Origin of the sequence: Pedobacter sp. SL55 (genome assembly GCF_026625705.1) — a bacterium.
Lineage (GTDB): Bacteria > Bacteroidota > Bacteroidia > Sphingobacteriales > Sphingobacteriaceae > Pedobacter.
Genome location: NZ_CP113059.1, coordinates 4380926 through 4438427, shown reverse-complemented (window position 1 = coordinate 4438427; position 57502 = coordinate 4380926). Strand labels below are relative to the sequence as shown.

The following is a 57502-nucleotide window of genomic DNA, read 5'->3' as shown; positions in this document are numbered from 1 at the left end:
GTACATCTACTTGCGTCATTATAATAAATTAAGAGAATAAGATTGGTTATTGTAAATAATTAGTGTGCTTTGTTTTTGATGGTTGCAGCTGCGCTACAATCAAAACATATTCCGTAAAGATTTAAAGAGTGATGTTTGATGTCGAATTTTAGCAATTCGCCAACCATATTTTGAATTTGACCAATACGTGGATCGCAGAATTCTACTACTTTGCCACAATCGATACAAATTACGTGATCATGTTGATGATAACCGTAAGATTTTTCGAATTGAGCCATGTTTTTGCCAAATTGGTGTTTAGTTACCAAATCGCAAGAAACCAATAACTCTAATGTATTGTAAACCGTAGCTCTACTTACACGGTATTTTTGATTTTTCATGTGTATGTAAAGGGTTTCCACATCAAAGTGATCATCTCTTGAGTAGATTTCTTCTAGAATAGCAAAACGCTCAGGGGTTTTTCTTAAGTTTTTATTTTCGAGATAAGCTTCAAATATCTTTCTAACTAACTCGCTTGTGTTCTGTTCAGACATAGTTTTAAACTCCATTTCAAAGGTAGTTAATTGATTACAGAGATTAAAGGATTACAAGGATTTATGTTGATAAAATGATGGAATGTTAATGGTTAGTTATTAATGATTACTTATAACAGTTGTTTACTTAAAACAAATTCCTTTTTCTGCCTTTGTAGATACTGATTGAGTTTTACAATCGGAATAGAAAACTTAAAGCTCTTGTTCTTTATGATATTCTCTTTCATCATTAACAATTAATCATTCATAATTAACCATTAATTAGGCATCAAATCTAGTTACCCCAGTTATGCCTTTTACGTCTAACAAATTTTTAATCAGATTATCTAAATGCTCCTTATCATTTACAAAAACCTTTATAGAACCATCAAAAATGCCGTCTTCGGTATCAATGGTAATGGAACGGATATTTACTTTAAAATCGTTTGAAATTACCTTGGTAAGGTTATTGATTAAGCCAACATCGTCTATGCCGACGATACGTAACCCTGTTAAGAAACTCAATTCTTGTTGCCTGTTCCATTTCGCTTTTACTACACGGTAACCATAATTGGCCATCAGTTGGGCAGCATTAGGGCAATTGGTACGATGTATTTTGATGCCTTCATTTACCGTAACAAATCCAAAAACATCATCTCCCGGTATGGGATTACAGCAGACTGCCAATGTGTAGTCTATTTTCTGTAAATCTTCGCCAATTAATAGGACGTCAGATTCAGGGCCTTTAACCTTTTTAAGTAGAGCATCTATGCGTTCGTTATCACTTGTTTTTTCGTTGCCTCGGTTCTCAATTTCCTTTTCACTTGCAAGATATTCTTTCAGGTCTTTAAGCTCTATTTTTCCGGTAGCAACGTTTATGAATAAATCTTGCGTAGATTGAAGTTTGAAGAAATAGCTTAGCTTATTAAGGTTGTCTGTATTGTAAGTGATTTTAAGCGATTTAAGTTTGCGCTCTAACAGTTCCTTGCCTTCTTCTGCAATTTTACGTTTTTCTTCTTTTAATGATGATTTGATTTTCGATTTGGCCTTTGCCGTCATCACGATATTTAACCAATCCTCTTTCGGCGTTTGCTTGCTAGATGTGATGATTTCTACCTGATCGCCGTTTTGTAGTTTATAAGAAAGCGGAACTAATTTGTGGTTTACTTTGGCGCCAATACATTTTGCGCCAATATCTGTATGGATTTCGAAGGCAAAATCTAAAGCAGTTGCACCTAAAGGCAACTGTAACAAAGCTCCTTTTGGTGTAAAAATGAAAATCTCATCAGAGAAAAGGTTCATTTTGAAATCGTCCAAGAAATCTAATGCGTTAGATTCTGGGTTACTTAGCATTTCCCTCACTTTTTGGATCCATTGATCTAAACCATTATCATTGCTGCTTTCTTTGTATTTCCAGTGTGCGGCAAAACCCTTTTCTGCAATCTCGTTCATACGTTGTGTACGAATTTGAACTTCTACCCATTGGCCTTTTGGCCCCATCACAGTAGTATGTAAAGACTCGTAACCGTTACCTTTTGGAGAAGAAACCCAATCACGCAGACGGTCTGGATTTGGACGGTACAAATCGGTAACGATAGAATAGGCTTTCCAACAATCTGCTTTTTCTCTTTCTAAGGGGCTATCTAGGATGATTCTAATGGCAAAAAGATCGTAAACCTCCTCAAAAGGAATGTTCTTTTTCTTCATTTTATTCCATATAGAATGGATTGATTTTGGGCGGCCATAAACATTGGCTGTTAAACCTTGCTCGGCCAAGATATCAGTAATAGGTTCTACAAAGCTTTTAATAAATGCATTTCTTTCTGCTTTTTTTTCGTTAAGCTGAGTGGCTATGTATTTGTAGGTATCTGGTTCGAGATATTTCATTGAAAGATCTTCGAGTTCGGATTTAATGGCATACAAACCCAGACGATGTGCTAACGGGGCATATAAGTAAATGGTTTCTGATGCAATTTTTAGCTGTTTGTGACGAGGCATAAAGTCCATCGTACGCATATTGTGCAACCTATCCGCCAGTTTAATTAAAATTACCCTTACATCATCAGCAAGTGTAAGCAACATTTTTCTGAAATTCTCTGCCTGTAAGGACTGTTGGTGTCAAAAACGCCAGAAATTTTGGTTAAACCATCAATAATTTTCGCTGTTTTTTTACCGAATTCACGTTCAATATCCTCCAAAGTGATATCGGTATCTTCTACTACATCGTGCAGCAAGGCGCAAACAATAGAAGTGGTACCTAAACCAATTTCTTCGGCGGCAATTTGCGCCACAGCAATTGGATGGTAAATATAAGGCTCCCCAGATTTGCGTCGCATGTCTTTATGGCTTTCTAATGCCATATCGAAAGCTTTGCGTATTTCTTTCTTATCTCCTTTTTGAAGGGTTGATTTAGAGGCACGTAGCAAAGCCCTGTACCTTTTTAGTATTTCTTTTTTCTCTGCCTCAAGATCAATAACCAAAGTATTCTTCATTTGTGTTTTATAGGTAAAATTATAGTATTTTTATACTATAAAGTGTTATATTGGGTTGTAGTTAAAACGAATATATAAAAATTGCGCTAACTTTGAATAGGCATAAATTTATGAAATTTTATCGTCTTTTTGCTGTTTCTATTGTCATGATTGCTGTTTTTGATGCAAATGCTCAAGACAGTTTATCAACTGGTATTTGGCCAAAATTAGGCAAAAATGATACCATTCGTGTGGCGGCTACAAATGATGGTGGTTACATGATTCCATGGATTGGCCTTAAAGAAGTTGTTATTCTAGGTCAGCGTATTTGGAAATCGCCGCAAGAGCAAGCCGCTTATAATAGGTTGAGATACAACGTGCTTAAAGTAATGCCTTATGCTTTATTTGCAAAGCGAAGATATGAGCAGCTAGAGCGGGATGTGGCTGTTGTAGCAGATAAAAAGGAACAAAAGCGTTTGATAAAAGAATGCGATAATGAAATTAAGAAGATGTTTAACACCGAAATAAAGGAGTTGACCATTACACAAGGACAAATATTAACTAAATTAATTGATAGAGAGGTAGGGAGAACAACTTATGACATCGTAAAGGAAACAAAAGGCAAGTTTGCGGCGTTTTCTTACCAATTGGTTGCTAGAGTTGTAGGACATAACTTGAAAAATACCTACAGTGTTCAAGAAGATAGAGATATCGAATCGATCATTAGAAATTCTGGCTACTATCAATAAAGTTTAAATATGAAGGTAAATCCAACAGTGTATCCATTTAAGGCTCGCCTTATTGATGGAACAGAAAAAAACTTGGCCGATTTTGACGGTAAAGTATTGTTGATTGTAAACACGGCTTCTGGTTGTGGTTTTACTCCGCAGCTAAAAGAACTGCAAGAAATTAGAGACGAATTTTCTGGACAAGGTTTTGAGGTTTTGGGCTTCCCTTCCAATGATTTTGGTAAACAGGAACCTTTAGATGGCGCAGCAATTAACGAATTTTGCGAAGTTAACTATGGCGTACAATTTCCTATTTTTGATAAAGTAATGATAAGAGGCAAAGCAGCCCATCCGCTGTTTAAATTCTTAGCAGATAAAAAGCAAAATGGCAACCTAACTTCTACGCCGCGTTGGAATTTTCATAAATACCTGATCAATAAAAAAGGAGAAGTAGTGGAATATTTCTTTCCATTTACCAAGCCAACTTCATCTAAAGTGAAGAAAAAAATACAGAGGTTATTATTGGAAAATGACTAAATGAAAAAATGATTACGTGGGTAAATAACGACTGGATTTTCAAAAGTATTTACTTATTTAATCATCTACTCATTTAAAATTAATTATATGAAATTAGATTTATTGGTGTTAGCTGTTCATCCAGACGATGCTGAACTAGGGTGCTCGGGTACGATTATCAAACATATTGCACAGGGTAAAAAAGTAGGGATTGTAGATTTTACCCAGGGCGAGTTAGGAACACGTGGTACGATTGAAACCCGTACAGAAGAATCTAAAAATGCTTCGGCAATTATGGGAATTCATGCCAGAGAAAATATCGGTATTAGAGATGGTTTCTTTAAAAATGATGAGGAGCACCAGCTGCAAGTGGTAAAGATGATCCGCAAATACCAACCCGAAATTATCCTTACCAATGCTTTACACGATCGTCATCCTGATCATGGTAGGGCTTCTGATTTAGCTAACGATGCCATTTTTCTCTCTGGATTAAGAAAGGTAGAAACTGAGCTAAATGGTGCAGCGCAACAACCTTGGCGACCGAGATTAACTTTGCAATACATTCAGGATACGTATATCGAGCCAGATATCATTGTTGATATTTCTGAGCACATGGAACAAAAAATAGCAGCCATTAGAGCTTTCAAAACGCAGTTTGATAGTCCAAGCGAAAATGAGCCTCAAACTTATATTTCTACTCCCGCATTTTTGCAATCGGTAATTGCCCGGGCTAGGGAAATGGGTAAAAATATTGGCGCCGAGTATGGCGAAGGTTTTACTTCCAGAAAGCTTTTAGGTGTAGATAGTTTGTTCGATTTGAGGTAAAAATTAGATGTTTCGAAAGAAGGAAAGATCTTATAAGTTAGTGCGAAAGGTTGGCGGAGACGGCAACGTGTAATTTGCTTTGCTCTTTGTTGTCGCTCTCGCTAACAGGGAATACGTTTCGAAAACCTTCGGGAGAAAATCCTTCAAAACCCAACAATTTTGGTCATTTTTTGTTTAAGTTTAAATCACAAAGTCAGTTAGTTTTGGCTTTTAACTTTTACTTTAAACATATCCCATCTATGGCCAATCTATTTTCCTCTTTAAAAAACGCCTATCAATTGTTTAAAAGTGTAGACTTCCAGAAACTGGATGCACTTTCTAAAAAGGTAGATCTGCCTAAAATGGTAGAAACCATTTCCAGTCTCGACGAAAAGCAACTGCAAGGAATGATGAAAATGATGGGTGGAGGTTCTCGTAAAAAGGAATTACCACCTATTGAAGGAGATTTTTATCAATTGGGCGAAGAAGCACTTAACGAAGAAGACAGAGCTTTGCAGTTAAAAGTTAGGGCTTTTCTAGAAAAGGAAGTTAAGCCAATTGTAAACAGTTATTGGAACAGAGCAGAATTTCCTTTTGAGGTTATCCCAAAATTAGCCGAGCTAAATATCTGTGGTTTGACTTACAAAGGTTACGGCTGTCCGGGGAAATCAAATTTAATGGAAGGAATTTTAGCTATGGAAATGGCTAGGATAGACACCTCGCTTTCTACGTTTTTCGGTGTGCAAAGTGGATTGGCCATGGGTTCCATCTATATTTGTGGTTCAGAGGAGCAGAAACAGAAATGGTTGCCATCTATGCAAAAATTCGAAACCATAGGTGCTTTTGGACTTACCGAACCCGAAGTAGGTTCTGCAGCTGCTGGCGGATTAACCACAACCTGTAAAAAAGTAGGTGACGAATGGATTTTAAACGGCCAAAAAAAATGGATTGGTAATGCCACGTTTGCAGATATTCTAGTGATTTGGGCCAGAGATGAAGATAGCGGCGAAGTGAAGGGCTTTATCGTTAAAAAGGATAATCCCGGGTTTGCGGTAGAGAAGATGGAAAATAAAATGGCACTTAGAATAGTTCAGAATGGGTTAATTACGTTAACAGATTGTAAAGTGCAAGAAGTTGACCGATTGCAAAATGCGAATTCATTTAAAGACACTGCTAAAGTATTGCAGATGACAAGAGCTGGCGTGGCTTGGCAGGCCGTGGGTTGTGCCCGTGGTGCTTACGAAAACGCTTTGGACTATACTAGGACTAGAAAGCAGTTTGGCAAACCTATCGCCTCATTTCAACTTATTCAAAATCACTTAGTAGAGATGTTGTCAAATCTTACCGCCATGCAAACGCTATGTTTCAGACTTTCGCAGTTACAAGATCAAGGAATGCTAAAAGATGAGCATGCGTCTTTGGCAAAAGTATTTTGTTCGCTTCGTACAAGAGATGTGGTAAGTAAAGCCAGAGAAGTAATGGGTGGCAATGGTATCCTTTTAGAATATAATGTAGCTCGATTTGTGGCAGATGCCGAGGCTATTTATTCTTACGAGGGTACCAAAGAAATTAATACGCTAATTGTGGGTAGGGCAATTACTGGATATTCTGCTTTTGTTTAAAAGCCGAAGACTTACGAAGTTTCAAAAACTTCGTAAGTCTAACTATATATTATTTAAACGGCCATTTAACCAAACCTACGTTACCCATAGCGCTTTTTTCGTATAAAGCAAAGCAGTTGTTGTTAAATTGGCTGTCAAAATTAACATTGCCTGGAGATAATGTTTTAGGTGCTGTTTTGCCTGCTAAAAAATAATAAACCTTAGTATTGCCATATTTAGTGTGGGGCATTAAATCTCCGTATTCTTTTAATTGGGCAGCTGAGGTATCCACAACTGTAACCGCGTAAATTCGCTGAATTGGACCTGTGTTGTTCTCATTGCGGTAAGTTGCTACTTCTTTAAAACCCCCTTTTAAATCCTCAATGCCTGATTGTGTAAAGGTATCTTTTAACATCCAGCCAATAAGAACAGTTACAAATAAGGCTATACCGATTTTTTTCATGTCCCGAAATTAAAAGAAATTGATTTTGGGTTTGTAGCAGAGAAGTCATGAAATGATAAAACCATTAAGAAGTAGGTGGCTATATGTTTTACTTCTTAATGGTTTTGAGCAGGTTAAATTGTTGACAAAATCTTGCGCATCACTTCAATTCCTTCATCAATATGTTGTTTTTCGATACAAAGTGCAGGTCTAAAGCGGATGGTTTGGTTACCACAACCTAAAAACATCACGTTTTCTGCCATTCCTTTTTCTACAAATTTATTCCTCATTTCCTTATCAGGGAAATCAAAAGAACATAACAAACCTTTACCACGAACATTACTCATTTTATCATATTTCGTTGCAAGCCCATGGAGCTGATTTTTCAAGTAATCGCCAACAACTGCTGCATTTTCGCAAAGATTATCTTCTTCTATGATGTTTAAAATTTGAGTAGAACGAACCATATCTACCAAGTTACCTCCCCAAGTAGAGTTAATACGTGATGGCACATTAAAAACATTTCCAGAAATTTCGTCAACTTTGTTGCCAACCAAAATTCCGCATACCTGCATTTTTTTACCAAAAGCAACAATGTCTGGTCTAGCTTTTTCACTAAAATGCTGATGGCACCAAAACTTACCTGTTAAGCCTACTCCTGTTTGCACTTCATCGTATATTAAAAAGGCTTCGTTTTCATCCGCCAGTTGGCGAAGTTGGATTAAAAACTCTTCTCTAAGATGGTTGTCGCCACCTTCGGATTGGATAGGTTCTATGATGATGGCACAAATATCATCTTTGTGATCCGCAAAAGCTTGTTTGATTTGAGCTAATGACGTAGCTTCGGTTTCTTCGGCGATTTTTAAATTTTCATCGTTAAGTGGGAATTTAAGTTGAGGCGTACTAACCCTAGGCCAATCGAATTTGGCAAACCATTTCGTTTTATCGGGTAGCGTATTGGTTAAACTTAGCGTATAGCCACTTCGGCCATGAAAAGCTTTTTCAAAATGGATGACTTTAAATCCTTTCTCTTCTTTGTAACCTTTAGCAAAGTTTTTCTGAACTTTCCAATCCATGGCCACCTTTAGTGCATTCTCTATGGCTAAGGCTCCGCCTGCTACAAAAAAGGCATGCGGCAAGTAAGAAGGAATACCCACACGAGAAAAAGTATGCACAAATTCTGCGTATTGTTGCGTGTACACATCAGAATTTGACGGATTTGCTAATGCCGCTAATAGTAAATGATGTGTAAAGGATTTATCATTAACCATTTTAGGATGATTGTATCCTAATGGCACGGATGCAAAACAAGTGAAGAAATCTAACAGCCTGCGGTTGTTTTTCGAATCGTAAATATAAGCGCCGTTACTTTTTTCTATATCATAGGTTAGGTCGTACCCATCGGCAAGGATATGCTTTTTTAATGTTTGTTTAACTTGGTTTGGCGCTACACTTAATTGATACATAGATTTAAGTTTTGGTATAACTCAAATTTATTAAAATGTGCCAAAAAATCAAATTTAGGCGGTTTTTGAACTCTGAGTTCAAAAACTAGGTTTAAACAGTTTAAAGTTAGATTTTGACCGAAACTTCCACAGCCTTGAATAAATGTGGAAAAAATATTTTAAGATCATTTATCGAATTCGGCGAGTTTTCCCAAAATTCCAAATAAACCTCCGGTATGAATTGCTAGTATTTTAGCTTCTTTTGAAATCTGATTTTTTGCTATCAAATCGTTAATGGCAAAACACATTTTACCTGTATAAATGGGGTCTAAAAGGATACCGGTTTTTGCCGTAAAATCTTTAATAAAGAAGATTAACTCTCTAGTTGTTTTGGCATATCCACCAAAATGATAATCGGTATGTAAATGTAACTTAGTTAAATTGGGCTTAAAGCGTGCAATCTCTTCTGCAATAAAATTACCTCCCTTTAAAACTGGTATTACGTGTAACTGAGTGTTTAAATTAAGTTGGTTTATTCCTTTTAGCAAACCTGCAGCGGTGGTACCCGTTCCTGCTGCACAAAAGATATGATCGAAAGGTTGGGGTAGCTCGGCAATAATTTCTGCACATCCTATTATGGCTTCTGCACTAGCTCCACCTTCGTTAATGAAATAAGCATCTTCATCATTTCCGTAGTTTGCCTCAAACAATTGTAGCTTGTTTCGGTAGCTTTCTCTACTTACAAAGTGTAATCGCATGCCAAATATCTTGCAAAGAGATAGCATTTCGTTACTTACTTCTTCGCCTCTTACAAACGCTGTTGCTTTTAACTGATGCTTTGCTGCTGCTGCTGCTGTGGCTAATAGGTGGTTAGAGTAAGCGCCGCCAAAAGTTACCAAATGTTTTTTGTTCTTAGCCGCTGCATCAAGCAAGATGTATTTTAGTTTTCGCCATTTATTACCCGACACAAAAGAGTCGATCAAATCATCTCTCTTGATAAAAAAAGTGTGGTTGTTGTAAGTAACCTGATGTATTGGACTAGGTAATTGCATAAAAAAAGCTTCTACAAAGAGAAGCTTTTAAAATCTATTTTTAAAATTTTATTTGCCCATTCCAAAGCCTATACCTGCGTTTACATATCCATATTTAGCTTGCGTATAAGAAGCGTAAAGTCTAAAGAACGCCAAGTGTAGTTGGAAGCCTAAAGAAGCCCTCATTCCACTTACATCTGTGTTGGAGAAGGCAAATGGGTCATTGTATGTTTGTCTTCCGGTTGGCGTTGCAGGACTTACCTAAGCACCGCAAACTCATAAGTACCTAATGCTTGTAAATCACTTTCAGATTTTTGATAGCCTACACTTAAAAAAGGTGTAAACACTGCCAAAGTTTTAGAAACAATGGCATCGGCGCTCATTCCTTTTACCTTTGCCTTTAATTGTTGGTTAGGATTTGGGGTAGTGCCTACCTCTAAAGGTAAACTATAATTTAGCTGTGTGAAGCCTAGCGCTACGGCAACATCAACGGGTACTATTTTTTCTGTTTTCCCTAAAAATAGAGGTAAAACTTCAATTTTTGCACCGGCACCTATCATGTCTATTTTTCCATAGTCTTTTAGATCAATGGTTGGTACATACCTTAAAGAAATATCAATATTTTTAGGAATACCAACAGTTAGTTGCAACTGCGGCGCTGGTACGTAACCAATATCAATACCGTTTGGTAGGTTAAAATCTCCACTTGCATCGGGAGCTCCGTTTAAACGCATTAAAGTACCTTGTGTATCTTCTCCAGAAAATGTTGGAGAAATAGGGTTTGCTCCAGGTGCGGGTGCCATGCTTGTTAGGCCAAGCTTAGTTACATCAAAGGTTTTATCGCTATTGGGTACTATGGCTACTGTACCTGTAAACCTAAAATCGAAGCGGAGCGGCTTTTTTGCTTTTGCCGAGGTAAACCAACCCGAATTAATAGCGGTGCCCAGGCCTGTAAATAATGGCGATAAGTAGGCTTGCGTTAATTTAGAAGCATCTGCTGGTGCTCCCTTAAATACATCGCCAATTTGATCTTGTGCCTTTAAGCAAAAAGGCAATAAAAAAGCGCTAAGTAAAAAAGTATACTTTAGCGCTCTAAATTTTTTCTCATGTTTATTTGTTTGATTATCAGTGGCGAAAGTATATCTTTCTAATCAAATAAGGAAAAAAATTGATGACTATCTTAAAGTTTTCGGAAAATTGTTTCATAAGCCTTGCATTAAATTATCAAACTAACTACAATAAATAAGCCAAATTGTTTTTTAGGAATATCATTTTTGAAGAATTACTTTTGTAGCATGGAAAATTTCGCGATAGGGCAAGAAGAAGAGGAGCAAGATTTGTTCGAGCATTTTAACATTGTTGTAGATAAAGGACAATCGTTATTGCGTATTGACAAGTTTTTGATGCACCGTATAGAAAATGCATCAAGAAATAGAATACAGAATGCCATTGATGCTGGAAATGTACTGGTTAACAAACAGCAGATTAAAGCCAGCTATAAGGTAAAACCATTCGACGAAATTTCTATTGTATACGCCCAACCGCCACGAGATACCGAGGTTTATCCAGAAGATATTGCTATTGATATTGTTTACGAAGATGACGATTTGTTGGTGGTAAACAAGCCAGCTGGAATGGTAGTGCACCCTGGTTTCAATAATTATACAGGTACTTTGGTAAATGCCTTGGCGTTTCATTTTGAGCAATTACCTACACTGCCTGGAAACGATGGGAGGCCCGGTTTGGTACATCGTATAGATAAAGATACCTCGGGATTATTGCTCATCAGCAAAAACGAAATTACCATGACCAAGCTTGCTAAACAATTTTTTGACCATACCATTACCCGTAAATATTTGGCTTTAGCTTGGGGCGATATAGAAAAAGACGGAAGGATAGAAGGGTATATAGGCCGTAGCTTAAAAAATAGAATTATTCAAGATGTGTACGATGATGAGGATAAAGGCAAATGGTCGGCAACTAATTATACGGTTTTAGAACGATTGAACTACGTAACCTTGGTAAGCTGTCAATTAGAAACTGGACGTACGCATCAAATTAGAGCGCACATGAAACATATTGGCCATCCACTATTTAGCGATGCTACTTACGGTGGCGATAAGATTTTGAAAGGAACCACGTTTTCTAAATACAAGCAGTTTGTAGCCAACTGTTTCGAGCTCATGCCTCGGCAAGCTTTACATGCGCAAACTTTGGGTTTCATACATCCAACTACAAAAAAATATATGGAGTTTGAGGCACCCATGCCATCAGATTTTGAAGCGGTTTTAAATAAATGGCGTAACTATATCGTTTAAATGTCGCAATTTATTTTATTCAACGATCAGTTTTTTACGAAGGATTCGGCTGTTTTACAGGCTTCTAATCGAGCTTTCAAATTTGGAGACGGTTTGTTCGAATCTATGCGGATGTGCAATGGTAAACTGCAATTCCCAGAACTACATGCCGACAGGATTAAGGCAAGCATGAAAGCCTTGAAAATGGATGGTTATAACCTGCTAGATGAGTACTTTTGAAGCAAAAAACCGGCGAACTTGCCCGTAAAAACAAAATACAAAATAATGCCCGCTTTAGGCTAACTATTTACAGAGACGGCGAAGGCCTTTATGCGCCCGAAACCAATAAAGTAGGTTATTTGTTAGAGGTTAAACCATTAGAAACGGCCGGCTACGAGTTAAACAAAAAGGGAATTATTGTAGATGTTTACGATGAAATAGCGAAGCCTGTTAACAAACTTTCTAACTATAAAACAACCAATTCGTTGCCTTTTGTAATGGCGGCTATTTATCAAAAGCAACATCGGTTAGATGAGGTTTTACTGCTCAATCAACATGGTTTTTTGTGCGAAAGTACTAGTTCTAACCTATTTGTGGTCTATCAAAATCAGATTTACACCCCCGCACTTTCTGAGGGCTGTGTTGGCGGTGTGATGCGTAATGTGGTAATGCAATTGGCAAAAAAGCATCAGCTGCCGCTAATTGAGGCACAAATTAACCCGCAGATATTAAACGAAGCCGAAGAGGTTTTTCTAACCAACGCTATTGGTGGTGTGCGTTGGGTAATGGGTTATGGTCGCAAAAGGTATTTTAATGAGGTGGCCAGAATGTTTAGTGGCTGGTTAAATCAATCGTTATAAGCCTTTAAAAGTTAAAAGTAGAAAGTATAAAGAGACATGTTGCCTATTTTTAGTTGAAAAGTATCGTTAGGCTCTTTTCGGTAACCACAGTCCTTCTTTCCGCTGCAATCTTTTTATGGTTTTCTGTTTTTATTTCTAGGTACGAGGAATCCACAACTTAAACTGCTTGGATAAACAGATCCTTCACTATCGTTCAGGATAAGATTAACCCAAAAAGTATTTCTGCTACAATAAGGTTTAATTAACTTATTACGGTAGGTCTTCGGCAAAACCGCCATTCTTCCTCCGTAGATCGAAAAATGAGCCAATCAAAATTTGGCGAGGCAATTAAGATATCTTCCGTAGGGAAATCATAAAGTGAATCGGCGTAGGCAATAATATCCTTTAGTTTTAGTTTAAGAACTGGTGTATAATACAGATAAAACAAAAAAACTTCCTCTTCTAAGTCAACTTGGAGTTGTAGCGCAAAATCAGCTATAATTTTACCCGCATTTTCGTAAGCCAAAACTGGGACGGTATCACTGGGCATATATCTTAAGGGGTAGGTAGATGGAAAAGTTGCGTAAAGTTTGCTAACAATGTTCTTTTCATCATCAGTGTTTAGCTTTTGTAGGTCTAAATTGAATTTGTTGAAAGGCTCAGTAGCCATCCTCTTTTCCCAAAAGCTAATCTCTTCATCCGTTATATTGGCCAACTGAACCAATTCATGATTAACATCATTTTCTACAACAATTTCATAAATCTCTAGCCAATTTATTAAATGCCTATCAATAAATTCATTAGCGCTAATACGTAGTTGTATTTGGTGTTTTTTAGCTGCTAAATTCTGTTTCTGATTTTCATCCATCTAGGTAATAAATTAATGATCAATAAGCCAATAAACCAATAAACAATAAGCTAATATTCAATATCTAATGAACTATTGAACCAATAAAACTATAACCTTACGCCCCTCAAAAATTCATCAACTTGCATTCGTTTTTTTCCTTCCAATTGCAGTTCTAATAATTTAATATAGCCGTTGTTAGTAGCAAATTTCAAAAAGGTTTTGCCATCGGTTTCAAATGTTCCTGCTTCGATAGTTGGAGTTATATCTTCCTTTCCTACTTTGAAAACCTTCAAAGTTTTCTCGTTTAAGAAAGTAAAAGCTGTAGGGTAGGGACTTAAACCTCTAATATGGTTGTAAACAACTTGATTGTCTTTTTTCCAGTCAATTTCACAGAAATCCTTGAAAATTTTCGGTGCTGATTTTAATTCAGTATTCATAGGTTGCGGCACTTCGCTATAGTTGCCCTCTTCAATAGATTTTACTGTTTTAACGATCAGGTCTGCACCAATATTCATCAATTTGTCGTGCAATGTTCCGGCGGTATCGTCTTCAGTAATTGGTGTGTTGGCAGATAAAATCACATCGCCGGTATCAATTTCTTGCTTTAAAAAGAAGGTAGTTACGCCACTTTCTTTTTCGCCGTTAATGATAGCGTGGTTAATTGGGGCCGCACCTCTATACTGTGGTAGCAAAGAACCGTGTAGGTTAATTGTTCCTTTTGGAGGCATATTCCAAACGATTTCTGGTAACATTCTAAAAGCAACAACAACTTGTAGATCTGCATTTAAGGCTTTTAACTCGGTAATAAATGCTGGATCTTTCAGTTTTAACGGTTGTAAAACCTTTAATCCGTTTGCTACAGCATATTTTTTAACGGCACTTTCATTTATTTTTTGCCCACGGCCAGCAGGCTTATCCGCTGCAGTAACTACTCCAACAATATCAAATCCCGCATTTTTTAGTGCAGCTAAAGAAGCTACAGCAAAATCAGGGGTGCCCATAAAAACTATTTTCATAAATTAATTTTGAATGGTAAAATGACTAAATGAGTAAATATTTATAGGATAGTCTAATAATTTTATCATTAATTCATTTTCTCAATTACTCATTTAAAATTTCATCGCCCTATCCAACTCCCGTTTGCTATCTCTTTCTTTAATACTATCGCGTTTATCAAACTCTTTTTTACCTTGAGCTAAAGCAATTTCCATTTTGGCAAAACCTCTTTCGTTGATGAAAATTCTTAGCGGTACAATAGTAAATCCTTTTTCCTCTCCTTTTATCCGGATTTTTCTAAGCTCCTTTTTTTGCAAAAGTAGAACTCGATCTCTCTTGATATCATGATGGTAAAAAGAGCTGTGGCTGTATTCTGAAATGTGGAGGTTTCTTACATATAAACTACTTCCAATAAAAGTACAAAAAGCATCAGTCATGTTTGCTTTCCCTTGTCTTATTGATTTAATTTCGGTGCCAAGCAAAGCAATTCCAGCTACATATTTATCTAAAATATGGTAATCAAAATAGGCTCGCTTATTCTTTATCTGTATATCGTTAGGCATGTTGCAAAGATAGGTTAATTGCTCTATTGTTTAATTGCAGAATTAGTTAAAAATATAGGAAATGGTAAGATACCAAAAGATTTTTTCATTTGGGCGGATGGCTTATTGCGTTTAAACATCGTATGATGTTTTTTATGTTTGGCTAAAAATAAAATTTAATTATTTATAAATATATTTTTAGATTTGCCTAAATTTATGTTTTTGTAAAGCTAATAGATGAAAAAATTCATACTTCTTATTTGTTTTTTGCTGTTGTCAATAACTTTATTTGGGCAAGATTTGCTGTTGAAAGGAAAAGTCGAAAGTAACGGTGCGGCCATATCTAAATCTAGCTTGCGTATTATCGAATTGCAGCGATCAACGCAAACCAATACAGATGGAGAATTTGGTTTTACGGCATTAAAAGCAGGTAGCTATCAAATTAGAATTACAGCGATTGGTTATAAACCGCAAGTGATAAATATTGAACTTTCTTCGGATACCGTCCTGAATTTTAATCTGGAAGAGCAGAAGGAAGATTTAAGTGAGGTGGTAATTACAGGTACACAAAAGGAAGTAAATAGGCTCGAAAGCCCAGTGCCAGTAGAAATTTACACTGCCAAGTTTTTTCAGAAAAACCCAACCCCAAGTATTTTTGATGCGCTACAGAATATCAACGGCGTGCGACCTCAGTTAAATTGTAATATCTGTAACACAGGCGATATTCACATCAATGGTTTAGAGGGGCCATATACCATGGTAATGATTGATGGAATGCCAATTGTGAGTAGTCTTTCTACTGTTTACGGATTGTCGGGCATTCCAAATTCTTTAATAGAAAGGGTAGAAGTGGTTAAAGGACCAGCTTCTTCTCTGTATGGTAGCGAAGCTGTTGGCGGTTTAATCAATATCATTACTAAAGATGTAGGTAAAGCTTCCAATTTAAGTGCCGATTTGATGACCACAAGCTATTTGGAACATAATTTGGATGTAGGGTTTAAGGTAAAAATACATCCTAAATTGAACGTACTCACTGGTTTAAATTATTTTAAATACGGGAACAAAGTGGATCATAACCATGATAATTTTACAGATGTTACTTTGCAAGATCGAATTTCGGTATTTCAAAAATGGAATTTTAGTAGAAAGGAAAATCGATTGTTCTCTTTAGCAGGTAGGTTTTTATACGAAGATAGATGGGGTGGCGAAATGAACTGGACAAAGGCTAATCGTGGAGGAGATGAAGTGTATGGCGAAAGTATTTATACCAAACGTTTCGAGTTGTTAGGAAATTATCAATTGCCTATCAAAGAGAAAATGTTCTTTGCATTTTCTTTGACAAGCCATCATCAGGATAGTCGTTACGGAACTACGTCTTATATCGCTAGACAGAATATTGCCTTCTCGCAACTTACCTGGGATAAGAAAATTAATCATCATGATTTACTTTTCGGTACGGCTTTTCGTTACACTTATTATGATGATAACACGCCCGCTACGTTTTCGCAAGCCAACGGTAATACTCCCGAAAATACTTACCTGCCAGGGATCTTTGTACAAGATGAAATTAAGTTTGCTCAAAAACATTCGGTTTTATTAGGGATACGTTATGACTATAATTCGAACCACGGTAATATTTTCACGCCTCGTTTTGCTTATAAAATCAATTTTGATGAAACGAGTATTTTAAGATTAAACGCAGGGACTGGCTTTAGAGTAGTAAATATTTTTACGGAAGACCATGCCGCCTTAACTGGCGCTAGGGATGTGGTAATTGCGAATGAACTTAAGCCTGAAAAAAACCTACAACATAAATTTGAATTACCTGAAAAAGCTTTACACCAACGATGGAAATATATTTACGTTCGATTTTTCGGCCTTTTACACGCATTTTAACAATCGTATTGTAGCAGATTATGAAACTAACACCACGCAAATTATATACGATAATTTAACTGGTTATGCCGTAAGCAAAGGCTTAACAGGAAATTTGGATGTCAGCTTAAATTTTGGTTTAAAATTAAATGCTGGGATTACTTTACAGGATGTCGGTTTGGTAGAAGATGGGATCAAAACCCAGCAAATACTAACTGAGAAATGGATGGGGACTTGGTCGGCTTCTTATTTAATTAATACGCTAAATTTAGGGATAGATTATACAGGTAACATTTACGGTCCAATGCGTTTGCCTTTGTTGAATGATTTAGATCCTCGTATGCCTAATTCTCCTGTTTGGAGTTTGCAAAATATTCAGTTCACTTACCGCGGGTTCAAGAACTTGGAAGTATATGGCGGTGTAAAAAACTTGCTGAACTTTAAACCAACTAGAAATAATCCGTTTATTATTGCTAGGGCAAATGACCCATTTGATAAGCAGGTACAATTTGATGCAAATGGAAATGCAATGGCTACGCCGACTAACCCTTACGGTTTAACTTTTGATCCTAGTTATGTATATGCCCCAAACCAAGGGATTAGGGGTTTCTTTGGAGTGAGGTATAATTTGAGGTAGATTTTTGTTGCTGATTATAAATTAAGGGTGTTCGAAACAAAACTATATAAAATCCTTAGGTTGGAAATTATACTGGCAATATGAATGGGGATAATAACAAATCGAAGAGCGGTAACATTATTTCATCCAATCTTACAATAAATTAAGGTTTCGAACACCTGTAATTGCGATTCCGCCGATAAGTCCTCGGAATTGCAAATTCCGAAGAGGTGAGTACGATAGGGTATCATTTAATGCTTTATTTCAGAAATTAATAATCATTATTGTAATCCAAATAGATATAGACGCGATGTTCTATGCTGTTTTTTCTGTGGCTGGATCGAGTTTTAAGGATCACAAATCTGCCGATGGTGGTTTGACATATAAAACCATAAAGTTTTAAGAAATTTAACTAATTTCTGAAGTCTAATAATTAGCCTTATTTTTGTAAATACTTAGAATATAATATTTTATATGGACAAAAACATTTGTAACAAGCTATCTAATATTCACGATTTTCTTTTAAAGAACAAAAATTTTTGCGGCGACTACATTATTTATGAGAAAATAATGCTTCGAAATAGGAAAATTACTGTTGATTTTCTTAAACAATTCAAGGAAATTAAGGTTAAATTTTTTTTCAATGAAAGCTATCTTAAAAAAAATGATTTATACGGGGTTTATTTCAATTCTGATGCTGTGGTCGACACAAAAACAGCTTTGAAGATACATACTGAATTTCGTAGGGTTATTTTGCGTTTTTGGTTATACAAATTAAAGGATGTAGTAAGAGATTTTTTGAATCTTTTGAAATCTGAAGAATTTAGAAAGAACTGCTATGGATATTATAAGAATGATGGTGATAATATTAAGTTGATTGATAATGAACGTTTTTGGAAATTCATATCTCAAAAGGTGCTTTATGCTGAATTGGTATTTGATTTTCTCTATGCTGCAAGCTTTCTTATTAAAGACTTCGATTTTTTCAACCAACAAGTGACAACTAAATTGATAATTAAACTAGGGGAGCTAGATCGTTTATTTAAGGAAAATGAAGAAGTCTACAATTTTGAATTTTTAAGAGTTAGCTAGCATCCAATCGCTCTTCGCGATTACAAAATTAGGGGTGTTCGAAACTTAATTATATAGTTATATAACTTACGCTCTTCCTAATTTGCAATCGCGAAGCCCTATTAGCGGATTTTACACACTTAGGAATAACTTAATAACAGCTCTCGTTTTTTTATACTGTATATTTTGTTTATCGAATTGCTTTTAGATAAGTTTCTGGAGACATAATAGAGAGCTTACTCGTTTTATAATCTTTAATATTTCGGGTAATGATTACCTTAATTTCTTTATGGCTTTTTGCTGCAAAATTTTGTAACGCATCTTCAAAATCTTTAAAATTGGAATTCATGGCATCTAATATTGTTTCTTTACCTATAACAACTACGTCTATTATTCCTAGTAGTGCTCTTAAATTTTCAATTACTTTTTCATGTTTTGCTGTTTTTCTTAGGAGATAGTAGATGTTACTAATCATTACTGGTGTCACAAATCCATTAATTTTTCGTTTTTCGCATAGTGCTAAAATTTTAGATGCATCATCAGAGAAAGGTAATCTATCAAAAAAGAAATCGAGAATAACATCTGTATCGATTAAAATTTTTTCCATTACAAATATTTTTCAGATAGACGATCTGTTAATTCCTTTTTGTAATCGAAATCTGCGGGTAATTTAAATGAGCCTTTTAATGATTTAACAGTTGGCGTTAATTGATCCTCAATAGGCGTTTCGCTTGTTAAGGCTTTTAAGTAGTTTTCAACCAAATCTGATAAGCTCCTCTTTCTCTTTCGAGCATATTCTTTAGCTTTCTCTATAGTATGCTGTTCTATAGTCAGCGTTAGTTTTGTATTCATAATTTTATACCTTTTGCATAAAGATACAAAAATAAATGTTATACGTGTTTATTTTTGTTTTTTTACACGTGTTTGGCTGGGTTTTAAGCTTACCTCACAATCAACACCGGAATATCCACTTTGTGCCTTACCGAATCTACCGTTGTACCAAATATCAAATCTTTTAAACCTTTATGACCGTGGGCACCCATTACCAAAAGCTCCAATTTATTGGTATTACTGATCTCTGCAATAGCTTTAGCGGTACCTCCAAAACCAACATGTGGCGTAGCGTGATAGCCTAAATCTGCGAGGTTTTCCTGATATTTTTTAAGATTGTCAATATCGGCTTGTGTCTCGTGATCCATTGCCGTTTTGCCATGATAACGGGCGGCTGCGGTTTCTACCACGTGAATTAAATAATAATGGGCTTCTTTTCCGCCCTGTATTAGTGCATGGCGGATGGTTTTTCTGTCATTTTCAGAGAAATCTACCGTAATGCCAATGCGTTCGTAATTGATTTTTTCTACGCGGCCAATAGCTAGTGCATCGCCATGTGGAACATTACCAATTCGCTGTTTTTTACCGACGAAAGGATAGATGAAAATGTAAACTAGCAATACTAAAATAAGAATAGAGATAGGAAGTACAATTGCGTACATATACCAAGCGTTGTGAGATTCTGCCATCCAGCCGCCAATTTCTTCTATAGCTAATTTGATGTTTAAAGCAACGATCACTGCCGCACTTAACCAAGCCAGTACTTTAACCCAAGGTTTAATGGTAAATTCTTTCATCTCCTTTTTATCCGAGTTAAGGTGGATTAAAGGAATTATGGCAAAGCCTAGCTGTAAACTCAAAACCACCTGACTTAAAATTAGCAAGCCTCCCAACGCATCATCTCCAAAATAAAGGATAGTGAAAAATGCAGGTACGATAGCCAATAAACGCGTAATTAATCGGCGTAACCAAGGTTGTATCCTTAGGTTTAAATGACCTTCCATTACAATTTGGCCGGCTAGCGTGCCTGTAACAGTGGAACTTTGCCCGGCAGCAATTAAGGCAATGGCAAATAGGGCAGGAGCTACGCTGCCGAAAATGTTAGAAAGCAATTCGTGGGCATCTTGTATCTCTGCCACTTCATGAAAACCATTTTTATAGAACGCTGCCGCTGCTAAAATTAAAATGGCCGCGTTAACAAAAAAAGCTAAATTTAGTGCAACAGCAGTGTCTATAAAGTTAAATTTAATGGCTTCTTTAATTCCTTTGCTGTCCCGTTCAAATTTTCGCGTTTGCACCAACGACGAGTGTAGGTAAAGGTTATGCGGCATCACGGTTGCACCAATAATACCAATGGCAATGTAAAGTGCCTCGCCTCCCAACATAGAAGGTTCAAAACCTTTGGCAATTTCTTTTAGCGAGGGTTCAACAATAAACATTTCTACCAAAAAGGAAAGCCCTACAATAAATACCATAGAAACAATGAAAGCTTCCATTTTGCGCATGCCTTTGTTGAGCAAGAAAAGTAAGAGAACGGTATCGAAAATGGTAATAGAAATGCCCCAGATTAAAGGCAAACCGAAGAGTAAGTTTAAGCCAATCGCCATCCCTATGATTTCGGCTAAATCACAAGCAATAATCGCTGTTTGCGCTAATATAAATAAAGGGAAATTAACCCATTTAGGATAAGTATTTCTCGAAGCTTGTGCCAAATCTAGCCCTCTTACAATACCCAAACGAGCGCTTAGCGATTGTAAAAGCAGAGCGATAAGGTTAGACATGAGCAAGACCCAAATCAACTGATAGCCAAATTTACTACCTCCAGCAATATCTGTAGCCCAGTTACCAGGATCCATATAACCAACGCTTACCAAATACGCAGGGCCTAAAAAAGCCAATATTCTTCGCCAACCCTTTTTTTGGCCGGTAGCCACACTTTGGTGTACTTCGCTTAACGATTGCTTCTCTGCCATTAGTTTTTGGTAATTAAAATGTGCTTAGCTACTTCTCTACTAATATTTGTTTTTTGTTGTTCAACCAACAATTCTACCGAGCCGTCAAATTCTAAAACTTCGACAATTTCTATGCGTTTGCCTAAGGTTAGGCCAAGTTTTTCCAAGTGCTTAAGAAAGGCTGATGAGTGTTCGCTCACACCAGTAATCGTTCCTTTGTCGGTAGCGTTAAGTTTACTTAATTTGATGAAAGAAAGATCGGCGAAGTTGCCGTTTTTATCCGGAATTAGGTCGCCATGAGGATCTACTTTTGGGAAATCTAAGAACTCATCTAAACGTTCAATTAACAGATTAGATTGGATATGTTCCAATTCTTCGGCTACATCGTGTACCTCATCCCATTTAAAATTGAGCTTATCTACCAAAAACACTTCCCAAAGTCGGTGTTTTCTTACGATATTGACAGCTGTTAACTTTCCTTTTTCCGTTAATGTTACCCCTTGGTACTTCACATAATTAATCAGTTCTTTTTCCGACAGCTTTTTAATCATATCGGTAACCGATGCCGCTTTGGTTTGAATACGCTCGGCAATGGCATTAGTTAATACAGGGTTACTAATTTCTGATAAATGATAAATGATTTTCAGGTAGTTCTCTTCGGTATAAGATTGCATTTTTGCTTTTCTAATCTATTATTTAGACAAATCTAAATATTTATCTATAAAATTTTATCTAAATTTTTACATTATTTTTAGAATAAAATTTTGCGAGTTGGCTGTCCTGTTATATCTTTGGGCAATTCAAATAAAAAGTATGGCCTTCGAACTAGATAAAATCGATTTTAAAATCTTAAAATTATTGCAAGAGAACGGTAGAATTACCAATTTGCTGCTCTCGCAAGAGATCGGTTTATCGCCAGCGCCAACTTTAGAACGTGTGCGTAAGTTAGAAATGTCTGGCTACATTAAAAGTTACCATGCTTTGGTTGATGAAGAAAAATTAGGTTTAGGTATCAAAACTTTCATCCAAATTCAGCTAGATTTTCACAAGAACAATACCATTCAAATCTTTTTAGATGAGGTTAATCAAATCAAAGAAGTAACTGAATGTCACCACGTAACTGGTCAGGCAGATTTTTTATTGAAAGTTTATGTAAGCGATATCAAATCGTACGAACGTTTAATTATGGATAAAATTAGTAAGATTTCTGTAGTGAAGACTTTTCAAACGATGATGATCATGTCTACTACCAAGAAAGAACCGATTGTACCGTTGGAATATTAATAGGGATCAGGTATTAGTAGATAGGTATTAGTCTTAATTGAAATCCTTGTCAATCGTAATTCGTAGATCTAAAATCGTAAATCAATCGATTTGCCAATTAACCTCTTCTTTTCCTTCTTTTTTAAGGATGGCGTTGGTTTTAGAAAATGGCTTTGAACCAAAGAAACCATTGTAAGCTGAGAATGGCGATGGGTGTGCGGAGCTGATGATGAAATGCTTGCTCTTATCAATTAAAGCTTCTTTTTGTTTGGCGTAATTACCCCAGAGAATAAATACTAAACCAGTTTTTTTAGCAGAAAGTTCGGTGATTACTTTGTCGGTAAATTGCTCCCAACCTTTTTTCTGATGTGAGCCAGCGGTATGCGCTCTAACCGTTAACGTAGCGTTTAATAACAGCACACCTTGGTCTGCCCAAGCCGTCAACTCCCCATGATTTGGTATTTTGAAATCAGAGAATTCATCCGCGAGTTCTTTGTAAATATTTTTAAGCGATGGCGGAGGAACTACACCTTTTTGCACAGAGAAAGACAAGCCATGTGCTTGTCCCACGCCGTGGTAAGGATCTTGACCTAAAATTACCACTTTAACTTTTTCAAAAGGCGTATGTTTAAAAGCATTGAAAATATCCGAACCTTTGGGAAATACGGTAAAACCAGCTTGTTTCTCTTGCTGAAGAAAATCTTTAAGTGATTTCATGTAGGGCTTGTCAAACTCGCCCTCCAATACTTTAAGCCAACCTGGTTCTAAATCTACAGCCATTTTTTTAGTTAAAAGTGTAAAGTCAAAAGTTGAGTTATTTTATTTCTTAACCGTCAAAATTTCTATTAGATCTAGTTCTATACTTTTTTTAGGGCTTTCTACTATGCGGCCAATTTCTTTTCCTTTTTTATCGGTAATGATAAATGTAGGTACACGTTGGATATCTAGTCCATCTAAGAGGCCATTTTCAGCTTTTTTAGCTCCGTCAACAGCAATGAAAGAAATATTCTTTTCATTAACCTGAACCGCATCAGTTATTTTTAAAAAATTAGGTACTTGATATTTGCTATCGCCACACCATGTGCCTAACACCACTTTAATCTTTTTGTCTTTCATTAATTTGGTTAGTTGCGGCAGCGATGCAGAGTCTACTTTATAGTTTTCGTAGTTCGCATCGTAACTTGCTTTAAATTCTGGGAACTCTACTAAGCCCTCTCTTGAACACTCGTTTAACATGATTTGTTTATGTTTAATCTGATCTTCTAGTTTTTTATTGATTTCTTGAGCGTTTGTTGTCATAAAAAACAACCCAATTATAATAGTGAATAGGTATTTCATTTTATCTAATTTTTGTTGAAATTATAAATTAAATCGCTATTTTCTGCTATAGAAAACCGATATTTGCAGAAATATTGAAAAACTATGTCAAATTTAGTACGCTTAATTATAGGCTTCGCTTTACTTGGTGCAGCAGTTGCACTTTTTATTTTAGGTCATTGGGGTTGGGGTATTCCAACTGTTTTCGTTAGCATATTTGTTTTCGTAACCTATTTTTACAACGAAAATATGCTCATTGCACAGTGGTATTTGCGTAAGGATAATATGTCCAAAGCAGAAGCTTTTTTGGGAAAGATAACCAACTACGAGAAGCAATTGAACAAAATGCAATTTGGTTATTATAACCTTTTGTTGGGTTTGATGGAATCAAGAAAGGCGCCAATGAAATCTGAAAAGTATTTTAAAGCGGCTTTAAGTTTTGGCTTGCACATGGATCACAACGTTGCTTTAGCTAAATTGAGTTTAGCTGGAATTGCGATGGGTAAACGCAATAAACGCGAAGCTCAAATGTATTTAACAGAGGCAAAGAAAGCCGATAAGAATAAATTATTGGCTGATCAGATTAAACAAATGAAAGACCAGCTGGGCATGTTAGATAAGCAACAACAAGTGCGCTACAGCCACAGATAGAAATATAAAAAGAGCTAATGCCTATAGGAATTAGCTCTTTTTATTTGTCGCATAGGCGATCAAAGTTGTCTTCGTAAGCAGCATCTGCTCTGCTCAACAAATCATCATCATCTTCCATTCTCTTTTTGTTGAAGAAAAGTTCTTCTGCCTGAATACGTTTAATTAACTGACGAATAAGTGATAAATCAAAAGTGTCTTTGCTTAATTTAATGCAGTATTCGTTTTCTGTAATTTCGATACTTGAACTATTCATTTTATTTTAGATTTAGTACGGCACTAAAATAGAAAAGGCTTGTAAATCTAAATCTACAAGCCTTTTAAGTTTTTATTAAGCTTTTGTTAACTATTTGTGGCTCAAAAACAAACCGTCATCCGTTTTATTTACTTTAAGGATGTTTTTTCCAGTTAAGCCTTTCAAAGTGGTATCCCATTTTTTGTTGCTCCAGTCTGTTAATTGTGCTTTTACGTCACTTAACAAGTATTGTTCGCCTTCTTTTACCAAAGCGTATAATTCAGCTTCTTCAGCAGAAAGCTCAACTTTCTTTTTCTCTGGACGCATTTGCGGGAAGAACAATACTTCTTGGATGGTCGATTGATCGGTCATTAACATCACTAATCTATCAATACCAATACCTAAACCAGATGTTGGTGGCATACCATACTCTAAAGCACGAACGAAATCATCATCCATCGCCATAGCTTCATCATCGCCTCTGGCCGCTAATTTCAATTGTTCTTCGAAACGCTCTTTTTGGTCAATTGGGTCATTCAACTCAGAATAAGCATTGCCAATTTCTTTACCCATTACAAAAAGTTCGAAACGCTCTACCAAACCATCTTTGCTACGGTGTTTCTTCGCTAAAGGCGTCATTTCGATAGGGTAGTCGGTAATGTAAGTAGGCTGAATTAAGTTCGCTTCCACTTTCTCACTGAAAAGCTCATCAACCAATTTACCACGACCCATGCTGTCATCAATCTCGATACCTAAATCTTTACAAGTTTGAGCCAATTGCTCTTCGCTCATCTCAGAGACATCGATACCAGTATATTTTTGGATTGATTCGTACATCGTTAATTTCTCGTACGGACCAGCAAAATCAATTTCATGTCCACCAACTTTTACCACAGGCGAACCGTGGATAGCCACAGCAATTTTCTCCAAACACTCTTCCACCATCCCCATCATCCAAACGTAGTCTTTGTAAGCTACGTAGATTTCCATTGAGGTAAATTCGGGGTTATGCGTTCTGTCCATGCCTTCGTTACGGAACATTTTACCGAACTCGTACACCCCATCAAAACCGGCAACAATTAACCTTTTTAGGTAAAGCTCGTTCGCAATACGTAAAAACAAAGGCATGTCTAAGGTGTTGTGGTGTGTGGCAAACGGACGAGCCGCCGCACCACCATGCACCGCTTGTAAAATTGGCGTTTCTACTTCCATCCAGCCTTGGCTGTCGAAATAATTACGCATGGTATTAATTACCTTAGAACGGTTGATGAAGATTTGTTTGTAATCTGGGTTTACCGTTAAATCTACGTAACGCATTCTGTAACGCAACTCCGGATTGGTAAAACCATCGTAAACATTGCCTTCATCATCTCGTTTTACAATTGGCAACGGACGTAAAGATTTAGAAAGTACTGTTAATTTATTTACATGCACCGAAATTTCGCCAGTTTGAGTAGTAAAAACATAGCCCTCAACACCAATAAAATCGCCAATGTCTAATAACTTCTTAAATACGGTATTGTACAGGGTCTTATCATCAGTAGGGCAAAGCTCATCACGCTTCAAATAAATTTGGATACGACCAGTAGCATCTTGAAGTTCGGCGAAAGAAGCCGCTCCCATAATGTTGCGACCCATAATTCTACCGGCAATGCTGATGGTCTTGTATGCTGTTTTATCTTTTTCGTAGTTAGCTAAAATGTCTGCTGCATTAGCATTGATTTCGTACGCCTCTGCAGGATACGGGTTAATACCCAGTTCGCGAAGTTGTTTTAACGAATCGCGACGCAATAATTCCTGTTCTGATAATCCTATACTCATTAATTGTATTTTTTGCAAAAATAGTAAAATACTTGGTTAATGCCGCTTACACAAGCCGTTAATATCACATCGAACTGATTGCAATTATTAGGCTACGAGCTACATCTGTTATCTTACAGGCTTGGCAATTGCGTTTTTAAATCTTTTCGTTAGTTTTACTGTATGCAAACATCGCAAAAACCAGATGAGATAAGATTTGAAAGTAGTTTAGAGCTTTTAGCTAAGCAAGTGGTAGAGGGTTTTATTACTGGCTTACATAAAAGTCCTTTCCACGGTTTTTCTGTAGAATTTGCCGAGCACAGGCTTTATAATAATGGCGATAGCGTTAAAAGTATCGACTGGAAATTATTTGCCAAGACTGATAAGCTATTTAGCAAACGTTACGAGGAAGAAACCAATTTGAGGTGTCAGTTTGTAATTGATGTTTCCTCGTCTATGTACTTTCCTAACGATAAATATAACAAGCTTGCTTTTTCAGTGCAAAGTACAGCGGCTTTAATTTATTTGCTGAAACGCCAACGAGATGCATTTGGTTTGAGTTTGTTTACCGATCAATTGAAACTAAATACACCTGCAAAATCAACCAGTGTGCATCAGAAGTTTTTGTTTGCTAAATTGGAAGAAGTTTTAGCCACTTCTCAGTTAAATATACAAACGGATTTGTCTTCGGCTTTGCACCAAATTGCAGATTTAATCCATAAGCGTTCTTTAGTTGTGGTGTTTAGCGATATGTTGCAGACTGCGAATAGCACCGATAGGTTGGATCAAATTTTTTCTGCGCTACAGCACCTAAAGTTTAATAAACACGAAGTCATCGTTTTTAATGTAATCGATAAAACCAAAGAGCTTGATTTCAATTTTGAAAATAGACCTTACGAATTTGTGGATATGGAAACGGGAACAGTGTTGAAAGCACACGCAGCTAAGGTGAAAGATGCTTATTTGAAGCAGATGAATGAATACAGAAAAAATCTTACGCTAAAATGTGCGCAATATAAAATTGATATGGTTGATGCGGATATCAACGCTGGCTTCAATCATATTTTGGAAGCTTACTTGATTAAGCGCCAGAAGATGAGTTAACAAGGCTTCTCTTTCTTTCGCTATTTCGTCATTCCCGTGTATGCGGGAAGCTTAAAGCGTATAGCTAGTTATAAAGTGTGTGTTCAGATTTCAAGCATTAAGATCCCAGAAATAAATTTGGGATGACGTGTATTGTTTACGTTGAAGGCAGCACTAAAACAACACGTCTGCAATCTCAGTATTCTTGTCAAATACAGATTTAGCGAACGGACACAAAGGCATAATCTTTAAATGATTTGTTCTGGCGTATTCCACAGCTTTCATCAACATTTGTTGCCCAACTCCTTTACCTTTAAAATTTTCATTCACTTCGGTGTGATCTATGATAAATTTGGTTGGCCCAGCCCAAGTGTAAGTCATTAAACCCGCTTCTTTACCATCTTCTATAGCTTTGAAAAAGCCTCTTCTTTCTTCGTTTTCTTGAATGATTTGCATATCAATACTTTTAACTTTCTACTTTTAACTTTCTACTTTTAATTTCAACCGTTACCGCTTCAATGTTCCTTAAAATCACATTGCAAGCTTTTTTAATTTCCTCTTCTGTAATGGTTAAAGGCGGCGCAATACGCATGGCATCGCTGCAATGCAAGAACCAATCACTAATAATTCCATCCTCAATACAGGCGTCGATAATGGCTTTGTTCGTTTCAAAACTATCAAAACCTACGGCAAGCATTAGGCCTTTTCCTCTAATTTCTGTAATAGCCGGATTTTGTAACAATTGCTTGAAAAGCTCTCCTTTTGCTTCCACCTGATCCACTATTTTTTCATCCAATAAAGTCGTCAACGTGGCCAAACCTGCAGCGCAACAAACAGGATGCCCGCCAAAAGTGGTCATGTGGCCTAAGATAGGATTGTAAGACAAAACCGACATGATTTCTAGAGAGCTGATGAAAGCACCGATGGGCATTCCACCACCAATGCCTTTAGCTAGCAGTAAAATGTCAGGAACTATATTGTAATGCTCAAAAGCAAACATTTTTCCAGTTCTGCCAAAACCTGATTGTATCTCGTCGAAAACTAATAAAGCTCCGGTTTCTGTACATTTAGCTCTCAGGGCTTCCATATAAGTTTGGTCAGCCACTCTTATTCCTGCTTCTCCTTGTACTGGTTCAACAAAAACTGCCGCAGTTTCGGCGGTAATTTTATCTAAATCGGTAAGGTTATTGTGATTGATAAAATCAACGTTTGGTAAAAACGGCCCATAACCAGCAGAATAGCCCTCGCCATCGGTGCTTTTCATTAAACTTTCGGCACCTTGCGTGCTACCATGGTACGAGTTTAAACAAGCCACAAAGCCTTTTCTGCCCGTATAGCGCTTCGCTAATTTCATGGCGCCTTCCACTGCTTCGGCACCAGAGTTTACAAAGTAGGTGCTATTAAGATTATTTGGTAAAACCGATGCTAATGCCGTAGCAAAATTTACTTGCGGATTTTGAACATACTCTCCATAAACCATTAGGTGCATGTAAGTTTCGGCTTGCTTTTGTACAGCCGTCACCACGTTAGGATGGCAATGTCCTACGTTGCTAACACCAATTCCCGCAATTAAATCGATGTATGCTTTCCCTTCAGCATCGTAAATATATACTCCTTGTGCTTTTACAAATTCGAGCAATAGTGGAGTGGTAGAAGTTTGAGCGTTATGTTTTAAAAAGAGTTGTCTTTGAGTAAGCATAGCACAAAAATAGTTGATTTAATTCTCAGTTTTTTGAAAATAAGTTCAAATAAAAAAGTCCCGACAAAGGTCGAGACTTTTCTAAAGCTTATCGTTGTGCAATTTAATTTGCTGGCTGAGAAGGCATGGCCGCCCTATACTGTTGTAAAATCTCTTTCTTAAAAGCCTCTTGTGCCCTGTAGAATTTTCCTACAGTTTTTATGGGCAAGCTAGATTTGAATTTATTGTAGTATTTACGTTCTATATTCAAATCTCGTTGTCTAAAATTGAAATCGTTTAAAATTAAAGTCTGGATTTCTTCATCATCCAAATCTTCAATCTCTTTTAGTTTTCTAAAACTGATCATTTTTTGAAAGCGTTCTTTTCTCAATATAGATTGCTCTCTTACGTAATCGTTATAAATTGGCCAAAAAATCTTGGCATCTTCTGCAGATAGATCTAGTTTAGTGGTTAACCAAGCAACTTTTCTGGCTTCCATTTTTTCGCCGCCACGTGAGCCTTGGGCTATAGCCAAGCTAGGAACGAAAATTAATAGTGCAAAAATTAGCTTATTCATATTTTATAAATTGTTAGATAAATCGTTAGTAGAAAAATTATCTAAAATGTAGTTTTCCATTTCGCTTTCAGTGAAACTTGCAGTTTTAACATTTTGAGCCTCCTGCATGTATTCCATAATTACGCTTTCGTCTATATCATAAAGCATTTGCTCTTTAGCTAATTCTGTTTTGCGTAATTGGTTATTCTGATAATGTTCATTTGCAAACCAGCCCGCAGTAGAAGCAATTACTAAACATGCTGCAACAGCGTATTTAAATAGTGGTTGATGCCAAAGTTTAAGAGTTTTTTTTGTTTCTGTAGTTTTGGTAACAATGTTTTGCTGGAGTTTTTCGAAGTAACCTTCCGGAACTGAAAATCCTTGCGTTTTGGTTTTAAGTTGCTCCAAAGAAATTCTAGATGTAATCTGATTTTCTAGTGTCTCGAAATAATTTGCAGGAACAACAAACCCTGCGTCCTCATTTTTTTGTAGAGCACTGATAAATACAGATTGATTGATCCTTTCTTCTAGCCCCTCAAAATAATTAGAAGGAACTGTAAAAGGATTAGATTTTTTCAGCTTTGCTAGTTGTGGCGCTTCGTTTTCCCATTCCATATTGTCGGCCATTTTACTCATTTGTATTTATTGATGTTTTTTTTTGCAAAAGGTTTAATATCAATCTTGATTTATTAAAATTGCCTCTATTTTTTTGACAGCAATATGAAAAGACGCTTTTAGGGCGCCTACCGTAGTGCCTAAAACTTCGGAGATTTCTTCATATTTCATGTCATCAAAATATTTCATATTAAAAATAATGCGCTGCTTTTCTGGTAGCGTTAAGATGGCTTGCTGCAATTTGCGTTGAATTTTGTCGCCATCAAAATGGGTAGAAGAAGCCAATGTTTCTGCTAGTTCAGAATTTACTTCATCTAACGAAATGTTGTTTCTGTTTTTCTTTTTGTTAAGAAAGGTAATAGACTCGTTAGTGGCAATTCTGTAAATCCAGGTGTACAGTTGCGAATCGCTGCGGAAGTTATGTAAGTTCTTCCAGACCTTAACAAAAGTTTCTTGTACTAAATCATCAGCATCGTCGTGGTCTATTACCAAGCGACGAATGTGCCAATAAATTTTTTGCTGATACTTTTGTAAAAGCAAGTTGAAGGCTTCGTTTTGTGTTTTTTCAACACTAAACTTAGAGAGTATTTCTTCGTCTTCAACTTGCTTCATTTATAATTAGATAAGAGATTCGAGATTTGAGATATGAGATTTGGCTCGATGTCTCAAATCTCATATCTAATGTCTCCATTCTATTTTTTCCTAGCTATCGCTTTTTGCGCAGCAGCAACAATATCGGCTGGGTCTAATTTGTATTTCGTCATTAATTGATCTGGCGTTGCACTTTCGCCAAAACTATCATCAACAGCTACAAATTCTTGCGGAGCCAAATAAGTTGTGGTTAAGAAACGTGCAACACTCTCGCCTAAACCACCAAATTTATTGTGCTCTTCGCAAGTTACAATACATCCAGTCTTTTGTACCGACTTTAAGATGGCTTCTTCGTCCAAAGGTTTAATGGTGTGGATATTTATAATTTCAGCATCGATACCTAGTTTCTCTAATTCCTCGCCAGCTTGTATGGCTCTCCATACCATGTGGCCAGTTGCAACAATGGTTACGTCTTTACCTTCGTTTACCATCCAGGCTTTACCAATTTCAAATTTTTGATCTTCTGGCGTAAATACAGGAATTACCGGGCGACCGAAACGTAGGTAAACTGGCCCTTCGTAATCCATAATGGCTAGGGTAGCAGCTTTGGTTTGGTTGTAATCGCAAGGGTTAATAACCACCATTCCTGGCAGCATTTTCATTAAACCTATATCTTCTAAGATTTGGTGGGTTGCTCCATCTTCTCCCAAAGTTAAACCGGCGTGAGAAGCACAAATTTTTACATTTTTGCCTGAGTAAGCGATTGACTGGCGGATTTGATCGTAAACTCTGCCTGTAGAAAAGTTAGCAAAAGTACCTGTAAAAGGAATTTTACCGCCAATGGTTAAGCCGGCTGCAATGCCCATCATGTTTGCTTCAGCAATTCCAATTTGAAAGAAACGCTCAGGGAAATCCTTAATAAAAGCATCCATTTTTAATGAACCTACTAAGTCTGCACAAAGCGCAACTACATTTTCGTTTCTTTTACCTGCTTCATGCAAGCCTGCCCCAAAACCAGAGCGAGTATCTTTTTTATCTGTGTAAGTGTATTTTTTCATTTTTCGTGAGACATGAGACATGAGATGCTAGATGTGAGACAGGTATTTCAGTCTTAAATCTTTTTTCTCAAAATCTCTTTGTTGTTATATATGATATGCGATTTTAAAAGTTTCTCAAATCTCATATCTAAATTCTCGAATCTAATTAATAATCCCCAGCTGTTTCTTTAATTTGGCCTAGTGCGCTTTCTAATTGTGCATCATTAGGTGCCGAGCCATGCCATTTGTGGGTGCCAACCATAAAATCTACACCATAACCCATTTGTGTGCTCATTAGATTTAAGATAGGTTTGCCTTTTCCTGTTAGCGATTTTGCATAGTGTAAAGCTTTTACAATTCCTTCCATGTCGTTACCATCAGAAGTAATTACATGCCAACCAAAAGCTTCAAATTTGGCTTGTAAATTTTCTAAAGAAAGTACCTTTTCGGTAGGGCCATCAATTTGTTGACCATTGTAATCTATCGAGGCAATGATGTTATCTACTTTGTTATGAGGGGCAAACATGAAAGCTTCCCAGTTTTGGCCTTCTTGTAGCTCGCCATCGCCTAATAAAGCATAAACTAAAGAATGATCTCCGTTTATTTTTTTGGCTAGGGCAGCACCAATAGCTACAGATAGTCCTTGCCCCAAAGAGCCTGATGCAATACGTACGCCTGGCAAATGTTCGTGTGTGGTTGGGTGTCCTTGAAGCCTAGAATCTAGTTTTCTAAAAGTGCTCAGTTCGCTAACTTCGAAATAACCTGCTCTTGCTAGTACACTATACCAAACTGGAGAAATATGTCCGTTAGATAAGAAGAAGAGATCTTCGTTCTTGCCGTCCATGTCAAACTCTGGGTTGTGGTTCATTACTTCGAAATATAGTGCTGTGAAAAAATCTGCGCAGCCTAGCGAAGCGCCAGGGTGTCCAGATTGTACAGCATGTACCATGCGCAGGATATCTCTTCTTACTTGCGAAGCGATATCTTCTAGTTCACTGATTGTATGTTTCATCTAAAAAATATAATTATATGTAATGTAACAAAGTTAAGCTAAATATCCATTTGTAAGCCATTTGTATATCACTTTTTATCATTATGGGAAATAAATTGAAAATGTAGTTTTCCACATTTTTTTGATTTTCGATAAAAAAAATGTTAATAAGTTTGCTTTCTTGAAAATAATACTCTTATTTTGAGTATGTAATTACCCAAAAATTACCAATCAAACGCTTGCCGCTTATGAAATTCTTTACGTTTTTAACATTTTTGTTAGCCTCTTTTTGCACGGCTATTTACGCCCAAAATGGTGCAATAGGTATTGGAACCGAAAACCCAAATCCAAAATCAATTTTAGATGTTTATTCTACCGAAAAAGGCCTTTTGATCCCTAGATTAAGCCTTTCGCAACGCGATGCTTTACAACTTGACGGTTTCGCTAATTCGGCCATTAATGGCTTGCTAATCTACAATACTTCTTCCAATAAGTTTAACGTTTGGAATTTGAATAAATGGGATGAGTTATCTACAACTACAGGTATTAAAGGTGACAAGGGCGATAAAGGAGATGTTGGGGCTGCTGGCCCACAAGGTGCCAAAGGCGACAAGGGCGATAAAGGAGATGTTGGAGCCACTGGACTTCAAGGTCCGCAAGGCGCAAAAGGAGACAAGGGAGATAAAGGAGATGTCGGCGCTATTGGACTTCAAGGTCCGCAAGGTGCAAAAGGAGACAAGGGCGATAGAGGAACAGATGGTGCAACTGGTGCGCAAGGACCTAAAGGAGATACTGGTTTAACGGGGTTAAATGGTGCTGTTTGGTCTAATGGAAATCTTAATCCTCCGGTTGCTGCTTCAGAACCCGCAGGAGCAAAAGATGGAGATTACTACCTAAACAACAATAACGGCAAAGTTTTTATCAGAAATAATGGTGTGTGGCAAGAAACAGCCAACTTAACAACTGGTGTGGTTGGTCCTGTTGGCCCGGCTGGTGCACAGTGGTATAATGGTACGCTTAATCCGCCGAGTAGTGTTAACGAGCCTAGTGGCGTTAAAGAAGGAGATCTTTACTTAAATAACAGTACCGGAGATGTTTTTAGGAGGAGTGCTAGTGGTACTTGGAGTTTGGTAGCTAATTTAACCACAGGGATTGTTGGACCTCAGGGTGTACAAGGGCCTGCAGGGCCTGTGGGCGCTACTGGTGCAACTGGTCCTCAGGGTGCAGTTGGAGCTACTGGTCCACAAGGTGCCAAAGGCGATAAAGGAGATGTAGGTGCGGCTGGCCCTCAGGGCGCAGCTGGAGCTACCGGCCCACAAGGTGCCAAAGGCGACAAAGGAGATGTAGGTGCAGTTGGTCCTCAGGGAGCGGTTGGCGCTACCGGTCCACAAGGTGCCAAAGGCGATAAGGGCGACAAAGGGGATGTAGGTACAGCTGGTCCTCAGGGCGCAGCTGGAGCTACCGGCCCACAAGGTGCCAAAGGCGATAAGGGCGACAAAGGCGATGTAGGTGCAGCTGGTCCTCAGGGCGCAGTTGGAGCTACTGGTCCACAAGGTGCCAAAGGCGATAAGGGCGACAAAGGCGATGTAGGTGCAGCTGGTCCTCAGGGGGCAGCTGGAGCTACTGGTCCACAAGGTGCCAAAGGCGATAAAGGCGACAAAGGAGATGTAGGTGCGGCTGGTCCTCAGGGAGCGGTTGGTGCTACCGGTCCTCAGGGAGCAAAAGGCGATAAAGGAGACAAAGGAGATGTAGGTGCGGCTGGTCCTCAGGGCGCAGTTGGGGCTACTGGTCCACAAGGTGCCAAAGGCGATAAGGGCGACAAAGGAGATGTAGGTGCGGCTGGTCCTCAGGGCGCAGCTGGAGCTACTGGTCCACAAGGTGCCAAAGGCGATAAGGGCGACAAAGGAGATTTAGGGCCTCAAGGCTTACAAGGAGATCCGGGCGAGCAGGGGCCTGTGGGGCCTGCGGGCCCATCAGGAACGGCAGCTGCTTGGATGCGTACGGGTAACGGCGCTGGTTTTACTGGAGGTACCACTAATCCTGGAGTAAATAATGATTTTGTTGGTACTACAGATGCTAAAGAGCTTATCATTGCTTCAAATAGGAACGAAGGAATTAGAGTGGGTACAGATGGGAGGGTAAGAATTGGTCTTAACGGCTCTTATATAACTTCGATTTCAAAAGCATCAATAATTGCAGATTTACCTGCTATTGCCGCAAAAGCATCTTATAAGCAAAATTTTACGCTTACTGGAGTAGGTACAAATGCCAGTGTGGCTATTTCGTCAAGTATAGAACTGCCAGATGGCCTACTCATTGCTTACGCCAGGGTAGTTTCGGCCAATACAATTGAGGTTAAATTTATCAACGTAAGTGACCTTGCTATTAATCTTCCTTCGGCTACTTTTCATATTAGCGCAATACAATAATGGTTAAAAAGCCAACATATTTTGTTTTTGTTGTTGCCTTAGTTTTTTTTGGGAACATTAAAGTTTTTGCTCAAATCTCTAATACCGGAGCAAAGCTATTTCTTGATCATAACGCCATATTGTATGTATCTGGTAACTACTTGCATAAAGATGGCCAGGTGTTAAATCATGGTAAAATGACAGTTTTAGGCGACTGGAATTCTAATAATCGAGTTTTCGAAGACGCCTCTACAGGTACGGTAGTTTTCAATAGCAGTTCAGGATATTTAACTGGTACGGCAACTTTTCCAAATCTCATTTTTAAAGGCAACGGAAGCTATTATTTAAAAGGCACTTTTAATGCCAAGCTATCGCTTGATATCGAAGATGCAGAAATCATGGCGAGCACAGAAGAAGCTTTGACCTTGCTAAACCCAGATCCAAACGCTTTGGTTCGAAGTGCAGGGTACATCAATACCGAAAATCTTGATGGTTCCTTTGTGCGTTATATGAACACTAATGATGAGTACCTTTATCCTTTAGGTACCAAAAGCTTAAAAAGGTTTGTTAAGTTAAAACCACAAAATACAGGCCTAGCTGCTTTCGCTGTTTCGTTTATTGATAAAGATCCAAATACTGGTGGCTTTAATAGGGCAAGTAAAGCAAAATCGGTTGCCGAAATTAATGATATATATTATCACAAAATTAAGCGTTTAAGTGGTGCCAATGCAGTAGATGCAGCTTTTCTAATTCCGCTTTCAGAAAAATACCAGAATTTGGTTACTTGGGTTAAGAGTGCACAATGGGATAGGGCGCTTTCTTCAACCAGTCCTGACAAGTCTGCTCTAGCACCGTATTTAGCACAAACCATACTTCATAAAAATGCCGATTTACCTTTGGGTAGCGATATAGGCTTTGCTTTGGCTGAAACAACCAATGCTGGTCCATTTGAGTTTTACAATGCTTTTTCGCCAGATGGCGATGGCAAAAACGACACTTGGGAAATTAAAAATATCGATACTTTTCCAGATAATGACTTGAAAATATTTGATCGGTCGGGCAATTTAGTCTACCGCATGAGCGGTTACAACTCAACAAAATATTGGGATGGACAAAATGTAGCCTCTGGTACTTATATCTACATTTTAAGAGTTAAAATAGATGGGCAAGATCAGCATTTCAAAGGGTCGATAACGATGGTTAAAAAATAGCGAGATGAAAAGATTTTTACTTCAGCTTTTAATTGTTGTTTCTCCTCTTTTAGCCAAGTCGCAAAATGAGATCACCTATAGCCAGTACATGTTTAACAACTTATTGGTTAACCCAGCCTATGCCGGATACAAAGAAGATATCAATGTAAACCTGCTTAGTCGTAACCAGTGGGTGGGCATAAAAGGCGCCCCAACCACACAATCTTTAATAGCTGATGGTGCATTTTTCCATAATAAGAATGTTGGTTTGGGCTTAACCGTATTAAACGATAGGATTGGTATACAGGGGCAAACGGCAATCATGGCAAATTATGCTTATCGCTTGCCAGTTGGCCAACAGGGTAGGTTAAGCTTTGGAGTTGGTGTGGGGGCGGTGCAGTTCTCGTTAAATAGCGATAAGGCAATTATAGGAGATCAAACGGATATCAATTTTATCGGTACTCAAAATTACCTCTCGCCAGATGCCAAGTTGGGTATTCATTATAGTGATGATGTTTTCTACGCCGGCTTATCTGCAAATAACCTTTTAACAACGGCACTAAATAAGAATAATGAACGTGCCGCATTTGTGATCTTGCCGCCTGTTCACATGTTCTTAACATTTGGTGCTATTTTAAATGTTAATGAAGATATCAAAATGAAACCCTCCCTAATGCTACGTGATGACCCTCAAAGTATGGGTAATTTCGATATAAACGCATCTTTTTTATTTAAAGATGTGCTTTGGTTGGGAGGCTCTTACAGGATGGGTGTGGATATGTGGAAAAAAACTAACAGTTTAAATGCAACTTTTCAACAAAATTCGCTTGTCGGTTTAGTTGAGGTTTTTGTTGCAAAACAGTTTAGGATTGGATATGCTTACGACTACAGTTTGTCTGATCTAAATTCTTACTCGTCTGGAAGCCATGAAATTTCATTGGGCTTTACGCTTGGTAATAAAAACTATAGAAACAATGCTTTAACTACTCCGCGCTACTTTTAACGCCGAGTTATATGATATTTAGAAAGTTTTTTAGAGTTTTAGCAGTTTTTCTTGTTATTTATTTTGTCCCTTCGGTACTTTTTTCTGATGACATCAAAGAAGCCGATAAGCTTTACAGGCAGCTCGATTACAAGTACGCACTAGAGATTTACGAAAAGATAATGAGGGAAAGTCCGAGTTTGGACGTAGCTCAGAAAATTGCTAATTGCTATAGATTTATTAACAACACCGAGGCTGCTGAAATTTGGTATAAGAAAACCTTGGGCTATCCAGAAGCATCATCAGATAATTATAAATTTTTAGCTGATGCGTTGAAACAAAATGGAAAGTTTGAGGAAGCTGTGGCAAACTACAAGATTTGGGGCGAAAAAAATCCGGCGTTAGCTAGCGAAGCCACTAAGCAAGCCAACATTTGCGAAGTAGCTAAAACTTGGACCGAAAACCCTGATATCGGCGCCTTGGTACAAAACGAAACAGGCTTTAACTCCGAAAACTCAGATTTTAGCCCAGTTCAATTTGGTAGCGATGTTTTGCTAATTTCTGACAGGTGGCAAAAAGATAAAAAAGGCGAAGATACTTACGGATGGACAGGAAATCCTTATCTAAAAATCTATAGTGCTAATGCCGCTAAACAGGTAAGTATTTTAAAGGGGTCTATTAATACTGGGTTTCATAGTGGGCCTTTGGCTGTTTACCCAAGTTTAGATACGCTAATTTTTACCAGAGCAGTTTTGCCAGCTAAAAAATCTAAATTAGGAGAAGTTGGCAAGCAATATTTGTTGATGGCCGTTAAAAAAGATGGAGAATGGATTGCCAAAGATAAACTCGCATTTAACTCCGAAGGCCTTTTCTCTGTTCAGCATCCGGCTTTGTCTCCAAATGGCAAGATTTTATATTTTGCTTCTGATATGCCTGGTGGCTTAGGTGGTATGGATTTGTATTTCAGTGAAAAATTGCCCAACGGTAGTTGGACACAGCCGCAAAATTGTGGCGATCAAATCAATACGCCGCAAGATGATGTTTTCCCTACGGTAAGAGCAGATGGTAAGTTTTATTTTGCTTCTAAAGGGCACATTGGCATGGGTGGCTTAGATATTTTCTCTGCCGTGGGCGAAAAAAATAAGTTTGCCGAGGTAGAAAATCTACGTGCTCCACTAAATTCTCCGAAAGATGATTTTGGTATTATGTTTAATGCGAACCATAAAACGGGCTATCTTTCCAGCAATAGAAATGGTGGCGTAGGTTTAGATGATATTTATAGGTTTACCACAGGAATTAAAGCCGAACCAAAACCCCAGCAGGTTTTTGCCGTAAATGGCTTAGTGGTAGAGAAAGATACCAAACAACCTATAAGTGGTTTAGAGGTACTGCTCATTAATAAAAATACAAGCGCAGAAACTAAAGTGCTTTCTGATAGTGAAGGCAAATTTAGTTTTAGTTTAGAAAAAGAAACAGATTACCTTGTTAAAGGAAATCCGCTACAGTATTTCACTAGCCAATCTGGAGAAATCTCTACCAAAGGAGCAAATCAATCTACTATTTATGATATTAGGTTCGAACTAGAACGTGCTAAGGATGTATTTACGGTTAAGTTGAATAATATTTTCTACGATTTCAATAAGTGGAATATTAGAAAGGATGCTTTTGCCGATTTAAAGAAAGTGAGCGAATTTATGAGCAATATGCCAAACGTTAATATGGAATTGGTAGCTCATACCGATGCCAGAGGAACGGCAGCTTATAACCAGCAGCTTTCGGAAAAAGAGCAGAAAGTGCTTTAAACTACTTAACTAAGAAAGGTGTGGCGGCCGAACGCTTACGAGCAATTGGAAAAGGCGAAACAGAGTTGTTAAACGAATGCAGCGATGGTGTAAAATGTACTGCAGGGCAGCATCAGTTAAACAGACGAACAGAGTTCAAGATTGTAAAAGTTAACCCAGTAATGGCGATGAATTAATAACTAATAAGCTTCATGAAAATTATAAAATCCTTCTCGATAAACTCGTGAAGGATTTTTTTGACGGTTTATTATCAACTTACGAAGTTTTTAAAACTTCGTAAGTTGATATGTTCCTGTAAATTAATTAGCCCAGCAACTCTAATACCTGCGCTGTAGCGTTTTTAGTATCTACTTTCTTAATGATGTGGGCAATATTTCCTTCTTCGTCTATCACAAAAGTAGCTCGGTTGGTGCCCATATACTTTTTGCCGTACATATTTTTTTCGGCCCAAACACCATAAGCTTCAACAATTTGCTTGTCTGTATCAGCCAACAAAGTAAAAGGCAAGCTATGCTTGTTAATAAACTTCTGGTGCGATTTCTCGTCATCAACGCTTACTCCTAAAACCTCGATGCCTTTGGCTTGCAAACCCTGATAGTTATCTCTAAAATCGCAAGCTTCGGCCGTGCAGCCAGGTGTATCATCCTTTGGGTAAAAATACAACACCACTTTTTTGCCTTTAAACTGGTTTAATGTAACGGTATTCCCATTTTGGTCTTTTGCTGAAAATTCGGGGGCTTTACCACCTTCTTGTAATGTACTCATTGATTTAACTGTTTAAAAAGGTTAATTGGTTAACTGTATCGATTAACCGATTGTTCGATTAAGCGATTAAACATTAATTATCTGTAAAACTCTATTGCGTATCTTTTGGTATTTTCTTTCATGTCTATAACAAGTAACTCAAACGTATGCTTGCCAGTGCTCGTTCTTTCGTCAAAAGTATGCCACAGGTTTGCTGTTTTGGCATCAAATTCCATCAGTACCCATTTGCCGTCAATATAGCCATTAAAACTCTTAATTCCAGATAGTCCATCGCTAATTCTAAAACTCATTTTGCTAATACCTGCCATGTTTTTGCCGTTGGCTATATTTAAAGGAACGATATTGGGTGCTATGGTATCTATAGCAATAAAGAAACTGCCGAAAGTACGAGGTTTGGTCTTTACCCAGCCGTTTTCAAAATATCCGCCTTGCGAAGAACGATTGCTGTTCACGATTAAAGCTTTGCTCTGGTGTTTGGTAATGGTGCTGTCTGCTTTAATCCAAAGTTCAAAGCCAGTATGTAGCGGCGTAAAATTGTTGTGTATGTGATGAATTTCTGAAAATGCGTTTTGTTGCGGCTTAGCTGTTTTCTTATAGATAAAGTTTAAATCGTTATAGAGCGTGCCTTTAGGTAAAATTACCTTCACGTCGTCTTGGCTAAACTCATTTTGTTTGTTGTAGGCAAAGCTTGTTCCTAAAGGTAGTTCTGGTGTGTTGATGTTAGCCTTTGCATCGGCCAAAACGTTAAAAGCCAAGGTGCTTTTATTGCCTCTCGCATCACTAATGGTATATTTAACTGAGTGGGTTTTTCCATCGTTAAAAGTAACGCGTCCGCTGTTAACTAAATTGAAGTAGATGTTTAGAGGATTTCCGGGATCAACAAAGCTTTTCTGGATACTTTGCTTGGTGCGTAGATACGTTGGATAATCGATGTGCGAGTTAATGGCCTTGCTGTTATCGAAAGTAAACCGCTCTAAAGCTGATGTATAAACAATATTGCCGTCTACAGCTAACTCAATTGCATAAGCGCCATTATTTCCCGAAGCGCCGTTGTGCCTATCGTTTACAACTATTCCAAAGCCTACTTCTCCGTTGAGGTTAATGGTGCTCACTTGGTTTAATTTGTAGTTTCCTTTACTTCCTGCTACTTGGAAATACTGTTTCGGCGTAAATTCATTAAATGGTTTGCCGTTAAGCCTGTAAACATACATGGCATGTATAACAGGAGGAATATTGTCTGGAATGCTAATACCTAATAATTGTGGGTTAATGGTAGCCTCGGTTTTGCTATCGCGAATTTCGAAGTGTAAATGTGGGCCGCCAGAACTCCCAGTGTTGCCTGTGTAGGCAATTACTTCGCCTTTTCTTACGGGGATAAGATCTGGAGAAGGAAACTCGTCAATTTCATAAGAAGTTTTTTTGTATTGGATGTTTTTTACTATTTGTGCAATTTTTGGGTTAAACCTCGATAAGTGACCATAAACTGTAGTATAACCATTTGGGTGGTTGATGTACAATGCTAAACCGAAACCACTGTTCTGTACTCTTAATCTAGAAATAAAGCCATCAGCAGGTGCATAAACGGGATAACCAATGCGTTGGTTGGTTCTAAAATCTATACCAGAATGAAAATGGTTTGATCTTAGTTCTCCAAAAGACCCTGCCAAAGCAGGCGGTTCAATATCCAACGGCGAACTGAAGTTTGTAAGGGGGTAAATATGGTTGCTATAAGTTTGCTGCGCTATGAGTTGGTTTGAGCTAAAAACAGATAAAATGAGTGAAACGTAGGTAATGTAATTGCGCATTATTTTATTTTATTTCAAAATTAAGTAGTTGTTTATCTTCTAACCAAGCCTCTAATCTATCGCCAGCATTTACTTTGCCAACACCTTCTGGTGTGCCTGTAAAAATCAAATCTCCTTTTTTTAAGGTAATGTACTGTGATACAAAAGAAATAATTTTTTCAAACGAGAATAACAGATTGGCAGTATGGCCATTTTGTTTGCTTTCGCCGTTTTTCTTTAACTCAAAATGTAAATCGTACATGTCTTTGTAGTCGCTTTTCGGTAAAAAATGGCTAATCACAGCAGAGTTGTCGAAAGCTTTTGCTAATTCCCAAGGTAAGCCTTTCTCTTTATGTTCTGCTTGGATGTCTCTGGCCGTAAAATCAATTCCTAATCCAATTTCTTCGTAATAATTAGAAGCAAATTTCTCGGCAATATGTTTGCCTTCTTTGCAAATTTTAAGCACAACTTCTAGCTCGTAATGTACATCGTTAGAAAAATCTGGCAAGTAAAATGGTTTGTTATCTTTTAGAACAGCCGTATCGGGCTTTAAAAAAATAATAGGTTTAGTAGGTATAGCGTTGTTTAGTTCTGCGGCGTGTGCAGCGTAATTTCTGCCAATTGCAATGATTTTCATGCTGCAAAAATAAGGTTTATTTGCTTAACTGCTATCTACGATTAAACAGTTCAACAGTTTTACGATTAACCAATTTTAAAGTACAGATATTTTTCTGATTACAGGTTCGCCACCAGCCACAATGCGTAGAAAATAAATGCCAGCATTAAGTTTTGCCGGTACGTTATAGGTTTTGGTATGTTCTCCGTGCTGTATGCGTTCGTTGGCAAGTGTTACCACTTCATTGCCCAGCAAATCTGTTATTTTAATGGAAAGACTGGTTTCTTTTTCTAAACGAAGGTTAATGTTTAGTTGCTCTACTACTGGGTTTGGATAGATTTTGAGAACCGTTAATGTTTTGCCACCTTTTTCTTTTACGTCAGGCTTAATGTGCGCAGCTGTAGATGAGTAGATGTTGTAAGAAGGCTTGTAAGGCTGTACACTTCCTTTAATTATCGGAATTCTACTAAATGCTTTGGCTTTTGGCCTTACAGAAAATTTAGAAGTATCTGCTTTTTGGGCAAAAATAGACGAACAAGAAAGCAACAACATCACTATGAGGTATGCTGCATTTTTGTTGAGCGCTATTTTAACTCTTTTTATTTTCATCTATTGTTGCACAAAAATATAAATATTTAAACAAACAAATCAAACATAAAATGATGTGGTTTTATTATTTAACAATATTTAACAGGATTTTAGCTTGCCAAATAGATTTTATGTTTCGACAAAAAAATAGCTTTTACTACTAAATAAGTTGTTATCCTAATTATTTATTTAATTTTGCGTCAAATTTTTACTAAGTGTCAAGTCATAAAAACGTAAATGCCCTTACTGCCGGAGGGCTGTTGGTAACACTAGGGATAGTGTTTGGTGATATCGGTACATCACCTCTTTATACTTTAAAAGCGATTTTTAAATCTGTAGTAGATTCTGGCCAGCCAATTAGTCCAGATTTGGTGTTAGGTGCGCTTTCTTGTATCATTTGGACTTTAACCCTACAAACCACTATCAAATATGTAGTAATTACCTTACGAGCTGATAATAAAGGCGAGGGAGGGATTTTTTCGCTTTATTCTCTAGTTCGCAAAAAAGCCAAGTGGCTGGTAGTGCCCGCTGTTATAGGCGGTGCTGCGCTTTTGGCCGATGGTATGATTACGCCTAGTATTACCGTAACCTCTGCAATTGAGGGGCTTAAGCTGAAATTTCCCGACGTGCAAGTAATACCAATTGTAATTTCTATTATCGCATTGTTATTTATCATTCAGCAGTTCGGTACCAATTTGGTTGGTAAATTATTCGGCCCCATTATGTTGTTGTGGTTTTCTGTGCTTGGGGTGGTGGGACTATTACAGGTATTGCACGATCCGTGGATTTTTAAAGCCTTAAATCCTTATTACGCAGCGCATTTATTAATAACCAATCCAAGTGCGCTCCTTATTTTAGGTGGTGTTTTTCTTTGTACCACCGGGGCCGAGGCTTTGTATAGCGATTTAGGCCATTGTGGCAAAAGGAATATCCGCATCAGCTGGATTTTTGTAAAATCTATGCTCATCTTGAATTATTTAGGTCAAGGTGTTTGGGTATTAAAGAATGCGCAAGGGTATAATCCTCATGATCCTTTGTCTAATCCATTTTTTAAATTGGTACCAGAAGATATGGTGTTGTACTTGGTTATCTTAGCTACTACCGCCGCAGTTATCGCATCTCAGGCTATGATTTCGGGTTCGTTTACCCTAATATCCGAAGCCGTTCGTTTGAATTTGTGGCCAAAGGTTCGTATCAATTATCCAAGTGTGCAAAAAGGACAATTATATGTGCCTTCTATTAACTGGTTGCTTTGCGTAGGTTGTATCATCATTGTTTTGGTGTTCCAAAAGTCCGACAATATGGAGGGTGCTTACGGCTTAGCTATTAACCTAACCTTTTTAATGACCACCATTTTGGTAGCAGTTTTTATGCTTCGCAAAAAGTTTCCTATGTATCTAATTGTGCTTTTTGTAGTGGTTTACATGGGTATTGAACTCGCTTTCTTGGTAGGTAACATGGCCAAATTTATTCATGGTGGTTGGGTAACGTTGCTTATTAGCTTGGTGCTGTTAAGCATCATGTGGACTTGGTATGCGTCTCGTAAAATCAAAAATAGGTTTGTTAAGTATGTAGAGATTGAAGACTACTACGATATTATAAATGAATTAAGTAATGATGTTTCAGTGCCTAAATTCTCTTCGCAATTGGTGTATTTAACCAGTGCCAATTTTAAAACCGAAATAGAGTCTAAAATCATTTACTCTATTATACAAAAGGAGCCAAAAAGGGCTGATGTTTACTGGTTAGTACACGTAGATGTAGTAGACGAGCCTTATACAATGGATTATAAAGTAGAGTTTTTGATACCTGGAAAACTAATTAGAATTGATTTTAAACTAGGTTTTAGGATAGAACAACGTATCAATTTGCTTTACCGCAAAGTGGTAGAAGAGCTAGTTAAAAACGGAGAGGTGGACATTACAAGTCAATATACTTCGTTAAATAAACACAAAATTACTGGCGATTTTAGGTTTGTACTGCTAGAAAAAACACTGAGTAGGTTTACCAATTTAAGTTTTTACGAAGAAACAATTATGGATTACTACATGTTGCTTAAAAAAATGAGTTTATCTGAAGTAACCAGTTTTGGTTTAGATTCGAGTTATGTAGATGTGGAGAAAGTGCCGTTGATTTTTGTAAGCCCAGATGATATTGAATTAAATAGATTGCCGGTGTAAGAGTAGTCAGGCACTAGGGGTCAGGTATCAATAAGAATTGACAGCATAGAAGAGAAATATCTCCTTAGATCTGCGGTGTCTTAAATTAGCGAAATCAGCGGGAATTAATCTTAAGGCTATCAGCTATAAACTATAAACCTTTATACCTACCTGCTCTTCAAATAAGCATCAACCAAAAAGCAAATAGCAAATACCACTGAGGCATAACCATTGGTGGTAGCAAATGCTCTATCCACTTTACTGATGTCATTGGGTTTTACCAAACGATGTTGATAAACTAGCATAGCACAGAAAAATACAACGCCAGCATAATATGGCCAGCCAAAATCCATGAAATAGATTGGAGCAATAACGCAGGCTGCGGATAAAATGTGAAGGAATGAAGACAGGTGCAACGCATTCTTCCTCCCTAAAGCAGATGGGATAGAATGAAGTTTCTCAGAACGGTCAAATTCTTCGTCTTGTAGGGCATAAATGATATCGAAGCCACTTACCCAAAATAAAACAGCAAAAGAATATAATACTGGTACGATGTTAAATTGACCAGTTACAGCAATGTACGCTCCAATAGGAGCAAGCCCTAATCCAAGTCCTAAAACTAAATGGCACAAGGCTGTAAAGCGCTTGGTGTAACTATAAAATAGCACCACAAAAATGGCAATGGGCGATAAATAGAAACAAAGCGGATTAATGAAATAAGTAGTTGCTATAAAAAGTGCACAGTTTGCTATCACAAAAGTTAAAGCTTCCTTTGCAGAAATTTTACCGGCAGGTATATCTCTTGTCACTGTTCTAGGGTTTTTCGCATCGATATCCCGATCTAAATATCTGTTAAAAGCCATTGCTGCGTTACGAGCAAACACCATACAAAGCACTACCGCCAACAGTAAATACCAATTGAAGGGGTTGGTAGTAGTGGTTACGCCTAAGAAAAAACCAATAAAGGCAAAAGGCATGGCAAATATAGAGTGGGCAAATAATACGAGCGAAAAATACTTTTTCATTGAAATAGGGTGTAATACAATAACTGGGCGCTAATAAAATTTACTTGTCTGGGTTACTGGCAGCGTAAAATTTCGGATCAATCACAGGTTTCACAAAGTCCTCATTCACTTCCTGTACAAACTGTAAAACATCTTCTCTGCCCTGACCTTTTTCTGCTGAAGTAACAAAAAAAGGAGGTAGTTCTTCAAACCAGCCTAGCAAAGTCTTGTTAAATTTAGCCACATTTTGGTCGGTTTTTGGTCCCGATTGTTTATCGGCTTTAGTGTAAACCAGCGCAAAAGGAATTTGGCATTCGCCCAACCAAGAGCAAAACTCTAAGTCAATTTTTTGAGGTTCCAACCTACTATCAATAAGTACAAAAACACACTGCAGGTTTTCTCTTTTAGTGATGTAAGCCCGAATAAATTTTTCCCATTTCTCTCTGCTGCTTTTAGATACCCTTGCATAGCCATAACCCGGTAAATCTACGATGTACCATTTTTCATTAACCAAAAAGTGATTAATTAGCTGGGTTTTACCTGGCTTTTGAGAGGTTTTAGCTAATCCTTGTTGGTTTACTAACATATTGATTAACGAAGACTTGCCTACATTAGAACGCCCAATAAAAGCATACTCGGGCATGTCTGGTAATGGCAAAGCCGATACTTTGGTGTTGCTAACTACAAAGGTTGCAGATTTAATGATCATGAGGCAAAGATAAGGTTAATTGTGAGAAACGTTTAATTGGTTAATCGATTGTCAAATACAATTAACCAGTTTTTACAGTTAACCGATTAACCAAAATAACCCTATCTTTGCAAAGCATGAATCCACAAATCACTCCTTATTCTGGCACCGAAAGCAAAAAAGAACAGGTAGCTAGCATGTTCAACAATATCTCGGGCACTTACGATTTTCTTAACCACTTTTTATCTTTAGGAATTGATATCATTTGGCGTAAGAAAGCCATTAAAGAGCTTTTGTCTGCTAAACCTCAAAAAATATTAGATGTGGCTACTAAGTACTGGCGATTTTGCATTCGAATCAATTAAAATATTAAAACCGCAACAAATTATTGGGGTAGATATTTCTGAAGGAATGTTGGACGTAGCTAGAAAGAAGATAGCCGAAAGGAAGCTGGGCGAAGTGTTTTCTGTTAGGTTAGGCGATTCGGAGGGTTTGCACTTTGATAACGATACTTTCGATGCGATAACAGTAGCTTTTGGTGTACGTAATTACGAAAACTTAGAAAAAGGCTTGGCCGACATGTTTAGGGTACTTAAACCGGGAGGTAAAGTAGTGATTTTAGAATTTTCTAAACCTAAGGTTTTTCCTGTAAAGCAGTTGTATCATTTCTACTTTAAATATGCAACGCCATTTTTTGGCGGTTTGTTTTCAAAAGATAAAAAAGCTTATGCCTATTTAGAAGAGTCGGTACAGGCATTTCCTGATGGTAAAAACTTCACAGCACTGATGGAAAAAGTTGGCTACCAAAATACCAAACATCGTTCTCTAACGTTTGGTATTAGTGCCATTTATACCGGTGTTAAATGAAAAAACAGCTACTAGTCCTCTTATTTTCTGTACTTACTTTAAATGCCAATGCCCAAAATTGGGGCGGTGGTATTGATGAGCAGGATTTCAATTGGGGGTTTAGCTTTCAATATATCGCATCAGAGTTTAAGCTCACTAAATCGCCTAATTGGCAAGATATTTTCTTAGATTACGAACAGAACAATAGGCCAATCACCGATAAATTAAACGCCATAAGTTCTCCCGTTTCTGCTGGTTTTGGTATTGGTTTCGTAATGAACTACAAACTAACCAAGCATTTTGACTTGCGTAGTACACCTACATTAGTTTTTACCGATAGGTTGGTAAATTACCAATACGCCTTGCCCTCAGTTAATGTTCCTTCTGATTTTACAGATGGAAAATGGCAGCAAAAAGTATCGGCAACCATGGTAGATTTACCTTTGGGCATTAAGTTTAAATCCGAAAGAAGAAAAGATTTTAGAGCTTACTTACTGTTAGGCGCTAAATATTCTATGGACTTGGCATCAGGGAAAAAAGTGAACGATGCGGATAAAGCGTTGATATACAAATTTCTAAAAAACAAAAAAAACTTTGCTTCCTATGAGGCTGCCATAGGTTTCGATTTGTATTTCGAATACTTCAAAATGTCTCCAGAATTAAAGGTTAGCCATTCTTTTGGCGATATCTTGAGGCACGAAAACCATCCGTTTGCTACACCTATTGATAAAGCCATTTTAAGAAATTTTACTTTCAGTTTGTTTTTCGAGTAATTGGCTTCTAAGAAAAAGCATAACTTTGTGCCAAACGAAATATTTATAAAATGGCCAAAATCGCATTAATTACAGGATCTACTTCTGGCATTGGAGCCGCTTGTGCAGCTACGTTTGCCGCACAAGGATATGATTTAATTTTAATAGCCAGAAGAAGAATCTGTTAACCACCCAAACTCAAGAACTTACTGCCAAATACGGCGTTCAAATTAAAAAAATACAAGCTGATGTTAGAGATAAGGAGAACATCAACTATGTATTAGAAACTTTGCCCACAGAGTGGAAAAATGTAGCTGTTTTGGTTAACAATGCAGGGTTGAGCCAAGGTTTAGATCCAATAGATAAAGGCGATACCGATGATTGGGACAGAATGATTGACACCAACGTTAAGGGCTTGCTTTACGTTACCAAGATCGTTTCTAGCTGGATGGTAGAAAGAAAGCAAGGTCATATCATCAATATCGGTTCTATTGCTGGTAAAGAAGTATATCCTAACGGGAATGTATATTGTGCCTCCAAACATGCGGTAGATGCATTAAACAAAGGAATGCGTATTGATCTTTTGCCTCACGGCATTAAAGTAACGGCAATAAATCCGGGTATGGTAGAAACAGAATTTTCTATTGTGCGTTTTAAAGGAGATGAAAATAGGGCTAAAAAAGTTTACGATGGACTAGAGCCTTTAATGGCACAAGACATTGCAGATGCAATTTGGTACGTGGTAAGTAGGCCTGCACATGTAAACATTAGCGATATGCTAATTATGCCCACCGCACAAGCTACAGGAACTATTGTAAAAAGAGATTAATTTAAAGTTACAAGTTATGGGTTTCTAGTTTGGATGTATAACCCACAACACGTAACTGATAACACATAACACATTATGATATCAACAACCATAGATCAAGAAATTAAACAAGCCATGTTGGCTAAAGACCAAGTTAAACTACGAGGACTTAGGGCTATTAAAGCCGCAATTTTGTTGGCAAAAACAGAAAAAGGTCATGCAGAAGAAATAAATGAAGAAGCTGAAATAAAAATTTTACAGAAACTGGTTAAGCAACGTAAAGAGTCGGCAGATATTTATAAAACTCAGGGTAGGGAAGATCTTTATCAGGTAGAACAAGAAGAAATAGATGTAATTGCTCAGTTTTTACCTAAGCAAATGGAAAGATCAGAGATCGAAGCTGTTATAGCTAAAATTATTGCTAAAACTGGCGCTAGCTCTATCAAAGAGATGGGTAAAGTAATGGGCTTGGCTAACAAAGAACTAGCAGGTAAAGCCGAAGGAAAATTGATTGGAGAAATTGTAAAAAGCTTGTTAGCTTAGTATTAAATAGAGTGTAAAGGATAAAAATGTAATTTTATTTCACATTAATTACATTTACTCTATTAACTTAGTGGCATATACCAAACCACCATGGTTAACAAATCGGGGCGGAATAATTGATGATGGCAGCTTTACCACCATCGAAAAAAAAATATATAGGTAAAAAATATACACAATCATATTTATGAAATAGCCGTGTTTCCGAAAATACAAACGAAGATAAAAAGGCTATTATATATTACAATAAAACCGAGCTCGCGAGTTCATTGATACAATTTTAAAAATATCAAATAATCAATAAAACATCATTATCCATATATGAATTACGAAGTAGTTGAACAGGAGGGGTTTAAATTTATAGAGGTTGGCCAGGGCGAACCTTTAGTGTTGCTTCATGGTTTGATGGGAGAATTGAGTAACTGGGAACAAACAGTAGAAAAATTTAAACATAAATACCGTGTGTTGGTACCTATTTTGCCTATTTACGAACTTCCTATATTAACATTAGGAGTAAAAAGCCTGTCAAAATACCTGCATCGTTTTCTAAAATTTAAAAAACTAAGCCAGGTAGTTTTAATAGGAAACTCACTTGGCGGGCACGTTGGCTTAGTATTTACCGTGGCACATCAAGAGTTTGTGAAAGCATTGGTACTTACCAAGCTCTGGTCTGTATGAAAATGCTTTTGGAGGCTCTTTCCCTAAAAGAGAGAACTACGATTTTATTAAAGAGAAAGTAGAATTTACGTTTTACAGCCCAGCAACTGCCACTAAAGAATTGGTAGACGAAGTATTTAAAACGGTTAACGATCGTTCTAGGGTAATTCGTATTTTGGCATTGGCCAAATCTGCCATAAGGCACAACATGGCTAAAGAACTAAAGAAAATAACTATTCCGGTGTCGTTAATTTGGGGCAAACAAGATAAAGTTACGCCACCAGATGTAGCTAAAGAATTTTATGAATTACTGCCAAATTCTGAGCTAAACTGGGTAGATGAATGCGGCCATGCACCTATGATGGAGCAGCCAGAAGTATTTAATAACTATTTAGAAAAGTTTTTGGACAGAATTTTGCTTAAATAATAAATTGGCATAAAAGATTTAAGATATTGCCAATAAAAAAAATAGATAATGATTGCAGGAGAACTCATAACGAACAATATTCCACCTCTTCGTACGTCAGATACGGTTAGGAAGGCTTTGGATCGTATGAACGAGTTCAAGCTATATCACCTGCCTATTGTAAACGAAGTGCAGTACCTCGGTTTAGTCTCCGAAGAAGAATTAATGGCGGCTAAGGATACAGACACAGCCATTGGTGCATTACCGCTAAGTTTGCTCAGTTCTTTTGCTTTCGAGAATGCACACATTTACGAAGTTATCCGTTTATTTAGCGAGCTTCAGTTGTCTGTTGTGCCAGTTTTAGATCAGCAAAAAAATTACCTTGGGGTGGTTTATATCAATCATTTATTAAATTTTACTGCCAATCTTTATGCGGTAAGCGAACCTGGCGGTATCATTGTGCTTTCTATCAGTAATCGAAACAATTCGTTGGCGCACATGTCGCAAGTTGTAGAAGCAGAAAATGCGCAAATATTATCTTCTTATGTAAATTCTTTTCCAGATTCTACTAGGTTAGAAGTTACCTTAAAAATTAACAAAACAGATCTTTCTGCCATTATAGCTTCTTTTGAACGCTACGATTATGAAGTTAAAGCTGTTTTTAACAATAGCAGTCATGATGACGGTTCTATGGATAGATTCAATTCGTTCATGAACTATTTAAACGTTTAATTCCTAATACGAAAACCATCAAGATTTCATAAAGAATTTAGCTGTAAGATAATTATGATGCTTTCGTCATCAAAAAAATAAGTCAAAACAAACGGATGAAAATAGCCCTTTACGGTAGAGATTTTAATGATAATGTACTGCCTTTTGTACAAGAAGTATTTGATGCTTTGGCAGCTAACCAGATTGAAGTAACGGTTTATCAAAAGTTTTTTGATTTTGTAAAGGACAAATTAACCTTGCCACCAAATATTGCTACTTTTTTAGGATATAACGATTTGCTCGGCAAAACTGATATCTTGTTAAGTTTGGGCGGCGATGGAACTTTGCTAGACACGCTATCTTTGGTAAGAGATTCGCAGGTTCCGGTGATAGGTATCAACTTTGGGCGTTTAGGCTTTTTGGCCAGTATCAATAAAGCAGAAATAAACGATGCCATAAAAGCATTGGTAAGTGGGGCTTATTCTATAGATCAGCGAAGCTTGCTCAGTATCGAATCTAAAAGCGGCCTATTTGGCGATGAAAACTTTGCCTTAAACGATATTACCATACACAGAAGAGATGATTCTGCCATGATGATTATTCATGCTTACATGAATGGCGAATTTGTAAACTCCTATTGGGCCGATGGGCTTATTATTGCCACACCAACGGGTTCCACGGCCTATTCGTTGAGCTGCGGAGGTCCAATTATTTTGCCAAGTGCACAAAATTTTGTGATTACACCCGTAGCGCCACATAATTTAAATGTAAGGCCAATTATAGTGCCCGATGATGTAACGCTTACTTTTGAGGTTGAAGCCCGTAGCACCAAATTTTTGCTTACCTGCGATTCGAGGACAGAAACTGTAGATCGTAGCGTGAAAATAACTATCAGTAAAGCAACATTTAACATAAATCTTATCCGCCTTAACAATGAAACGTTTCTAACTACGTTAAGGAATAAATTGCTTTGGGGCATAGATACCCGTAATTATTAGGATGTTTTATAAAAAGACGTTATTAGCCATTGTTTTAAGCGCTATTTTTGTAGGTAAATCTGTTGCCCAAGTATGGGAGGTAGGTTTGCAGGCAGGCGGTGCGGGTTATATGGGCGATTTAAACCCTACCAATCCCTTAAAAATTAGTGGCCTTTCCTTTGGTGGTTTCGTTAAAGCTAACTTTGATCCCAACTGGGCGCTGTCTTTTAATTATACTAACGGTAAAATTAAAGCAAACGATGCACAATCTACCAGCGAGCAGTTTAGGCAAAGAAATTTGAGCTTTTCTAACAAGCTAAACGAATTTAGTCTTTTGGTAGATTTTAACTTTTTCGATTATTTTTCGGGAGGTGGCTATTCAAGGTTTTCTCCTTATTTATATACTGGTGTCGGGGTGGTGTTGTTTAATCCTAAAACTAAATACCAGGGAAGTGAATACGAACTTCCTTTATATCAAACCGAAGGTGCAAAATATAAAACTGCCGCTTTAAGCGTGCCTTTTGGCTTCGGTATCAAGTATAATTTCAAAAATAATTGGACCGTAATGAGCAATATAGGCTATAGAAATGCCTATACAGATTATTTAGACGATGTAAGTGGCAACTATATTGATCCAGCACTTTATTCTAACGACCCAGATATACGCCCTATGCAGATTATGTTAAGCGACCGTTCTGGCGAAATTAATGGCAATTATATTGGGGCAAGAGATGTGCAAAGAGGAGATTTTAGAAAAAGAGATACTTATATGTTTGTAGGTATTGGCATAACTTATACCTTTGTGAGCCAAAAGTGTTTTTAACTTTTGACGGCCTCAGCAAAATAAATGGATTTTAAAGATCAAATAGATATTAAGCGTTTGCCAGAACATATTGCCATTATTATGGATGGTAATGGACGTTGGGCAAAAAATCAAGGGAAATTTAGGGTTTTTGGCCACGAGAGCGGCGTGCTTTCTGTAAAAGATATTGTAGAGGGCTGCGTAGAAATTGGAATAAAGTACCTAACGGTTTATGCTTTCTCTACCGAAAACTGGAACAGACCGGTAGAAGAAGTAAATGCTTTAATGGAATTGCTCATTTCAACCATTAACCAAGAAGCAGAAACCCTTAACAAAAATAACATTAAGCTAAATGCCATAGGCGATTTAAAATCTCTTCCGCAAAAATGTATTGAAGACCTAGCAGATGCTATGCACAAAACCAAGGACAACGTAAAATGTACCTTAACCTTGGCGCTAAGCTATAGTGCAAAGTGGGAAATTGTAGAAGCTGCGAGAAAATTAGCCACCCAAGTGCAAGAAGGAAAAATTAGTGTAGAACAAATTGATGAGCAGTTGTTTGCAAATCAGCTAACTACCGTAAATATCCCCGATCCTGAGCTAATGATACGTACCAGCGGAGAGCATCGTATCAGTAATTACCTATTGTGGCAAATGGCTTATACCGAATTATATTTTACCGAAACACTATGGCCCGATTTCAGAAGAGAGCATCTTTTTGAGGCCATTGTAGATTACCAAAAACGCGAACGTCGCTTTGGGAAAATTAGTGAGCAATTGAACTAATTTTTCTTTTAACACTTTTTAACATGAGTTTAAATTAACTTAGCAACGTTTTTTAGATTGTAAATGAGAAGAATATACCAACTAGTATTTCTGCTTTTGATCGGTTTTCCGTCATTAGCTCAAATTCGTAACCAACCAACACAAGCAACTCCTTCCTTAAAAGTAAATGGACTAAATTTAGACTATTTCACACCAAAAGAATACATTATTGGAGGTACCACTTTAACTGGCGCAAAATATCTTGATAAGGATGTAATTGTTGTGCTTTCTAAGTTAACCCAAGGCGAAACAATTATGCTGCCTGGAGAAGGTACTGCTAATGCCATTAAAAACTTATGGGCCCAAGGCTTATTTGATGATATCAAGCTAAACGTTTCTAAAATAAATGGAGATACGGTGTATTTTGATATTGAAGTAGTAGAGCTTCCTCGCCTAAGTGGTTTTGAGTTTACTGGTATCAGTAAATCACAAAAAACCGATATCCTAGAAAAACTAGGAGACAGACCTGGGAAATCTATCATTAATGATAACTTGTACAATACTACGAGGTCTATCATCACAAAATATTTATACGAAAAAGGATTTTTCTACACCAAAATCAATTACACTTCTAAACCCGATCCAAATCAGGAAAACAGCGTAATTCTTCAAGTTAACATAGACAGAGGCCGAAGGGTAAAAGTGCAAAAGATTGATTTTACAGGTAACAAAGAATTTAGCGCTGCTAAACTTAGAAAATACCTTAAAAAAACTAAGCAACGTGCCTTTTATAAAGTTTTTGGTAGTGGTAAATTCAACAAAGAGAAATACGAAGAAGATAAATTGGCTTTTGTAGCTAAGCTGCACGAGAAAGGCTATCGCGATGCCGCAATTATTAGCGATAGTGTTTATAAATACAATGATAAAACCGTTAGCATTAAAATTAACATGTACGAAGGGCCGAAATACTATTTCGGGAAAATTACGTGGGTGGGTAATGCTAAATACAATACTGAGTTTTTAGAGAAAGTTTTCGGTATCGAAAAAGGCGAAGTATTTAGTGAAGAAAAACTAGAGAAAAAATTAAGAGGTAGCGCTAATGGCGACGATGTTTCTAGTATTTACTTAAACGATGGTTACCTTACCTTTAATGTAGACCCAGTACAAACTAAAATTTATAATGACACCGTTGACGTAGAGATGCGTATTTACGAAGGTCCAAAGTATACCATTAATAAAGTAAGTGTTTTAGGAAACACCATTACCAACGATAGGGTGGTGTTAAGAGAAATCCGTACAAAACCAGGAGATTTTTTCTCAAAAGAACAACTCATCAGAAGTGTTCGGGAAATTGGACAGTTGGGTAACTTCGATGAGTCTAAAACTAACCCCGTACCAAAACCTAATCCGGCAGATGGTACTGTAGATATTGTTTACAATGTAGAAGAAAAACCATCAGACCAGATTGAGCTTTCTGGAGGTTTTGGCGGTGGCCGTGTGATTGGTACCTTAGGTTTAACCTTTAATAACTTCTCGTTAAGAAACTTATTTAAAGGCGAAGCGTACAGACCCTTGCCTAAAGGAGATGGGCAACGTTTAAGCTTGCGTGGGCAAACCAATGGTAAGTTCTACCAATCTTACAGTTTTTCGTTTTCTGAGCCTTGGTTTGGTGGTAAAAAGCCCGTTAGTTTTGGCGTTAGTGCATTTACTTCACTACAATCTAACGGTTTAGCTAAAAGCAATGCCAATTACTATGGCATCCGTTTAAATGGTGTGTCGTTCAGTTTAGGTAGAAGGTTAAAATGGCCAGATAACTGGTTCTCGTTAACGCACTCTATTAACCTAAACCAGTACATCTTAAATAACTATCCGGGCTTCCTTTTCAGTACAGGAGAGTCTTATAACTTAAACTTTACCCAAGAAATTTCAAGAGATTCTAGAAATCACAATATTTTCCCAACGGGTGGTGCGTATTTAAGGTTTACCGTACAAGCAACCCCGCCTTATTCTTTATTTAACAAGGTAAATTATAACACAGCATCTGATAAAGATCGCTACAGATTTACAGAATATCACAAGTGGAAATTTGAATCGCAGTGGTTCGAAACCGTAGTTGGCAAGTTGGTATTTAAAGGACAAGCGCAGTTTGGTTTCTTAGGCTCTTACAATAGTGCCGTTGGTCAATCAGCATTTGAGCGCTTTAAATTAGGTGGCGATGGTATGCAAGGCTTCGACTTTTTACAAGGTTCTGAGATCATAGCAATGCGTGGTTACTCAAATAACTCGGTAATTCCGGTAGGTGCCAATCCAAACATTGCACAAAGTTCTGGTAGCCCTATCTTTACCAAATATGTAATGGAATTAAGATATCCAGTAATTAGCTCGCAACAAGCAACCGCTTTTATGACCGTATTTGGCGAGGCTGGTAATACTTGGGACAGGTTCCGCGACTTTAATCCATTTAACGTGAGAAGGTCTGTTGGTGTTGGTGCAAAAATATTTTTACCGATATTTGGATTACTTGGCATAGATTATGGTTATGGATTTGATAACATCCCAGGAGTGCCAGATGCTAATAAAGGACAGTTCCACTTCAGCATTGCGCAACAAATGGGAGGTTTTAACTAATCACACACAATTAAAAGCTTGTTTAAAGCGTTAAGCAAACGTTCAATTATGAGAAAGATATTTTTAGCTAGTTTTTTACTCCTTATGGCCTTAGGAGTATCGGCACAGAAAATGGCCTACGTAGATACAGAATACATTTTGAAACACGTTCCAGACTATAAATCGTCGTTAACTCAAATAGAAGGGCTATCTAAACAGTACCAGAAAGAAGTAGACGAAGTATTTAAAGAAGTAGATGCCATGTATAAGGCTTATCAAGCAGATCAGGTATTATTAACTGATGATATGCGTAGACGTAGAGAAAATGATATCATCGAAAAAGAGAAGAAAGCCAAAGAATTACAACGTCAAAAGTTTGGTCCAGAGGGAGATTTGTTTCAAACCCGCACCA

At 37.4% G+C, this 57502-nt stretch carries 54 protein-coding genes and 7 pseudogenes (2 of these 61 cut by a window edge); 29 read left to right on the top strand and 32 right to left on the bottom strand.

The features are described 5' to 3' along the window. The 3 genes and pseudogenes from OVA16_RS19945 to OVA16_RS19935 form a co-directional block, all read right to left on the bottom strand. Positions 1-19 carry the start of an adenylosuccinate synthase gene (locus OVA16_RS19945; protein ID WP_267762795.1) on the bottom strand. 1259 nt of this gene lie to the left of the window's left edge, so 19 of the gene's 1278 nt are visible here — the first part of the coding sequence; its start codon is at positions 17-19; its stop codon lies off the left edge, out of view. Between the two features lie 40 nt (positions 20-59). Then, positions 60-533 carry a Fur family transcriptional regulator gene (locus OVA16_RS19940; RefSeq protein WP_267762793.1) on the bottom strand — a complete coding sequence of 158 codons (474 nt, stop codon included), beginning with the start codon at positions 531-533 and terminating at the stop codon, positions 60-62. Positions 534-794: 261 nt separating this feature from the next. Beyond that, positions 795-3004, bottom strand: a pseudogene (locus OVA16_RS19935) (RelA/SpoT family protein). A 110-nt stretch (positions 3005-3114) separates the two neighbouring features. On the opposite strand from OVA16_RS19935, the gene OVA16_RS19930 reads away from it, so the two are divergent. The 4 genes from OVA16_RS19930 to OVA16_RS19915 all read left to right on the top strand — a co-directional run bounded on the left by OVA16_RS19930 (position 3115) and on the right by OVA16_RS19915 (position 6653). After that, on the top strand, positions 3115-3732 hold the full coding sequence (locus OVA16_RS19930; RefSeq protein WP_267762791.1) for a DUF4294 domain-containing protein: 618 nt from the start codon (positions 3115-3117) through the stop codon (positions 3730-3732). A 9-nt stretch (positions 3733-3741) separates the two neighbouring features. Then, the gene (locus tag OVA16_RS19925; RefSeq protein WP_267762790.1) at positions 3742-4248 is read left to right on the top strand and encodes a glutathione peroxidase; all 507 of its coding nucleotides are present in this window, start codon (positions 3742-3744) and stop codon (positions 4246-4248) included. 87 nt (positions 4249-4335) lie between these two features. After that, entirely contained in the window at positions 4336-5052 is a 717-nt protein-coding gene (bshB1, locus tag OVA16_RS19920; RefSeq protein ID WP_267762788.1) for a bacillithiol biosynthesis deacetylase BshB1, read from the top strand. Positions 5053-5291: 239 nt separating this feature from the next. After that, positions 5292-6653 carry an acyl-CoA dehydrogenase family protein gene (locus OVA16_RS19915; protein ID WP_267762787.1) on the top strand — a complete coding sequence of 454 codons (1362 nt, stop codon included), beginning with the start codon at positions 5292-5294 and terminating at the stop codon, positions 6651-6653. Between the two features lie 49 nt (positions 6654-6702). On the opposite strand, the gene OVA16_RS19910 is transcribed toward OVA16_RS19915, so the two are convergent. The 5 genes and pseudogenes from OVA16_RS19910 to OVA16_RS19895 form a co-directional block, all read right to left on the bottom strand. Next, positions 6703-7095: a hypothetical protein gene (locus tag OVA16_RS19910; RefSeq protein ID WP_267762785.1), complete on the bottom strand. Its 393-nt coding sequence runs from the start codon at positions 7093-7095 to the stop codon at positions 6703-6705. Between the two features lie 113 nt (positions 7096-7208). Beyond that, the gene (gene lat, locus OVA16_RS19905) at positions 7209-8540 is read right to left on the bottom strand and encodes an L-lysine 6-transaminase (protein WP_267762784.1); all 1332 of its coding nucleotides are present in this window, start codon (positions 8538-8540) and stop codon (positions 7209-7211) included. 164 nt (positions 8541-8704) lie between these two features. Beyond that, positions 8705-9571, bottom strand: a complete 867-nt coding sequence (locus tag OVA16_RS19900) for a 1-aminocyclopropane-1-carboxylate deaminase/D-cysteine desulfhydrase (protein ID WP_267762783.1) — start codon at positions 9569-9571, stop codon at positions 8705-8707. A gap of 48 nt (positions 9572-9619) precedes the next feature. Next, positions 9620-9772, bottom strand: a pseudogene (locus OVA16_RS20200) (DUF6588 family protein); the annotation flags it as partial. 35 nt (positions 9773-9807) lie between these two features. Then, positions 9808-10617 (bottom strand): annotated as a pseudogene (locus tag OVA16_RS19895) (DUF6588 family protein); the annotation flags it as partial. A gap of 228 nt (positions 10618-10845) precedes the next feature. Here OVA16_RS19895 and OVA16_RS19890 point away from each other — a divergent pair. Genes OVA16_RS19890 through OVA16_RS19880 form a run of 3 tightly spaced genes read left to right on the top strand, consistent with a single transcriptional unit; the run spans position 10846 to position 12707 of the window. Continuing rightward, positions 10846-11868, top strand: a complete 1023-nt coding sequence (locus tag OVA16_RS19890) for an RluA family pseudouridine synthase (RefSeq protein WP_267762781.1) — start codon at positions 10846-10848, stop codon at positions 11866-11868. Next, the gene (locus OVA16_RS19885) at positions 11869-12087 is read left to right on the top strand and encodes a hypothetical protein (RefSeq protein ID WP_267762780.1); all 219 of its coding nucleotides are present in this window, start codon (positions 11869-11871) and stop codon (positions 12085-12087) included. Next, positions 12084-12707 carry an aminotransferase class IV gene (locus OVA16_RS19880; protein WP_267762779.1) on the top strand — a complete coding sequence of 208 codons (624 nt, stop codon included), beginning with the start codon at positions 12084-12086 and terminating at the stop codon, positions 12705-12707. Before OVA16_RS19885 ends, OVA16_RS19880 begins: the two co-directional genes overlap by 4 nt. 241 nt (positions 12708-12948) lie before the next feature. Here the strand turns inward: OVA16_RS19880 and OVA16_RS19875 are convergent, their stop codons facing one another. The 3 genes from OVA16_RS19875 to smpB all read right to left on the bottom strand — a co-directional run bounded on the left by OVA16_RS19875 (position 12949) and on the right by smpB (position 15095). Continuing rightward, complete coding sequence (locus OVA16_RS19875) at positions 12949-13554, bottom strand: hypothetical protein (protein ID WP_267762778.1); 606 nt, start codon at positions 13552-13554, stop codon at positions 12949-12951. 89 nt (positions 13555-13643) lie between these two features. After that, on the bottom strand, positions 13644-14552 hold the full coding sequence (gene fmt, locus OVA16_RS19870) for a methionyl-tRNA formyltransferase (RefSeq protein ID WP_267762776.1): 909 nt from the start codon (positions 14550-14552) through the stop codon (positions 13644-13646). Positions 14553-14645: 93 nt separating this feature from the next. Next, entirely contained in the window at positions 14646-15095 is a 450-nt protein-coding gene (gene smpB, locus OVA16_RS19865) for an SsrA-binding protein SmpB (protein WP_267762775.1), read from the bottom strand. A 216-nt stretch (positions 15096-15311) separates the two neighbouring features. On the opposite strand from smpB, the pseudogene OVA16_RS19860 reads away from it, so the two are divergent. Then, positions 15312-17586: pseudogene (locus OVA16_RS19860) on the top strand (TonB-dependent receptor). A 453-nt stretch (positions 17587-18039) separates the two neighbouring features. Further along, positions 18040-18657 (top strand): hypothetical protein, encoded by a 618-nt coding sequence (locus tag OVA16_RS19850; RefSeq protein WP_267762772.1) that lies wholly within the window; start codon positions 18040-18042, stop codon positions 18655-18657. A gap of 169 nt (positions 18658-18826) precedes the next feature. On the opposite strand, the gene OVA16_RS19845 is transcribed toward OVA16_RS19850, so the two are convergent. From OVA16_RS19845 to OVA16_RS19830, 4 genes are all read right to left on the bottom strand, one after another. Further along, positions 18827-19243, bottom strand: coding sequence for a type II toxin-antitoxin system VapC family toxin (locus OVA16_RS19845; protein ID WP_267762771.1), 417 nt, complete (start codon positions 19241-19243; stop codon positions 18827-18829). Further along, on the bottom strand, positions 19243-19488 hold the full coding sequence (locus tag OVA16_RS19840; RefSeq protein ID WP_267762770.1) for a DUF6364 family protein: 246 nt from the start codon (positions 19486-19488) through the stop codon (positions 19243-19245). Before OVA16_RS19840 ends, OVA16_RS19845 begins: the two co-directional genes overlap by 1 nt. A gap of 89 nt (positions 19489-19577) precedes the next feature. Next, complete coding sequence (locus OVA16_RS19835; protein ID WP_267762769.1) at positions 19578-21440, bottom strand: Nramp family divalent metal transporter; 1863 nt, start codon at positions 21438-21440, stop codon at positions 19578-19580. Next, complete coding sequence (locus OVA16_RS19830) at positions 21440-22093, bottom strand: metal-dependent transcriptional regulator (RefSeq protein ID WP_267762768.1); 654 nt, start codon at positions 22091-22093, stop codon at positions 21440-21442. The genes OVA16_RS19835 and OVA16_RS19830 overlap by 1 nt, the downstream gene beginning before the upstream one ends. 139 nt (positions 22094-22232) lie before the next feature. Between OVA16_RS19830 and OVA16_RS19825 the strand changes: the two genes are divergently transcribed. Then, positions 22233-22703, top strand: coding sequence for an Lrp/AsnC family transcriptional regulator (locus OVA16_RS19825; protein WP_267762767.1), 471 nt, complete (start codon positions 22233-22235; stop codon positions 22701-22703). 81 nt (positions 22704-22784) lie between these two features. On the opposite strand, the gene ung is transcribed toward OVA16_RS19825, so the two are convergent. Both ung and OVA16_RS19815 read right to left on the bottom strand, forming a co-directional pair. Next, positions 22785-23462: a uracil-DNA glycosylase gene (ung, locus tag OVA16_RS19820; protein ID WP_267762766.1), complete on the bottom strand. Its 678-nt coding sequence runs from the start codon at positions 23460-23462 to the stop codon at positions 22785-22787. Between the two features lie 39 nt (positions 23463-23501). Next, entirely contained in the window at positions 23502-24020 is a 519-nt protein-coding gene (locus OVA16_RS19815; RefSeq protein ID WP_267762765.1) for a thioredoxin family protein, read from the bottom strand. A gap of 84 nt (positions 24021-24104) precedes the next feature. Between OVA16_RS19815 and OVA16_RS19810 the strand changes: the two genes are divergently transcribed. Then, positions 24105-24650 (top strand): DUF2892 domain-containing protein, encoded by a 546-nt coding sequence (locus OVA16_RS19810; protein ID WP_267762764.1) that lies wholly within the window; start codon positions 24105-24107, stop codon positions 24648-24650. Between the two features lie 40 nt (positions 24651-24690). Here OVA16_RS19810 and OVA16_RS19805 read toward each other — a convergent pair whose 3' ends face one another. Then, a complete protein-coding gene (locus tag OVA16_RS19805) occupies positions 24691-24903 on the bottom strand; it encodes a hypothetical protein (protein ID WP_267762763.1) in 213 nt (70 codons plus the stop codon). A 90-nt stretch (positions 24904-24993) separates the two neighbouring features. Next, positions 24994-26703, bottom strand: a complete 1710-nt coding sequence (gene lysS, locus OVA16_RS19800; protein WP_267762762.1) for a lysine--tRNA ligase — start codon at positions 26701-26703, stop codon at positions 24994-24996. Positions 26704-26865: 162 nt separating this feature from the next. Between lysS and OVA16_RS19795 the strand changes: the two genes are divergently transcribed. Next, on the top strand, positions 26866-27786 hold the full coding sequence (locus tag OVA16_RS19795) for a DUF58 domain-containing protein (RefSeq protein ID WP_267762761.1): 921 nt from the start codon (positions 26866-26868) through the stop codon (positions 27784-27786). A 153-nt stretch (positions 27787-27939) separates the two neighbouring features. On the opposite strand, the gene OVA16_RS19790 is transcribed toward OVA16_RS19795, so the two are convergent. The 7 genes from OVA16_RS19790 to OVA16_RS19760 form a co-directional block, all read right to left on the bottom strand. After that, on the bottom strand, positions 27940-28221 hold the full coding sequence (locus OVA16_RS19790; RefSeq protein WP_267762759.1) for a GNAT family N-acetyltransferase: 282 nt from the start codon (positions 28219-28221) through the stop codon (positions 27940-27942). Between the two features lie 10 nt (positions 28222-28231). Next, positions 28232-29464: an aspartate aminotransferase family protein gene (locus tag OVA16_RS19785; RefSeq protein WP_267762758.1), complete on the bottom strand. Its 1233-nt coding sequence runs from the start codon at positions 29462-29464 to the stop codon at positions 28232-28234. Positions 29465-29567: 103 nt separating this feature from the next. Continuing rightward, a complete protein-coding gene (locus OVA16_RS19780; RefSeq protein WP_267762757.1) occupies positions 29568-30020 on the bottom strand; it encodes a hypothetical protein in 453 nt (150 codons plus the stop codon). 3 nt (positions 30021-30023) lie between these two features. Then, positions 30024-30635: a hypothetical protein gene (locus OVA16_RS19775; RefSeq protein WP_267762756.1), complete on the bottom strand. Its 612-nt coding sequence runs from the start codon at positions 30633-30635 to the stop codon at positions 30024-30026. Between the two features lie 39 nt (positions 30636-30674). Continuing rightward, the gene (locus OVA16_RS19770; protein ID WP_267762754.1) at positions 30675-31226 is read right to left on the bottom strand and encodes an RNA polymerase sigma factor; all 552 of its coding nucleotides are present in this window, start codon (positions 31224-31226) and stop codon (positions 30675-30677) included. 80 nt (positions 31227-31306) lie between these two features. Next, positions 31307-32263: a transketolase family protein gene (locus OVA16_RS19765; RefSeq protein ID WP_267762753.1), complete on the bottom strand. Its 957-nt coding sequence runs from the start codon at positions 32261-32263 to the stop codon at positions 31307-31309. A gap of 145 nt (positions 32264-32408) precedes the next feature. Continuing rightward, positions 32409-33254 carry a transketolase gene (locus OVA16_RS19760; protein WP_267762751.1) on the bottom strand — a complete coding sequence of 282 codons (846 nt, stop codon included), beginning with the start codon at positions 33252-33254 and terminating at the stop codon, positions 32409-32411. Between the two features lie 227 nt (positions 33255-33481). On the opposite strand from OVA16_RS19760, the gene OVA16_RS19755 reads away from it, so the two are divergent. Genes OVA16_RS19755 through OVA16_RS19735 form a run of 5 tightly spaced genes read left to right on the top strand, consistent with a single transcriptional unit; the run spans position 33482 to position 39791 of the window. Then, on the top strand, positions 33482-35662 hold the full coding sequence (locus OVA16_RS19755; protein WP_267762750.1) for a hypothetical protein: 2181 nt from the start codon (positions 33482-33484) through the stop codon (positions 35660-35662). After that, positions 35662-36852, top strand: coding sequence for a gliding motility-associated C-terminal domain-containing protein (locus OVA16_RS19750; RefSeq protein ID WP_267762748.1), 1191 nt, complete (start codon positions 35662-35664; stop codon positions 36850-36852). The genes OVA16_RS19755 and OVA16_RS19750 overlap by 1 nt, the downstream gene beginning before the upstream one ends. A gap of 4 nt (positions 36853-36856) precedes the next feature. Then, positions 36857-37834 (top strand): type IX secretion system membrane protein PorP/SprF, encoded by a 978-nt coding sequence (locus tag OVA16_RS19745; RefSeq protein ID WP_267762747.1) that lies wholly within the window; start codon positions 36857-36859, stop codon positions 37832-37834. An 11-nt stretch (positions 37835-37845) separates the two neighbouring features. Beyond that, complete coding sequence (locus OVA16_RS19740) at positions 37846-39615, top strand: flagellar motor protein MotB (protein WP_267762745.1); 1770 nt, start codon at positions 37846-37848, stop codon at positions 39613-39615. A gap of 20 nt (positions 39616-39635) precedes the next feature. Then, positions 39636-39791 carry a hypothetical protein gene (locus OVA16_RS19735; protein ID WP_267762743.1) on the top strand — a complete coding sequence of 52 codons (156 nt, stop codon included), beginning with the start codon at positions 39636-39638 and terminating at the stop codon, positions 39789-39791. 127 nt (positions 39792-39918) lie between these two features. Here OVA16_RS19735 and bcp read toward each other — a convergent pair whose 3' ends face one another. From bcp to OVA16_RS19715, 4 genes are all read right to left on the bottom strand, one after another. Next, positions 39919-40380: a thioredoxin-dependent thiol peroxidase gene (gene bcp, locus OVA16_RS19730; protein ID WP_267762741.1), complete on the bottom strand. Its 462-nt coding sequence runs from the start codon at positions 40378-40380 to the stop codon at positions 39919-39921. Positions 40381-40457: 77 nt separating this feature from the next. Next, positions 40458-42185: a M23 family metallopeptidase gene (locus OVA16_RS19725; protein WP_267762740.1), complete on the bottom strand. Its 1728-nt coding sequence runs from the start codon at positions 42183-42185 to the stop codon at positions 40458-40460. 4 nt (positions 42186-42189) lie between these two features. Continuing rightward, complete coding sequence (locus OVA16_RS19720) at positions 42190-42801, bottom strand: fumarylacetoacetate hydrolase family protein (RefSeq protein WP_267762738.1); 612 nt, start codon at positions 42799-42801, stop codon at positions 42190-42192. Positions 42802-42876: 75 nt separating this feature from the next. Then, the gene (locus OVA16_RS19715; protein ID WP_267762736.1) at positions 42877-43389 is read right to left on the bottom strand and encodes a T9SS type A sorting domain-containing protein; all 513 of its coding nucleotides are present in this window, start codon (positions 43387-43389) and stop codon (positions 42877-42879) included. Between the two features lie 194 nt (positions 43390-43583). Here OVA16_RS19715 and OVA16_RS19710 point away from each other — a divergent pair, with 194 nt between their 5' ends. Then, positions 43584-45548, top strand: coding sequence for a KUP/HAK/KT family potassium transporter (locus OVA16_RS19710; protein WP_267762734.1), 1965 nt, complete (start codon positions 43584-43586; stop codon positions 45546-45548). Positions 45549-45694: 146 nt separating this feature from the next. On the opposite strand, the gene OVA16_RS19705 is transcribed toward OVA16_RS19710, so the two are convergent. Next, positions 45695-46552: a UbiA-like polyprenyltransferase gene (locus OVA16_RS19705; RefSeq protein ID WP_267762732.1), complete on the bottom strand. Its 858-nt coding sequence runs from the start codon at positions 46550-46552 to the stop codon at positions 45695-45697. A gap of 40 nt (positions 46553-46592) precedes the next feature. Continuing rightward, positions 46593-47240, bottom strand: coding sequence for a ribosome biogenesis GTP-binding protein YihA/YsxC (gene yihA, locus OVA16_RS19700; protein WP_267762730.1), 648 nt, complete (start codon positions 47238-47240; stop codon positions 46593-46595). 116 nt (positions 47241-47356) lie between these two features. On the opposite strand from yihA, the pseudogene ubiE reads away from it, so the two are divergent. The 11 genes and pseudogenes from ubiE to OVA16_RS19645 all read left to right on the top strand — a co-directional run. Then, a pseudogene (gene ubiE / locus OVA16_RS19695) lies at positions 47357-48086 on the top strand (bifunctional demethylmenaquinone methyltransferase/2-methoxy-6-polyprenyl-1,4-benzoquinol methylase UbiE). Further along, positions 48083-48838: an outer membrane beta-barrel protein gene (locus OVA16_RS19690; protein ID WP_267762728.1), complete on the top strand. Its 756-nt coding sequence runs from the start codon at positions 48083-48085 to the stop codon at positions 48836-48838. Before ubiE ends, OVA16_RS19690 begins: the two are co-directional and overlap by 4 nt. A 50-nt stretch (positions 48839-48888) precedes the next feature. Next, positions 48889-49646, top strand: a pseudogene (locus OVA16_RS19685) (SDR family NAD(P)-dependent oxidoreductase). Positions 49647-49721: 75 nt separating this feature from the next. Further along, positions 49722-50168, top strand: a complete 447-nt coding sequence (locus OVA16_RS19680; RefSeq protein WP_267762726.1) for a GatB/YqeY domain-containing protein — start codon at positions 49722-49724, stop codon at positions 50166-50168. Between the two features lie 318 nt (positions 50169-50486). Further along, positions 50487-51249, top strand: a pseudogene (locus OVA16_RS19675) (alpha/beta fold hydrolase). Positions 51250-51297: 48 nt separating this feature from the next. Next, complete coding sequence (locus tag OVA16_RS19670) at positions 51298-51960, top strand: CBS domain-containing protein (protein WP_267762724.1); 663 nt, start codon at positions 51298-51300, stop codon at positions 51958-51960. A 95-nt stretch (positions 51961-52055) separates the two neighbouring features. Further along, positions 52056-52937 (top strand): NAD kinase, encoded by an 882-nt coding sequence (locus tag OVA16_RS19665; RefSeq protein ID WP_267762723.1) that lies wholly within the window; start codon positions 52056-52058, stop codon positions 52935-52937. A gap of 1 nt (position 52938) precedes the next feature. After that, positions 52939-53739, top strand: a complete 801-nt coding sequence (locus OVA16_RS19660) for a DUF6089 family protein (protein WP_267762721.1) — start codon at positions 52939-52941, stop codon at positions 53737-53739. Positions 53740-53763: 24 nt separating this feature from the next. Continuing rightward, positions 53764-54504, top strand: a complete 741-nt coding sequence (locus tag OVA16_RS19655) for an isoprenyl transferase (protein ID WP_267762720.1) — start codon at positions 53764-53766, stop codon at positions 54502-54504. Between the two features lie 63 nt (positions 54505-54567). Then, complete coding sequence (gene bamA / locus OVA16_RS19650) at positions 54568-57111, top strand: outer membrane protein assembly factor BamA (protein ID WP_267762719.1); 2544 nt, start codon at positions 54568-54570, stop codon at positions 57109-57111. 48 nt (positions 57112-57159) lie between these two features. After that, positions 57160-57502, top strand: the 5' portion of a protein-coding gene (locus tag OVA16_RS19645; protein ID WP_267762718.1) for an OmpH family outer membrane protein. The gene runs 188 nt beyond the window's last position; 343 of the gene's 531 nt are visible here — the first part of the coding sequence; the start codon lies at positions 57160-57162; its stop codon lies off the right edge, out of view.

Coding starts and splice junctions, on each gene's coding strand:
- OVA16_RS19690 (WP_267762728.1), top strand. CDS start 48,083: ATGAAAAAACAGCTACTAGTCCTCTTATTTTCTGTACTTACTTTAAAT.
- OVA16_RS19925 (WP_267762790.1), top strand. CDS start 3,742: ATGAAGGTAAATCCAACAGTGTATCCATTTAAGGCTCGCCTTATTGAT.
- OVA16_RS19665 (WP_267762723.1), top strand. CDS start 52,056: ATGAAAATAGCCCTTTACGGTAGAGATTTTAATGATAATGTACTGCCT.
- OVA16_RS19830 (WP_267762768.1), bottom strand. CDS start 22,093: ATGCAATCTTATACCGAAGAGAACTACCTGAAAATCATTTATCATTTA.
- OVA16_RS19765 (WP_267762753.1), bottom strand. CDS start 32,263: ATGAAAAAATACACTTACACAGATAAAAAAGATACTCGCTCTGGTTTT.
- bshB1 (WP_267762788.1), top strand. CDS start 4,336: ATGAAATTAGATTTATTGGTGTTAGCTGTTCATCCAGACGATGCTGAA.
- OVA16_RS19915 (WP_267762787.1), top strand. CDS start 5,292: ATGGCCAATCTATTTTCCTCTTTAAAAAACGCCTATCAATTGTTTAAA.
- lat (WP_267762784.1), bottom strand. CDS start 8,540: ATGTATCAATTAAGTGTAGCGCCAAACCAAGTTAAACAAACATTAAAA.
- OVA16_RS19745 (WP_267762747.1), top strand. CDS start 36,857: ATGAAAAGATTTTTACTTCAGCTTTTAATTGTTGTTTCTCCTCTTTTA.
- OVA16_RS19840 (WP_267762770.1), bottom strand. CDS start 19,488: ATGAATACAAAACTAACGCTGACTATAGAACAGCATACTATAGAGAAA.
- OVA16_RS19885 (WP_267762780.1), top strand. CDS start 11,869: ATGTCGCAATTTATTTTATTCAACGATCAGTTTTTTACGAAGGATTCG.
- smpB (WP_267762775.1), bottom strand. CDS start 15,095: ATGCCTAACGATATACAGATAAAGAATAAGCGAGCCTATTTTGATTAC.
- OVA16_RS19815 (WP_267762765.1), bottom strand. CDS start 24,020: ATGAAATACCTATTCACTATTATAATTGGGTTGTTTTTTATGACAACA.
- lysS (WP_267762762.1), bottom strand. CDS start 26,703: ATGAGTATAGGATTATCAGAACAGGAATTATTGCGTCGCGATTCGTTA.
- OVA16_RS19805 (WP_267762763.1), bottom strand. CDS start 24,903: ATGAATAGTTCAAGTATCGAAATTACAGAAAACGAATACTGCATTAAA.
- OVA16_RS19715 (WP_267762736.1), bottom strand. CDS start 43,389: ATGAAAATAAAAAGAGTTAAAATAGCGCTCAACAAAAATGCAGCATAC.
- OVA16_RS19720 (WP_267762738.1), bottom strand. CDS start 42,801: ATGAAAATCATTGCAATTGGCAGAAATTACGCTGCACACGCCGCAGAA.
- fmt (WP_267762776.1), bottom strand. CDS start 14,552: ATGAAAATAGTTTTTATGGGCACCCCTGATTTTGCTGTAGCTTCTTTA.
- OVA16_RS19670 (WP_267762724.1), top strand. CDS start 51,298: ATGATTGCAGGAGAACTCATAACGAACAATATTCCACCTCTTCGTACG.
- OVA16_RS19655 (WP_267762720.1), top strand. CDS start 53,764: ATGGATTTTAAAGATCAAATAGATATTAAGCGTTTGCCAGAACATATT.
- OVA16_RS19910 (WP_267762785.1), bottom strand. CDS start 7,095: ATGAAAAAAATCGGTATAGCCTTATTTGTAACTGTTCTTATTGGCTGG.
- OVA16_RS19775 (WP_267762756.1), bottom strand. CDS start 30,635: ATGAGTAAAATGGCCGACAATATGGAATGGGAAAACGAAGCGCCACAA.
- OVA16_RS19760 (WP_267762751.1), bottom strand. CDS start 33,254: ATGAAACATACAATCAGTGAACTAGAAGATATCGCTTCGCAAGTAAGA.
- OVA16_RS19780 (WP_267762757.1), bottom strand. CDS start 30,020: ATGAATAAGCTAATTTTTGCACTATTAATTTTCGTTCCTAGCTTGGCT.
- ung (WP_267762766.1), bottom strand. CDS start 23,462: ATGGCTGTAGATTTAGAACCAGGTTGGCTTAAAGTATTGGAGGGCGAG.
- OVA16_RS19725 (WP_267762740.1), bottom strand. CDS start 42,185: ATGCGCAATTACATTACCTACGTTTCACTCATTTTATCTGTTTTTAGC.
- yihA (WP_267762730.1), bottom strand. CDS start 47,240: ATGATCATTAAATCTGCAACCTTTGTAGTTAGCAACACCAAAGTATCG.
- OVA16_RS19890 (WP_267762781.1), top strand. CDS start 10,846: ATGGAAAATTTCGCGATAGGGCAAGAAGAAGAGGAGCAAGATTTGTTC.
- OVA16_RS19795 (WP_267762761.1), top strand. CDS start 26,866: ATGCAAACATCGCAAAAACCAGATGAGATAAGATTTGAAAGTAGTTTA.
- OVA16_RS19660 (WP_267762721.1), top strand. CDS start 52,939: ATGTTTTATAAAAAGACGTTATTAGCCATTGTTTTAAGCGCTATTTTT.
- OVA16_RS19770 (WP_267762754.1), bottom strand. CDS start 31,226: ATGAAGCAAGTTGAAGACGAAGAAATACTCTCTAAGTTTAGTGTTGAA.
- OVA16_RS19740 (WP_267762745.1), top strand. CDS start 37,846: ATGATATTTAGAAAGTTTTTTAGAGTTTTAGCAGTTTTTCTTGTTATT.
- OVA16_RS19750 (WP_267762748.1), top strand. CDS start 35,662: ATGGTTAAAAAGCCAACATATTTTGTTTTTGTTGTTGCCTTAGTTTTT.
- OVA16_RS19845 (WP_267762771.1), bottom strand. CDS start 19,243: ATGGAAAAAATTTTAATCGATACAGATGTTATTCTCGATTTCTTTTTT.
- OVA16_RS19785 (WP_267762758.1), bottom strand. CDS start 29,464: ATGCTTACTCAAAGACAACTCTTTTTAAAACATAACGCTCAAACTTCT.
- OVA16_RS19900 (WP_267762783.1), bottom strand. CDS start 9,571: ATGCAATTACCTAGTCCAATACATCAGGTTACTTACAACAACCACACT.
- OVA16_RS19825 (WP_267762767.1), top strand. CDS start 22,233: ATGGCCTTCGAACTAGATAAAATCGATTTTAAAATCTTAAAATTATTG.
- OVA16_RS19680 (WP_267762726.1), top strand. CDS start 49,722: ATGATATCAACAACCATAGATCAAGAAATTAAACAAGCCATGTTGGCT.
- OVA16_RS19850 (WP_267762772.1), top strand. CDS start 18,040: ATGGACAAAAACATTTGTAACAAGCTATCTAATATTCACGATTTTCTT.
- OVA16_RS19930 (WP_267762791.1), top strand. CDS start 3,115: ATGAAATTTTATCGTCTTTTTGCTGTTTCTATTGTCATGATTGCTGTT.
- OVA16_RS19875 (WP_267762778.1), bottom strand. CDS start 13,554: ATGGATGAAAATCAGAAACAGAATTTAGCAGCTAAAAAACACCAAATA.
- OVA16_RS19940 (WP_267762793.1), bottom strand. CDS start 533: ATGTCTGAACAGAACACAAGCGAGTTAGTTAGAAAGATATTTGAAGCT.
- OVA16_RS19705 (WP_267762732.1), bottom strand. CDS start 46,552: ATGAAAAAGTATTTTTCGCTCGTATTATTTGCCCACTCTATATTTGCC.
- OVA16_RS19835 (WP_267762769.1), bottom strand. CDS start 21,440: ATGGCAGAGAAGCAATCGTTAAGCGAAGTACACCAAAGTGTGGCTACC.
- OVA16_RS19755 (WP_267762750.1), top strand. CDS start 33,482: ATGAAATTCTTTACGTTTTTAACATTTTTGTTAGCCTCTTTTTGCACG.
- bamA (WP_267762719.1), top strand. CDS start 54,568: ATGAGAAGAATATACCAACTAGTATTTCTGCTTTTGATCGGTTTTCCG.
- bcp (WP_267762741.1), bottom strand. CDS start 40,380: ATGAGTACATTACAAGAAGGTGGTAAAGCCCCCGAATTTTCAGCAAAA.
- OVA16_RS19810 (WP_267762764.1), top strand. CDS start 24,105: ATGTCAAATTTAGTACGCTTAATTATAGGCTTCGCTTTACTTGGTGCA.
- OVA16_RS19790 (WP_267762759.1), bottom strand. CDS start 28,221: ATGCAAATCATTCAAGAAAACGAAGAAAGAAGAGGCTTTTTCAAAGCT.